Source organism: Streptomyces sp. NPDC101118 (assembly GCF_044759445.1).
Taxonomy (GTDB): Bacteria; Actinomycetota; Actinomycetes; order Streptomycetales; family Streptomycetaceae; genus Streptomyces.
This window is the reverse complement of the sequence record NZ_JBIVZG010000022.1, coordinates 1-57671: the sequence shown is the minus strand read 5'-3', so window position 1 is coordinate 57671 and position 57671 is coordinate 1. Positions and strand designations below refer to the sequence as shown.

Genomic DNA, 57671 nt, shown 5'->3' with positions numbered 1-57671 from the left:
CGCGAGGAACCCAGCCGCACCTCCTTCGCCACCCCCTGGAAGGAGACGGAGAGGAAGACGTCCCACAGGCCCCCGGTGATGGGGCGGTGCCCGTCGGCGGCCGACAGGTCGATGCGCGCCTCCCAGGAGGCGAGCCCGCGCTCGATCTTCGGCGAGGCGGCCTTCAGCTTGGGCGAGTCGAACGCGAAGGTGCGGAAGCGCAGTTCGGCACCGGTGCGGCGCTCGCGGAGCACCACCCGGGTGTTCGGGTCCCGCGTCGGCAGCTGCTCGATGTAGGCGGTGCCCAGCAGCTGGAGGGTGGCGTCCGTCCAGGTCACCTTGGTGAGCTGGTGCCGGGCGCGCAGGGTGTGGGTGACCTCGTACCGGTCGTCGGGCACGCCCACGTCCGGGTCGCGGAAGTAGGGGTACGTCCGGAAGACCCGCCCGTCCTCGATGGTCTGCTCGGGCTTCTCCTTGTCGAGCTCGTACGCGACGAGCCGCTCGGCCTCGGCGAACCGGCCCCGCCGGATCAGCTCCAGGCGGACCGACAGCGGCCGCGGCAGCTTGGCGAACACGCCCGGGGTGCCGTACGCCTCCAGCAGCTCGCGGCACTCGGACATGACCTGCCAGCGCAGCTCGGTGTCCTTGCTGGCGCGGTATGGGGCGCCGGTGGCCTTGCCGAGCTCCAGCTCGAAGTGGCGGGCCATCACGTGGTCGCGGCCGGGGCCCGGCGGAACCCGCTCGGCCACCATCTGCACGAGCTGCCGGGTGATGGCCATGCGGTCGGCGAGGGAGCCGCCGAACCGGGAGGCGTTGACCCCGGCGACCCGGCGGGCCTGCTGCACGCAGACGGTGTCCGCCACGACCGAGACTCGGTCGGCGTACAGGTACGCGAGGGCGGTGAAGGCCACCTCCTCGCCCAGCCGCCAGTCGGCGGGGAAGCGCAGGAAGCAGCGCTCGACCAGGCTGCGGCGGAACAGCTTGTCGGGGCTGAGGGACCAGTAGACCCGGGAGGCGAAGACGTCCGCGTCGGCCGCGTTGCGGGCGAACATCGACGTGCCGACCTTCTGGCCGTCCAGGCCGGCGACCTTGCCGAGCACGATGTCGGCCTCGTTCTGGTCGGCGGTGGTGACCATCCGGCGCAGCGCGCCGGGGGTGAGCCGGTCGGTTCCGCTGAGGAAGAGCAGGTGGCGTCCGGTGGCCTGTTCGATGCCGGTGTTGCGGGCCTCGGCGGGCGTCTCGGACGGCGGGAGGGCGGCGAACCGCAGGAAGCCGGGGTACTGGGCGGCCCACTGCTGGAGCAGTTCGCGGGAGCCGTCCTGGGAGCCCCGGTCGAAGGCCAGCACCTCGACGCGGAAGCCCTCCTCGGCCTGGGCCAGCACCGAGGTGAGGCAGTCGGCGAGGCCGGGCAGGGCGTTCGCCGCGTCGATGACGACGCTGACGTCGGGCTGGTCCTGGGGGGTCACGGTGCGGTTCACCACTCTTCGTCGCGTGCGGGGGCCTGGGTGGCCGGGGGCCGGGGCCGGCGGCGGTCGGGGCCGGTCAGCCGGTGAGGGACTCGGGCGGCCACGGCAGTTCGCCGATGATCTTCGGCTGGCGCCAGGGCAGGTGGGCGGTGGTGCCCGCGCCGTTCGCGCCGGGCGGGGTCAGCACGCCGGGGGTGGCCGACAGGTCGCCGACGTACACCACGACCTGCCCCTCGGCCGTCTCGCCGTGCGGGGACCGGAGGGTGTAGGTGAAGCCGTCGTACCCCTGGGCGCCGGGCGCGGCCTGGTAGGCGAGGACTCCCTCGGGGGTGACCGCGACCGTGCCGTGGCGCGCCTGGCCGTGGCCGGCGAGTGCGGTGCCCGGGGGCATGCCCTGGCGCGGGTCGAGCAGGGCGGGCAGGTGGGCGGCGTGCGGGGCGACGTTCAGGGCGCGGCCCGGGACGTGGAACCGGCGGATGCGCACGCCGAGGTCGGCCAGCGGCTCGGTGCGGACGAGCTTGCGGGGCTCCTCGCCGGGCACGGCGGCGGAGATGGCCGGGCGCAGCACGGGTTCGGCGGTCTCCGGCCGGATCCGCAGGGTGAGGTAGCCGGTCTCGGCGGCGCCGCCCTGGGCGCGTACCCGGTAGGCGTGGCGCTCGGGGAGGTACTCGACGCCCTGGACGGCCAGGACCTCGGCGGCCTCGCCGAAGCCGAAGGGGCGGGTGTCGAGGTAGCCGTAGGCGTGCCGGGCGCCGGGGGCGGCCTGGACGGTCAGCGCGAGGCGCAGGGTCTGGCCGGGGGCGGCCGAGGCGGCCGGGTGGACCTCGGAGTGGACGGCGGCGACGGCGGAGTTGCCGGGCCGGCCGGCCTCGGCCACCTTCACGACCGTGAGCAGGTAGGTCACTTCATCACTCCCGGCTTGGCGACCCCGGGGCCGCTGGGCGCGCGGACGGCGCCGGCGACCCGGGCCTTGGCGTCCTCGGTGGGGGCGGCGACGCGCTCCTTGGCGCGCCGGTCGGATTCGGCGACGGAGACCCAGCCCATCTCCTCGGCGGTGAACTCCGTGCGGTCGAGTCCGGTCACCTGGTGGGCGGGGATCAGCCCCTGGTCGCGCATGGCGCGGGCGATGAACCGGGCGAACTCGGTGCAGCCCTCGGCGCGGCAGTGGGTGTCGTCCCAGCCCTTGATGTTGGCGAGCGGGTTCTCGTACTGGCGCAGGTGGGTGAAGAGGTCCTTGCTCACGTCGGGGCCGAGGGCCTCCCACCACTCCAGGCTCTGCGCGTAGAGGTCGATGAGCGGGGCCGAGGTGTCGGCGGCCACCTCGCGCATCGCCATCGGGTAGGTGGTGATGTAGCGGATGAGGTTGTCGTGCTTGTCGAACTTCCGCCGCTCGTGGGTCATCACCAGCACGGGGTGGGCCTGGTGCTCGCGGGTGAGCTGGACCATGGCCTTCAGGTAGAGCTGGTAGTCGGCGTGCGGGCCGGCGTACAGGCCCTTGCCCGGCTTGTAGTCGACCTGGCCGAACGTGATGATCACGTAGTCGCCGGGGCTGACGTTGTTCAGGATCCACTGGAACCGGCCGCGGTCGAAGAAGCTCATCGAACTGGCGCCGGCCCGGGCGCAGTTGACGACCTCGACGTCGGGCGTGAAGAACAGCTGGAGCATCTGGCCCCAGCCCGCCATCGGCAGGTAGTCCACCCCGCGGGTGATCACCGTGGAGTCGCCCGCGAGGAAGATCCGCCGCCGGGGGCCGCCGTGCCCCTGCATCGCCGTCATCGCGCTCAGATCCCCTCGGTGTCCCCTGCGCCGGCGTCGCTCTCGTCGCCCTTCGCGAAGGCGTCGGCGAGGTCGCCCTCGGGCACGGCCACCGTCTTGAAGGGGTCCTGCCGGCGTACGTCGATGACGTGGCCGGTGAGCTGCGAGATGAGCACGTCGACCGAGGTGCGGGCGACGGACTCGGAGGTGAGCAGCGAGTCCGCGGGCTCGTCGCCGAAGGCCTTGGTGCGCATCGGGGTGCGGGTGCGCTCGGGGTTGACGCAGTTGACGCGGATGCCGTCGGCGGCCCACTCGTCGGCCAGGGCCTGGGTGAGGTTGACGGTGGCGGCCTTGGCGGAGGAGTAGAGGCTGTAGCCGGCGCGGCCGCGGGTGTAGCTGCTGGAGGTGTAGAGCAGCAGCTGGCCGCGGGTCCTGGCGAGGTACTGGTGGGCGGCGCGGGCGATGTGGACCGGGGCGAGGTAGTTGACGAGCGTGGCGCTCTCGATGGTCGCGTGGTCGGTCTCGGCGAGCTTGCCGGTGCGCAGCACGCCGGCGGTGTTGACGACGTAGTCGATGCGGCCGGCGCTCTCGTACGCCTCGGCGAGGGCCTTCTCGACGTGGGTGGGGTCCTCGACGAAGGTGCCGGTGCCGGAGCGGCTGAAGCGGAAGACGGTGGCGCCGTAGGACTCGGCGAAGTCGGCTATGTCGGCACCGATGCCGTAGCTGGCGCCGAAGACGACGAGGGAGGTGCCCTGGAGGGCGGCGCGGTAGGTGTCGTCGTCGCCGTGGGCGGGCGCGGCCTGGTGGGCCAGCTGGAAGAACTTGTCGGCGATGAAGATGTCGACCGGGTGGGTGACCTTCATGTTGTGCTCCTCGCCCTCGACGACGTGCACGGGCACGTCGGGGAGGTAGCGAAGGACCACGGAGCAGTCGTCGGTGGCCTCGAAGTTCGGGTCGCCGGCGGCCACCGCGTAGGCGCGGCGGATGGTGGAGAGCAGGAAGGCCTGGGGGGTCTGGCCGCGGCGCAGCCGGGAGCGGTCCGGGATGTCCGTGATGAACTCGCCGTCCTCGCCGTGGGTGCGGGTGACGATGATGGTGTCGGCCGAGGGGATGGCGACGTCGACGGCCTCGTACTTGTCGAGGGCGGCGACGCAGTCGTCGATGACCCGCTGCGAGAGCAGGGGGCGGACGGCGTCGTGGAAGAGGACCTTGGGGTCGGCCTCGCCCTCGGCGAGCCCGGCGGAGATGGCGTCGATGGCCCGGCAGGTGGTCTCGTTGCGGGTGGAGCCGCCGGCGATGACGCGGCTGACCTTCCGCAGGCCGGCCGCGGTGACGATGGCCTCGACGTCGGCGACGTAGTCGGGGTGCATCACGACCATCACCTCGTCGACCGAGGCGGTCTCCTCGAAGACGGCGAGGGTGTGTTCGAGGATGGTGCGCCCGGCGATCTTGACGAGCTGCTTGGGGATGGCGAGACCGACCCGCTGGCCGGTGCCGCCCGCGAGGACGACTGCGATCGTTCGGGCAGTGAGGGACAAGACGACTCCTCGGCTCTGCTGTCTGGTGAAGGGGTGGGCGCCGGCGCGGGCCCGAGCGGTACGGACAGGTCCCGGAGGGGACCTAGAAGTACTGCTCCATGGAGTTCGGGTGGTGTTGCCTGATCACGCGGATCGGCATGGTGGCGTCGTGCATGACCGTCTGGCCCCGGGTGAACGGGTTGGCCAGGATCGGCTCGGCGACGTCGCCGGGCGGGAACTTCTCGGACGCCCTGCTGAACAGCGCGTTGACCGCGTCGTTGAAGCGGACCATCGAGTCGCCGTCGCCGAGGAGGTAGCGCTTGAGGATGGCGCGGTGGTCGGCGAGCCGGTCCCGGCCGCCCGAGCGGGCGGCGTCGACCCCGGTCTGGAGGTCGGCGCAGGACGGGCCGAGGATGTAGGCGGCCGAGGCGGCGGGGTTGAGCTGCTTGAACAGCTCGGGGTCCATGTCCGAGGGGTTGCAGACGACGTACGGCTTCTCGCTCTGCACGAAGTCGGAGACGACACTGGAGATGTCGCTGATCATCATGTCGGACTCGTTGTAGCAGCTGTAGAGCGAGGGCAGCTGGCCGGTGACGACCTGGTGGCGGTCGTGGCCGCGCGACTGCCAGAAGGTGTCGTGCCACTCGCCCTGGAGCTGCTCCCAGGACTCCTTCGGGGGCTTGGCGAGGGCGGAGCGGTCCTTGTCCCAGATGCCGTAGACGCCGACGACGGTCCAGGCCTTGAGCTTGCCCATGCGGCCTTCGAGCTCGGAGAGCCGCTTGTCGCCCTGGGCCATCGCCTTGGCGGCGGCCCCGGCCTGCTTCTCGCGGCGGGCGTTGTCGGCCTCCAGCATCGCGATGATGCGGCGGTGGGCGCGGGTGGCCTGGATGGAGCGCTTGCCGGTGAGCGGGTGGGGCTTGTAGATGACGCGGACCGGCTGGTCCATGTTGAGCAGCATCCGGATCATCTTCTCGCCCATCAGGACGAGGGAGGTGTGGTACGGGTCGGCGGTCCAGCCCTCCCAGGTGGGCGCGTACATGATGGTGGTCATGTGCTCCCGCGGGCGGGGGCCGACGGTCTCGACGGCGCTGAGCTGGGGGCGGCCCACGCGGACCAGGTCGGCGGACGGGATGGTGCCGCGCAGGCGCTGGTAGCGGTCCTCGCCGGCCTCGCCGGCGGTCCAGATCTCGTCGTAGACCTTGCTGACGCGGTTGGAGCTGGCGAGCTTGTCGCTGTCGCCGTGGCCGATGAAGACGTGCTTGGCCTCGGCGATGCGGAGCATGTGGACGTTCTTGCCGGCGTTGGCCGGGTAGAGGATGACCCGGGCCTCGGGCAGCTCCAGCAGCGAGAGGTCGTCGGCCTTGGGTATGCAGACCACCGGCAGCGGGGTGTACGCGAGGAAGCGCAGGGTGGTGACCTCGCGCAGCACGATCAGCGGGCGGCGGCCGAGGCGGGCCAGCGTGTCCAGCCACATGTTGACCTGGTAGGCGGAGTCGCGCGCACCGGCGGCGTAGCTGAAGTACAGGACCACCTCGGGCTTGTACTTCGCGACCTGCTGGTTGAGGATCTTGAAGGTGCGCTCGTGGCTGGGGACGCGGCGGCACTGGCTCACCGTCGGCAGCAGCATCAGCATGCCGACGACGGCGAGGGTGACGGCGAGGGCGACGCCGAGCACGCCGAAGCCGATGATCTTCGTGTAGTGCGAGGCGAGGGCGCCGGCGATGACCGCGGTGTCCAGGTACAGGAGCTTGCGCTCGTGGCTCTTGAACGCGATCTGCGGGGGCGGCTCCGGCATGTTCAGCTTGCTCAGGTCCAGGTTGCGCACGCGGACCGGCAGCGCACGGCGGCGCTTGATGAACATGCAGAGGAACGTGTAGACGAGGCGCAGCGAGTGCACGGCGACGAAGCCGAGGAAGACGACGACGAACGCGTCGCCGTCGATGCCCGCGACGCCGCGCAGCATCACCAGGACGGAGAGCTCGCGCACCAGGACGCGAATGGACAGGCCCCACTTGAGCTTGCCGAGGAACTTGATGAGGTCCGGCTCGTGCTTGTGGAGGTGGATGTCCGAGAGGTAGCTGAGCGCGAGGGCGCCCGTGAAGACCCAGAAGTACCCGAGCACGGCCGAGACCAGCATGGCCAGGTAACTGCCCAGCAGCGTGAGAAGGACAAGCACGTTCTTGTCCTTGCTGATCTCCGCATGGCGGATCAGCGCGGCGATCACAGTCGTCCTCTTCTCTCGTCGGCGCTGCGGACACCAGGCAAAAAGAGGCAGAAGGGGAGGCGGCTGAGGCCACATCAACAGGACGGAAAAACACCCGTGGTGACAGTCAGGCTGAGTTCCCCGCGTCGACTTCCAGCCTTCACCTCAGCTTTACCTGGAGTGAGGAATAGTACCCGCCGGATTGTCACGGGCATGTAACCGCCGGAATAACTCGGGCAACCCGGACAGCCGTCACACCGTCCGCACCGGACCCGGGACCACTACCCGATGGTCTCCCACGCTGCGAAGTCAAGGGCCTGACCCGGTATCTGCCGGGTCACCTCAAGACGCCCGGAAGGGGACAGTGTGGCGATCATCACCCGGCCGGTGCGGTCCCGGACGACCGCGGGCGGTACGAGAGTTCGCCGGCCGGTCGGCGACCACCACACCCCCGATTCCGGCGCCCCGTCGACGTACGTGCCGATGGCGCACGTCCCCCGCTCGTCCTCGGCCGCCAGCACCGTGCAGCTCCAGCCGCCCACCGGAACCCCCTGGACACCGGCGATACGCCCGGTAACCCCCGGCGCGTTGAGGCCCGCCGGACCCTGCGCGCCCCACCGCCACTCGCACGGCTCGCCCGTCTCGGCGTACCGGTAGCGCAGCGCGCCCGCGTCCGGAGCGGCGGCCAGGGAGCCGGGCACCGGGTGCACGGGCACCCGCCGGTCCTCGGCCCAGGCGCCGTCCGGCCCGCCGCGGTGCCAGCGGACCGTCCCCGCGTGGTCCCGCAGCCGCGCGTACAGTTCGACGCCGCCGTCCGGCACGCGCAGCGCCGCCAGGTCCTCGGAGGCCCGGGTGCCGCGCAGCAGGGTCCAGCCCGACCAGGCGCCGTTCTCCCGCTCGTAGCAGTGGTTGAGGGTGTGCAGGTCGTTGCGGAGGAAGAGGTGCAGGGTGCCCGCACCGTCGCAGACGGCCGCCGGCATGCCGATGAACTTGCCGCGCTCCGGCTCCGAACGGTGCGGGTTGTTCTTCACGTGCCAGGGCCCGAGCGGCCGGCCCGTCTGGTACTGGAGCGCGCCGACCACCTCGGTGCTCCAGTCGGCACCCGCGGCCGTACGGCGCAGCCCGAGCAGCCGCGCGTACCCGTCCGGCCCCTGTACGACCGTCAGCCCGGGCAGCAGGCCCGGCACCGGCAGCAGCTCCGGGCCGCCCCACCGCCCGTCGGCGCCCTCGGTCCAGCGCACCACCGCGCCGGGCACCGGCAGGTACGCGGTGACCCGGCCGTCGGTGCCGCGCACCGCCCACCGGAGCGGCGCCGGGTAGCGCGGACGCGAGGCGACGGCGGGCCAGGCGTCGTGGTCGACGACCCGGCAGTCCGTGAACACCGGGGTACCGGTGGCGCGCTGGTACTCCTCCACCGCGTCCAGCACCGCGAGCGCCAGCTCGCTCTCCCACGCCCCGGCGGCACCGCCGTCGCGCACCGCGTGCGGGTCGCCGGTGACGACCCGGTCCGGCCGTACGGCGTACAACTCCCGCAGCAGGGTGTCGGCGAGGCCCTCGGGGCGCAGCGGGCGCGGGGCGGCGTCGGCCGGGCAGCCGCGCCGGGTGGCCTCGGCGGCGGCGCGCGCGTACGCGGACCGGTCCTCGGCACCGCCGGCCTCCGGGCACAGCGCGGTGACCGCACCCGGCCCCCGCTCCTCCCCCAGCAGCACGGCGGCGGCCCGCACATGGGGCGCGACCAGCAGGACGCGGGTGCCCGCGTGCGCCGGCGCGGCACGGTCCGCCTGGGGTTCTGCGGTGCGCACACCCTCGGTTCGGCTGTCGACTGCGCGCACTTGCCCCTCCCGGTTCCCTTTCCCGACACAGCGGGTTCGTCTCGCGGTACCCGCGAGCACGATAAGGGCACTCCCGTTCGATGTGCACGTTTGCCTATAGTTCTCGGGTATCGCTCCACGGCCGCAGCGTGCAGACCCCCGGCTCCGCTGCCGGAGAGCGAACGACCGCCCGGTCCCCCGCAGAGGTGGCGGTCGCCTCACCCACACGACCGATCACCGGGATCGAAGGACTTCACACGGCATGACTCAGGCAACCGAAGCACCGCCGCGTTCCCGCCGGGCCCCCCGCAAGAGCAGCCGGGGCGGCAAGGCATTCAAGATCATCCTGCTGGCCCTGCTCGTCCTCGCCCTGATCGGCGGCGGCGCGGTCTGGTGGATGTACAGCCACCTCAACGGCAACATCGACAGCGTGGACCTGGACAAGGCCATCGGGGACAACCGCCCGGAGAAGGTGGTGGCCGGCGCGCAGAACGTCCTGGTCCTCGGCTCGGACTCGCGCAGCGGCGCCAACGGCGACCTCGACCACGGCGACGTCGGCGGCACCGCCCGCTCCGACACCGCGATGCTGATGCACATACCCGAGGGCCGGTCCAAGGTGACCGCGGTGAGCATCCCCCGCGACACCCTGGTCACCCGGCCCGAGTGCAGGAAGAAGGACGGCGGGACGCTCCCGTCGAAGAAGCGTGTGATGTTCAACTCCATCTACACCGTGGCCGGTCCGGCCTGCGTGGTGAACACGGTGGAGAAGATGTCGGGCGTCCGCATCGACCACTTCGTGGAGATCGACTTCGCCGGCTTCAAGGGTCTGGTCGACGCCCTCGGCGGCGTCACCGTCACCACGGACAAGCCGATCCACGACACCAAGGGCGGCTTCACCCTGGAGCCCGGCACACACAAGCTCAACGGCACCGACTCGCTGAAGTTCGTCCGCACCCGCTACGGCTACGGCGACGGCAGCGACCTCGGACGCATCGGCCTCCAGCAGCAGTTCATGCTCGCGATGCTGACGGAGATCAAGAAGCAGGACGCCCTCGGCAGCCCGGCGCGGCTGTACAAGCTCGCCGACGCCGGCACGAAGTCCCTGACGACCGACTCGGACCTGGCCTCCCTCACCGCCCTGGCCGACTTCGCCAAGTCCATGAAGGGCGTCGACGCGAGCACGATGGAGACCATCATGCTGCCGGTGGCCTACGACAAGGTCGACCCCAACCGCGTGGTCGTCGCGGAACCGCAGGCCACCGACCTGTGGACGGCCGTGCGCGAGGACAAGAAGATCCCGGCCTCCGCCAAGAAGTCCCCCGCGACGGGGGGCTGACGGACCGTCGGACGCCCGGTCCGGCCCCGGTGCGCACACAGCGTGGCCCCCGCCTGTCGGACAGGCGGGGGCCACGTCGCGTGCGGCTCAGACGCGGCCGCGCTCGTTCATCCGGCTGTGCGAGCGCCCGTACAGGAAGTACACGGCGAAGCCGATCACCATCCAGATGGCGAACCGCAGCCAGGTCTCGGCCGGCAGGTTGAGCATCAGCCAGACCGAGGCCGCGATGGACAGGATCGGGATCACCGGCACCCACGGGGTGCGGAAGGCCCGGTGCAGGTCCGGCCGGGTGCGGCGGAGGATGATGACGCCCAGCGCCACCACCACGAAGGCGAACAGGGTGCCGATGTTCACCAGCGTCGCCAGCTCGTTGATGCTGGTGAAGCCCGCGACGACGGCGATGACGCCGCCGAGCAGGATGGTCGGCCGGTACGGCGTCTTGAAGTGCGGGTGGGTGACCGAGAAGAACCGCGGCAGCAGCCCGTCACGGCTCATCGCGAAGAACACGCGGGTCTGGCCCAGCAGCAGGATCATGCAGACCGTGGTCAGACCGACGGCGGCGCCGAAGCTGATGATGCCGCCGTACACGGGATGCCCGGCCGCCTTGAAGGCGTCGGCCAGCGGGGCGCTGGTGGACAGCTCGGTGTAGTGCTGCATGCCGGTGACCACCAGCGAGACCGCCACGTACAGCACGGTGCAGATGAGCAGCGAGCCCAGGATGCCCTTGGGCATGTCCCGCTGCGGGTGCTTGGTCTCCTCGGCGGCGGTGGCCACCACGTCGAAGCCGATGAAGGCGAAGAACACCACGGACGCGGCCGTGAAGATGCCCATGACGCCGAAGTTGGTGGGCTCGTAGCCGAACATCAGCTGCACCAGCGGGGCGTCGAGCCCGGATCCGCCCTCCTGCGCGACGGCGGGCGGGATGAACGGCGAGTAGTTGTCGCCGACGATGAAGAACAGGCCCGCGATGATCACGATCATCACCACGGTGACCTTGATGGCCACCACGATCGCGGTGATCCGCGCCGACAGCTTCACGCCCACCACCAGGATCGCGGTCAGCACCAGGACCAGCAGGAAGGCCAGCAGGTCGAAGGTGCCCCCTGGCACGTCCGGCCCTTCAAGGGCCCGTGGCAGGTGCCAGCCCACGTTGTCCATCAGCGACCGGACGTAGCCGGACCAGCCGACCGCGACCACCGCCGTGCCCAGCGCGAACTCCAGCACCAGGTCCCACCCGATGATCCAGGCGGGCAGCTCGCCGATCGAGGCGTAGCTGAAGGTGTACGCCGAACCCGCGACCGGCACGGTCGAGGCGAACTCGGCGTAGCAGAGGGCGGCCAGGGCACAGGCGACACCGGCGGCCACGAAGGCCAGGGCGGTGGCGGGACCCGCGGTCTCCTTGGCCACCTTGCCGGTCAGCACGAAGATGCCCGTGCCGATGATGACGCCGACGCCGAAGACCATCAGGTCCCAGGCCGACAGGGATTTCTTGAGCGCGTGCTCGGGCTCCTCGGTGTCCAGGATCGACTGCTCGACCGTTTTGGTCCGGAACATGCCGTCGGCCCGGCCGGGCCGCCCTGGTCCCGTGTCATGCTGCGTGCTCACCGGCGTACCTCCACGCACTCGTCGTGATGGCCATGATGGGAATCCGGGCGGCCCAGGAGGGCTTGGTGGGGCTCCGTACGGGTGCTTTTCACGCGAATGGGCCGGTCGGACCACCCATTAAGGGTGACCCGACCGGCCCTGATGCTCAAGGCGGGATCCCGTCAGGACCCGCCGCGCGGAGTGCCGGAGCGGCACGCCGGCACCGGCGCCGCGGCACGCCGCCGCGTCAGTCGGCGGCGGCCTCCACGGCCTCGCTGTCGAAGCGGCCGTCGAGCTTGGCCACCAGGCCGGTGACCTGGCGGGCGATGTCGGGCGCGGTCAGCCCGATCTCGGCCATGACCTCGGCGCGGGAGGCGTGGTCGAGGAAGCGCGGCGGGATGCCGAAGTCGCGCAGCGGCATGTCCACGTCGGCGTCGCGCAGGGCCTGGGCGATGGCGGAGCCCACGCCGCCGACCCGGCTGTTGTCCTCGACGGTGACGACCACCCGGTGGCGCTCGGCGAGCGGGGCCATGGCCTCGTCGACCGGCTTGACCCAGCGCGGGTCGACCACGGTGGTGGAGATGCCCTGCCGGTCGAGCAGGCCGGCGATCTCCAGGCACATCGGGGCCAGCGCGCCCACGGACACCAGCAGGACGTCGGGCCGGTCGGTGCCGGCCTCGCGGAGCACGTCCATCCCGCCGACGCGGCCCACGGCCGGTACGGCGGGGCCGACGGCGCCCTTGGAGAACCGGACCACCGTGGGGGCGTCCTTGACCTCGACGGCCTCGCGCAGCTGGGCGCGGACCTGGTCGGCGTCGCGCGGGGCGGCGAGCCGCAGGCCCGGCACCACCTGGAGGATCGACATGTCCCACATGCCGTTGTGGGAGGCGCCGTCGGTGCCGGTGACGCCGGCCCGGTCCAGGACGAAGGTGACGCCGCACTTGTGCAGGGCCACGTCCATCAGGACCTGGTCGAAGGCCCGGTTGAGGAAGGTCGCGTACACGGCGAAGACGGGGTGCACTCCGCCGGTGGCGAGGCCGGCCGCGGAGACCGCGCCGTGCTGCTCGGCGATGCCGACGTCGTACACGCGGTCCGGGAAGGCCTTGGCGAACTTGTCGAGCCCCACCGGCTGCAGCATGGCCGCCGTGATGGCGACGATGTCCTCGCGCTCCTTGCCGAGCGCGACCATCTCCTCGCCGAAGACGGAGGTCCAGTCGGCGCCGGAGGAGGCGATCGGCAGGCCGGTGTCCGGGTGGATCCTGCCGACGGCGTGGAAGCGGTCCGCCTCGTCCTGGAGGGCCGGCTGGTAGCCGCGCCCCTTCTCGGTCAGGCAGTGGACGATGACCGGGCCGCCGAAGCGCTTGGCGCGGGTGAGGGCGGACTCCAGGGCGGTGATGTCGTGGCCGTCGATGGGGCCGACGTACTTCAGGCCGAGGTCCTCGAACATGCCCTGGGGGGCGATGAAGTCCTTCAGGCCCTTCTTGGCGCCGTGCAGGGTCTCGTACAGCGGCTTCCCGACGACCGGGGTGCGCTCCAGGAGGTCCTTGCCGCGGGCGAGGAACCGCTCGTACCCGTCGGTGGTGCGCAGGGTCGCCAGGTGGTTGGCCAGGCCGCCGATGGTCGGCGCGTACGAGCGCTCGTTGTCGTTGACGACGATGACCAGCGGGCGGTCCTTGGCGTCGGCGATGTTGTTGAGCGCCTCCCAGGCCATGCCGCCGGTGAGGGCGCCGTCGCCGATCACGGCGGCGACGTGGTGGTCGGCGCGCCCGAGCACCTCGTTGGCCTTGGCCAGGCCGTCGGCCCAGCCCAGCACGGTGGAGGCGTGCGAGTTCTCGATGACGTCGTGCTCGGACTCGGCCTGGGCGGGGTAGCCGGACAGACCGCCCTTCATCTTCAGCCGGGAGAAGTCCTGGCGGCCGGTGAGCAGCTTGTGCACGTAGCTCTGGTGGCCGGTGTCCCAGAGGACCTTGTCCTTCGGCGAGTGGAAGACGCGGTGGAGCGCGATCGTCAGTTCGACCACGCCGAGGTTGGGGCCCAGGTGCCCGCCGGTCTTGGAGACCGCGTCGACCAGGAAGGACCTGATCTCCGCGGCCAGCTGGTCCAGCTGCTCCGGGCTGAGCCGGTCCAGATCGCGCGGTCCCGTGATGCGGGTCAGCAGCACCCGTGCCTCCTTGCAGTTGCTTGCTGGTCTGTCGAGTCTAATGTTCCACGCCGAAGTGCCCGGTACCGCGTCCGCGGTACCGGGCACTCGACGGTGTGACCCGGGCCGCCGGAGCGGCCCTTTCCGGCCGCGCTAGGCGCGTCCGGCCGTCTTCTGGGTCTTGCGGGTGACGGAGTCGATCACCACGGTGGCCAGCAGCACCGCGCCGGTGATCATGTACTGGATCGGGGTGGCGATCCCCTCCAGGGCGAGACCGTACTGGATGGACGTGATGACCATGACGCCGAGGAGGGCGTTCCAGGTACGGCCGCGGCCGCCGAAGAGGCTGGTGCCGCCGATCACGGCCGCCGCGATGACGTTCATCAGCAGGTCGCCGGCGCCGGCGCTCTGGTTCGCCGCCGCGATCTTGGAGGCCCAGAACAGACCGCCGATGGCCGCGAAGGTGCCCGCGATGGAGAACACCGCGATCCGGACCGCGGTGACGTTGATGCCCGCGCGACGGGAGGCCTCGACGCTGCCGCCGAGGGCGAAGACCTTGCGGCCGAAGGTGGTGCGGCGCAGCAGGAAGTCGGTGCCGACCAGGACCACCAGGAACAGCAGCATCGCGAGCGGCAGACCCTTGTACTGGTTGAAGACCGCCGCGGCGCCGAAGGCCACGACCGCCAGCAGGCCGGTGCGCAGCGCGATCTCGCCGACGGGCCGGGACGGCACCCCGGCGGCCGCACGGCGGCGGGCGTCGAAGAAGGAGCCGAGGAAGTACGCCACGACCGCGACCAGCGCCAGGCCGTAGGCGGCGGCGACGTCGGTGAAGTAGTACGTGGTGAGCTTGCCGACCAGGCCCTCGGAGTCGAGGTTGATCGTGCCGTTGCTGCCCAGGATCTGGAGCATGAAGCCGGACCAGAACAGCAGGCCGGACAGGGTGACGGCGAAGGCCGGGGCGCCGATCTTGGCGAAGAAGAAGCCGTGGATGGCGCCGATGAGCGCGCCGCCGGCGATGGCGACGAGGACCGCGAGCCACTCGTTGACACCCTGGGTGACGGTGAGCACGGCGACGATGGCGCCGGAGACACCGCTGACGGAGCCGACGGACAGGTCGATCTCGCCGAGCAGCAGGACGAAGATGATGCCGACGGCGATCATGCCGGTGGCGACCATCGTGACCGCGATGTTGCTCAGGTTCTCGGCCGAGAGGAAGTTGGAGTTCAGGCTCTGGAAGATGGCGCAGATGATCAGCAGGCCGACGACCACGGGCAGCGAGCCCAGGTCACCGGCGCGCATCTTGCGCTTGAACTCTCCGACGTAGCCCGCGAGGCCCTGCTCGCGGACCAGCAGGCGCGGGTCCACCGCGGGGACCGCGGCGAGGGGGATCTCGTCCGCCTGGGTCGCGGGGCCGGGGACCTCGGCGTCGACGGGCGTGTGTTCGGTGCTCACTTGCGAGCCTCCCCGGTGCGCGCCGCACGGCGGGTCACGGCGTTGTCCGTGGCTCCCGTGATGGCGGAGATGATCTCTTCCTGCGAGGTGTCCGCGACCTTGAAGACACCGTTGTTGCGGCCGAGGCGCAGCACGGCGACCCGGTCGGCCACCGCCTTGACGTCGGCCATGTTGTGGCTGATGAGGATGACGGCGTGGCCGCGCTCGCGGAGCCGCTCCACCAGGTCGAGCACCTGGGCGGTCTGCTCGACGCCGAGGGCGGCGGTGGGCTCGTCGAGGATGACGAGCTTGGGGTCGCCCAGCATGGAGCGGGCGATCGCCACGGTCTGGCGCTGACCGCCGGAGAGCGAGGCGATGGGGATCCGCACACTGGGGATGCGGATGGACAGGGTGGTCAGGAGCTCGCGGGCGCGCCGCTCCATCTCCACCTCGTCGAGGACTCCACGACGGCGCAGCTCGCGGCCGAGGAAGAGGTTGCCGACCACGTCGATGTTGTCGCAGAGCGCGAGGTCCTGGTAGACCGTCGCGATGCCGAGGTTCTGGGCGTCGTGGGGCTTGGTGACCTGCACGGAGCGGCCCTCCCACTCGATGACGCCGTCATCGATGGGGTGGACTCCGGCGATCGTCTTGACCAGCGTGGACTTTCCGGCGCCGTTGTCGCCCACGAGGGCGACGACCTCTCCGGCGTGGATCTCGAGGTCTACGTCGGTGAGCGCCTGGACGGCGCCGAACCGCTTCGAGACGCCTCGCAACGCCAGCACGGGCGCAGCGGACACATGAACCATCTCCTTCGCCGCCTGACCGGCGGGGATGTCGTACAGAGAAGAGCGAGAAAGGAAGAAGGGAATCGTTTCTGCCCGGCGCCCCGCCGCGGTTGGCGGGGTGAGGAGGGGCGGGGCGCCAGGCAGGATCCGGGGGCCCGGACGGACAGGTCGCGAAGGTCCGTCCGTCCGGGCGGGGCCGCGGGGGGCCTGGGGCTACTTCAGCCCGGCCGCGGCGCAGGCGGCGGCGTACTTGTCGGTGCAGATCTCGTCGACGGTGTAAACACCGTCCTTGACCACAGTGTCCTTGATGTTGGCCTTGGTGAGCGAGACCACCGGGATCAGGAGCGACGGGACGCCCTGGGTGGTGGGGCTGTCGACCTTGGACTTGGCGATCGCGTCGAGCTTCTCGCCCTTGGCCAGCGCGACGGCCATCTCCGCGGCGGCCTCGGCCTCGGGGGCGTACGGCTTGTAGACGCTCATGTACTGCTCACCCGCGACGATGCGCTGCACACCGGCGAGTTCGGCGTCCTGGCCGGTGACCGGCGGCAGGGGGCTGACACCGGCGGACTTCAGGGCGGTGATGATGCCGCCCGCCATGCCGTCGTTCGCGGAGTAGACGCCGACGATCTTGTCCTTGCCGAGCGCGGAGATCGCCGCCTCCATGTTGGCGTTGGCGTTCTCCGGCTTCCACTCCTTGGTGTCGTACTCCTTGCCGATGTTCACCTTGCCGTCGAGCTCGGAGTGCGCGCCCTTCTTGAAGAGGGCGGCGTTCGGGTCCGTGACGGAGCCGTTCATCATGACGATCTGGCCGGCCTTGGCCTTGTCGCCCAGGGCCTCCAGCAGGGCCTTGCCCTGGACCTTGCCGACCTCTTCGTTGTCGAAGGAGGTGTAGGCGTCGATCGGGCCCTCGGCCAGGCGGTCGTACGCGACGACCGGGATGCCCGCGTCCTTGGCCTTCTTCACCGAGCCGGCGATCGCCTTGGAGTCGACCGCGTCGACGATCAGGACGTCCACCTTGTTGGTGATCATGGTGTCGACCTGCGAGTTCTGCGTGGTCGCGTCCTGCTTGGCGTTGGCGTAGACGACCTCGCCCTTGCCGTTCGTCAGCTCCTTGACCTTCTTCTCGATCAGCGGCTGGTCGAACTTCTCGTAACGCGCGGTCTGGTTCTCCGGCAGGAGCAGACCGACCTTGATCGCGTCGCCCTTGGCGGCGCCCGGCGAGGACTCGCTGGTGCCCCCGCCCGACTCCTTGGCGCTGCCACAGGCAGCGAGGGAAGCGGCCATCGCGGCGCCCGCGACGACTACGGCAACACGACGGATACGCGTGTTCATCTTGTGAACCTCCCTGACGTGGCCGCAACCTGCGGCCGAGGTGTGACGTGAGTCAACTCGGCCGCAAGGTTGTCGTCAAGGAGTGAAGACTTAACGAGATGACAACGGTGCCATCCGTTATCTAGATGAAGACAGGGCGGAGGTCTTCTCCGAGCCGACAGATCCAGGCGAAGTGGCCGAACTGCTCTCCAATAGTGTGGAATCACCCATCTCCGAGAGTACGAGGGCCAGCGCCCCCAGCACCTCGGCGCGCCCGCCCAGGGCACCCGTAAGGACGGAAAGCCGGCGCGCGGCGCTGGGGATCGCGTACCGCGAGACCGACTCCCTGATGGGCGCCAGGACCAGCTCACCGGCCTCCGCGAGGCTGCCGCCCAGCACCACCCGGCTGGGGTTGAGCAGGTTGCACAGGTTCGCCACGCCGCTGCCGATGTGCCGGCCCACGTCCGCGATGACCCGCCTGCATCCCGGATCGCCCTCCTGGGCCAACTGGACGACGCGCTCCATCGTGAGGTCCGGCCCGTGGCCGGGCTGGAGCAGCGGCAGCACGTACCGCGCGGCGGCGAAGGTCTCCAGGCAGCCGCGGTTGCCGCACCGGCAGACCGGCCCCGACTCGTCCAGCGTGATGTGCCCGATCTCCCCGGCCGTGCCGCCCGGGCCGCGGTAGATCTGGCCGTTGATGACGAGCCCGGCGCCGACACCGCTGGCCACCTTGATGTAGGCCAGGTCCTTCACGCCCCGGCCGCTCCCCCAGACCAGCTCCCCCAGCGCGCCGAGGTTCGCGTCGTTGTCGACGTACACGGGCACGCCCAGCCGCTCGGAGAGCTCCTGGCGGGGGTTGATGCCGGTCCAGCCCGGCAGGATCGAGGTGGAGCCCAGGGTGCCGGACTCCACGTCGATCGGGCCCGGGACGCCGAGCCCCACGCCGATCACCTTGTCCCGGCCCACCCCGACGGTCTCGATCAGCCTCCCGACCAGCACTTCCGCCCGGTCGAACCCCTCCTTGGACGAGGCGTCGACGTCCAGCGGCTCGGACTCCTCGGCGACCACCTGGTGGGCCAGGTTGCCCACCGCCACGCGCAGGTGCGTGTGGCCGAAGTCGACGCCGATGACGATGCCGGCGTCGCCGCTGAGCGAGACGGCGCGGGCCCGGCGGCCGCCCGCCGAGGTCGGCGTGACCTCGACCGTGCCGCCGTCCTTCAGTTCCCGGACGATGTTGGAGACCGTGGCCGCCGACAGTCCGGTGGTACGGGCGATCTCCGCCTGGGTGAGCGAACCGGCCAGCCGTACCGCGCGTACGACCCGCTCGAGATTCGCCCGGTGCAGTGACGACTGCGAACCCGGAGTCTCCACGACTGATCCACTCCTGCCCTTCAGCGACGGCACTGCCATCGCCCCCCGGCCGAGGCCCCGGAAGGATCACAAAAACCGCACAATCCGGACCCTCGGCTCTTTCAACTTGTGAACACCTAAGTCGAGCCCTTGGGATTCCTTACGTCAAGAGCCCAAGACGGCCCTCACCCGCAAGGGACCCTTCGCTGAACTCGTCCCTATGACCGAGGAAAGGGCCAAAAGGCCCAGAGCGCACCTTCTGGGACACGTGTTAGCCTCGCTGAGGCGTTGATCCTCTGCGGCCGTCCGGCCGGATCGACCCCATTTTCCGACAGCGCGAGGCGAGGAGGTGTTCGGGATGAGTCCCGACCGAAGTTCCTGCCGCGCTCTCGTCGGCTGACCCGCCGGCGTCCCCCTTCCCGGTCGCACCGGTCCCGCGGGTTCCTCCCGTCCCACGGGGGCTGACCCCTCCCACGGGGGCCGACCCCTTCCACCGGTTCCGCCGTTCCCTTCCGCATGCCCTGACGCCCCGCGCGGCGGCCCGAGGGGCTGCGACACACCCATGCCGACGCGCGGGCCCCCGGCCCCGCCGGGACACCCCTGCGCGTCCATGACCACTCCGCGTCACCGTGCGGCTCCGCGCTGCCCGGAAACGCGGAGGGAGGCCTTCACATGACCATGATCACCCCGCGCACCCCGCAGAAGCTCGCACCGCCGGGCCGCACCCGCCGCGAGCGGAAGGCGGCCGAGCTGGAAGCCGGCACCCGCCGGGCCGGCGAGCGGCTCGCCGGGCTGAGCGCCCGCCCCGCCGCCCAGGTGCTCCAGGAGCTCGGCACCACCCGCGACGGCCTCAGCCGGCAGGAGGCACAGCACCGCCTGGAGCGGCACGGCCCGAACGTCGTCGCCCGCGAGCGCGCCCCGCACTGGTGCGTCCAGCTGGCCAAGGCCTACTGGAACCCCTTCATCCTCGTCCTGGTGTTCCTCGCCGGGATCATGTACTGGCAGGACCCCGCCGACCCCGGCGTCGTCATCCTCTCCGTCATGGTCGGCATCAGCGGACTGCTCCGGTTCTGGCAGGAGTACCGCTCGGGCCGGGCGGCCGACGCGCTGAAGCAGCTGGTCACCACCACCTGCGCCGTGCAGCGCCGGGCCGGCACCGCAGCGGCCGCCACGCCGGTGGAGATCCCGCTGGACCAGGTCGTCCCCGGCGACGTGGTGCGGCTCGCGGCCGGCGACCTCGTCCCCGCCGACCTGAGGCTGATCGCCGCCAAGGACCTGATGGTCTCCCAGGCCGCACTCTCCGGCGAGTCCCTCCCGGTGGCCAAGGCCGACAGCCGTACGGAGGACCTCGGCCAGCGCGACACCACCGACCCCGTCGAGGCCGGCAACCTCGCCCTGATGGGCACCTCGGTCACCTCCGGCACCGCCACCGGCGTGGTCGTGGCCACCGGCGCCGGCACCTATTTCGGCTCCATGGCCGGCTCGCTGGTCGGCGAGCGCCCCCGGACCAACTTCGACACGGGCGTGCGCAAGGTCAGCTTCCTGCTGATCCGCTTCATGCTGGTCATGGTCCCGGTGGTCTTCGCGGTCAACGGCGTCACCAAGGGCGACTGGGACGAGGCCTTCCTCTTCGCCGTCGCCGTGGCGGTCGGACTGACCCCCGAGATGCTGCCGATGGTGGTCTCCGCCAACCTCGCCCGCGGCGCGGTCGCCATGTCGCGGAAGAAGGTCGTCGTCAAGCGGCTCAACGCGATCCAGAACCTGGGCGCGATGGACGTGCTCTGCACCGACAAGACCGGCACCCTCACCGAGGACCGCATCGTCCTCGACCGCCACCTCGACGTGCACGGCCGCGAGGACGCCGAGGTCCTGGAGTACGGCTACCTCAACGCGCACTTCCAGACCGGCCTGCGCAACCTGATGGACCGGGCGGTCATCGACCGCGTCAACGAGGCCGAGGAGGTTGTCGTCGACGCACGGTTCTCGATGGTCGACGAGATCCCCTTCGACTTCGCCCGCCGCCGGATGTCCGTGGTCCTCAACCGCAACAGCCTGGTCGGCGACCCCGGCCGCACCGAACACGTCATGATCACCAAGGGTGCCGTCGAGGAGGTCCTCGCCCTGTGCACCCACATGACGGACCGCGGCGAGCGCGTCGAGCTCACCGAGGCCCTGCGCGCCGGCGCCGCCGCCACAGCCCGGGACCACAACCGGCAGGGCCTGCGCGTCCTCGCCGTCGCCACGCGCACGCTCGACGCGCCCCGCGACAGCTACACCGTCGCGGACGAGGACGGCCTCACGCTGGTCGGCTTCCTCGCCTTCCTCGACCCGCCGAAGGCGGACGCGGCCGCGGCCCTGCGGGGCATGGCGGACAAGGGCATCGCCGTCAAGGTGATCACCGGCGACAACGAGCTGGTGGCCGCCCGGGTCTGCGCCGACGTCGGCCTCGACGTCGGGCACGTGGTGCCCGGCACCGAGATCGACGCCGCCGACGACGCGCAGCTGCGCGAACTGGCCGCCCGTACGACCGTGTTCGCCAAGGTGAACCCGGTGCAGAAGGCACGGGTCGTACGGGCCCTGCAGGCCGACGGCCACACGGTCGGCTTCCTGGGCGACGGGATCAACGACGCTGCCGCGCTGCGCGACGCCGACGTCGGCATCTCCGTCGACACCGCCGTCGACATCGCCAAGGAGTCCGCGGACATCATCCTGCTGGAGAAGGACCTGACGGTCCTGGAGCAGGGCGTGGTGCAGGGCCGCACCACCTTCGGCAACACGATCAAGTACATCAAGATGACCGCGTCGTCGAACTTCGGCAACGTCTTCTCGGTGCTGGTGGCGAGCGCGTTCATCCCGTTCCAGCCGATGCTGGCGATCATGCTGCTGGTGCAGAACCTGGTGTACGACATCGCCCAGCTGGCCACGCCCTGGGACCGGATGGACGAGGAGTACCTGCGCAGGCCGCGGAACTGGGACGCCCGGGGCATCGGCCGCTTCATGGTCGTGATCGGGCCGATCAGCTCGGTCTTCGACATCGCGATGTTCGTGATCATGTGGAACGTGTTCGGCGCGAACAGCGAGGCGCACCAGGCGCTCTTCCAGTCCGGCTGGTTCATCGAGGGCCTGCTCTCGCAGACCCTGGTCGTCCACATGATCCGGACCCGGAAGGTCCCGTTCGTGCAGTCCCGGGCCTCGTGGCCGGTGATGGTGATGACCGTCCTGGCAGTGCTGACGGGCCTGTTCCTGCCCTTCTCGCCGCTGGCGTCGTCGCTGGGCTTCGTGCCCGTGCCGATGTCCTACTTCCCGTGGCTGGTGGGCGTGCTGCTGGCGTACTGCACCCTCACGCAGCTGGTGAAGACCTGGTACGTCCGCCGCTTCGGCACCTGGCTGTAGGCCGGGGCCGGACGCGGAGGAGGGCGGGGCCGTCTCGGGGCGGCCCCGCCCTCCTCGTCCGTGCCGGCCGGGCTACTTGAGCGTGGCCGAGGTGAGGCCGGCCTGGATCTGCCGCTGGAAGGAGAGGTAGACCACCAGCATCGGGATCATCGCGATGGTCACGCCCGCGAACAGCACCGGCAGGTCGGTCTCGTAGCCCTGCTGCTGCTGGAGCTGGATCAGGCCCTGGGTGAGCAGGTAGCGCTCGGGGTCGGAGCTGCTCTGCGGCTGCATCAGCACCGAGGGCAGGATGTACTGGTTCCACTGGCCGAGCGTGTTGAAGATGCCGACGCTGATCAGGCCGGGCTTGGCCATCGGCAGCATCACCTGGAAGAAGATCCGGGTGTGCGAGGCCCCGTCGATGACCGCTGCCTCGTGCACCGCGGTCGGCAGGGTGCGGAAGAAGCTGTGCATGAAGAACACGGTGAACGGCATCGAGTACGCCACGTACACGAGGATCAGCCCGTGGTACGTGTTGAGCATCTCGAACCGCTTGACCATGAAGAAGAGCGGCACGAGGGCGAGGAAGACGGGGAACATCGCCCCGCTGACGAAGAAGTAGTAGACGAACCGGTTCCCCTTGAAGGGGTAGCGGGCCAGTACGTACGCCGCCATCGACCCGAAGAGCATGGTGAGCGGCACGGAGAAGACCAGGACGATGAAGGTGTTGGCGAAGTAGTCGCCGATGCCCTTGTCCCAGGCGCGCCCGAAGGCGTCGAGGTGCCAGTTGGAGGGCCAGCTCAGGGCCGACCCGCCGATCTGGGCATCGGTCTTGAAGGAGCCCAGGGCGAGCCAGATCAGCGGCAGGACGATCAGTATGGCCCAGACGGCCAGGAAGCCGTGCGAGAAGACGTTGAGGACGGTGCCGTCGGCGCCGCGGCGCTCGCGCTCCCCGGTGCGTCCCGATCCCCCGGCCGCGTCGGCTGCCGCCTCACCGGGGGCCTTGATCACTGTGGATTCGGTGGTCATCGTGGCACTCCCGCTCAGAACTCGATGCGCTCGCGGCGGGTGGCGCGCAGCGTGATGACGGAAAGGATCATGGTGAGGACGAGCATGACGACGCCCATGGCGCAGGCGTAGCCGCTCTTGCCGAAGAAGAGGAAGTTGCGCATCAGGACGGTGGCCATGACCTCGCTGTGGTGGTCGGGCCCGCCGCCGAACTGCCCCTGGGTCATGGTGGACACCAGGACGAACATGTCCATGGCCGCGATGCCGAGGTAGACCGCGGAGGTCTGCACGGAGTCCCACAGCAGGGGCAGGGTGACCTTGAAGAAGGTCTGGGCGCGGCCGGCGCCGTCGAGCAGCGCCGCCTCGTAGATGTCCTTGGGGACGGACTGCATGGCCGCGGAGAACAGGACCAGGTAGAAGCCGACCCCGTGCCAGACGACGACCAGCAGCAGGCACCACAGGACGAGGTCGGGCTCGTTCAGCCATTCGATGGGGGTCTGCGGGTCGACCAGGCCGATGCGGGTCAGCACGCCGTTGAGCAGGCCGCCCTCGTCGCTGCGGTAGACCGCCCCGAAGAGCACCGCGAGGATGGCGAGGGAGAGCACCTGCGGGAAGAAGTAGACGATCTTGTAGAACCCGGAGCCGGCCACGCCCTGCACGCCGCCGGCGCCGCTGCGGCCGCCGGCGTTGAGCATGAAGGCGAAGAACAGGGCCAGCAGGATGGTGACCACCGGGACGAACACCAGGAGCAGCAGGTTGTGCCAGAGTGCGCCGCGGAAGACCTCGTCCTTCAGCAGGTCGGCGTAGTTGTCGAAGCCGACGATGTCGAACGTCGGTGACTGTCCCGTCCAGTTGGTGAAGGAATAGCCGAACGTCTGCACGTACGGCCAGATCACGAAGATCAGGTACAGCGCGAGCGGCACGACGAGGAATCCGGCGATGAAGCCGCCCCGCCCCCTGCTCTTGGCTACGTTGCTCATGGTGTCCGTCCCGTCCGTCCCGCCCGGTCAGTCGCGGTGGTTGTTCTTGGCGTTGGGGTCCTTGGCCGCCTTGTCGACCGCGGCCTGGGCCCGCTTGATCCACTCCTTGGGCTGGATGCGCTTGGCCATCAGCTCGTTGGACGCGTTCTGGATGTCCAGGTCCATCTGGCTGTACCAGTCCGGGTAGCGGTAGTTGAAGGTGTTGTCGCCGGCGGCCTTGAGGGCCTCCACGGCCGACTTGGTGCCCGGGCGCAGCTGCACGTTCGGGTCCACGCCGTCCTTGACGATGGTGAGCGAGTTGGCCTGCTGGGCGAAGAGCGTGGACCACTCGCGGGACAGCATCGAGCGGATGAACTCCAGGCCGCCGGGCTTGTTCGCGGCCTTCTCCGGGACGATGAACGGCTCGCCGGCGCCGGCGCGGATGGCCTCGAAGGGCAGCTTGCTGCCCGGCAGGACCGGCATCGGGAGGAAGCGCATGTCGAAGTCGGCCGGGGTCTGCTTGAGCTGCTCGTTCTCCAGCCAGGAGCCGCTGGTGATGAAGGCGGCCTTGTACTGGTTCCACCGGGTCTGGCTCTCGGTGTGGGTGAGGCCGTTGGTGCCCGGCATCAGCAGGCCCTTCTCGACGACCTCGTAGACGGCCTCGACGGCCTCCAGCGCGACCGGGTTGTTCTCGAAGGCGTTGGCCTCGAGGTTGTCGATGGCCTTCATGGCCTCCAGACCGCCCTTCTTGGCGATCAGGTCCATGATGGCGACGTTGATGTAGTACGGGTACTTGCCCTGGTGGGCGAGTCCGCCGAGGCCCGCGGCCTTGGCCTTCGTACAGACGTCGAGGAACTCGTCCCAGGTCTTGGGCGGGTTCCAGCCCTTCTCCTTGAAGAGCTTGCCCGAGTACCACAGGCCCCAGACGGTGTAGACGTAGTTCACCGCGACGAACTTGCCGCCCTGGGTGCCCTGTTCGACGGTGCCGGGGATGAGCATGTCCCGGACCTTCTTGTTGGGGTCGTCCAGGGAGGGGGCGTCCAGGACCGGCGTGAGGTCGGCCAGCTGCCCGCCCTTGAAGAGCACGTCCAGCTTGATCTGCTGGGCGCCGGAGTCGTCGATGACGTCCGGGGGGTTGCCGCCGTTGAAGCGGGGCTGGAGCTTGCCGGTGATCTCCTGGGTGCCGAGGTGGGAGCTCTTGGTGCCCCACTTCTTGTCGAACGCGGCCTCCCAGGCCTTGGCGTAGTCGTCGCCGTAGCCGCCCTTGAAGACGACGACGTCGAGCTTGCTGCCCTTGGCCACGCCGAAGGGGTTCTCCTTGGTGGCCTTGGTGCCGCTGTTGCCGCCGCTGGGCTCCTCGCCGCCGCCGGAGGCGCACGCGGACAGGAAGCTCATCGTCGGCACGGTGATCAGGCCGAGTGCCGCGGACCGCTTGATCAGATCGCGGCGGCCCAGCCCCTCACCGGTGCTGCGCTCGCCGTGGGCGGAGGTGGATCCCATGCTCAAGTCCTCGCCTTCGTCAGATGTGTGAAGGACGCCGAAAAAACCAGGCAGTTGCGAATTCGGACATCACCGCAGGTCGCCCGCCGTCCCCCGGTCCGGGGCCGCTCGTGCCGCGGTGGGCCGGACGGGCACAGGTATAGTCCACTTCCGCTCGGCGGAGCAAGATCGAGCACAAGGATGACTCCGGGCTTTTCCGAGTTGAGACCTCACCGTCACACGGCATGCTTTCCCCGAAAAGCGGAAGGGCCGTACCCCCTTAACGGGGATACGGCCCTTTGGTGCCGTCAGGCACCCTTATGCCTCAATCGACGACGCCGCTCGGCGTGTCGGCTGGTTTCAGCCGCTGCGTTCAGCCGCGGATGAGGTTGCGCAGCACGTACTGCATGATGCCGCCGTTGCGGTAGTAGTCCGCCTCGCCGGGGGTGTCGATGCGCACGACCGCGTCGAACTCGACGCCGGTGTCGGTGGTGACCTTCACCGTGCTGGGGGTGGTGCCCTCGTTCAGCTCCGTGATGCCCGCGATGGAGAAGGTCTCCTCGCCGGTCAGGCCGAGCGAGTCGGCCGACTGGCCGGCCGGGAACTGCAGGGGCAGGACGCCCATGCCGATGAGGTTCGAGCGGTGGATGCGCTCGTACGACTCGGTGATGACGGCCTTGACGCCGAGGAGCGCGGTGCCCTTGGCGGCCCAGTCGCGGGACGAGCCGGAGCCGTACTCCTTGCCGCCCAGGATGACCAGCGGGATGCCGGCGGCCTGGTAGTTCTGCGACGCGTCGTAGATGAAGGAGACCGGGGCGCCCTCGACGGTGAAGTCGCGGGTGAAGCCGCCCTCGGTGCCCGGCGCGATCTGGTTGCGCAGGCGGATGTTGGCGAACGTACCGCGGATCATGACCTCGTGGTTGCCGCGGCGGGAACCGTACGAGTTGAAGTCGCGGCGCTCGACGCCGTGCTCGGTGAGGTACTTGCCGGCCGGGGTGTCGGCCTTGATCGCACCGGCCGGGGAGATGTGGTCGGTGGTGACCGAGTCGCCCAGCTTGGCCAGCACGCGGGCGCCGGTGATGTCGGTGACCGGGGTGGTCTCCATGGTCATGCCCTCGAAGTACGGGGGCTTGCGCACGTAGGTGGACTGCGGGTCCCACTCGAAGGTGTTGCCGGTCGGGATCGACAGCGCCTGCCACTGGGCGTCGCCCGCGAAGACGTCCTGGTAGGACTTGGAGAACATGTCCTCGCCGATGGCGTTGGCGACGACGTCGTTGACCTCGGCCTCCGACGGCCAGATGTCCTTGAGGAAGACCGGGTTGCCCTCGGTGTCGATGCCGAGCGCGTCCTTGGTGATGTCCACCTTCATGGAACCCGCGAGGGCGTACGCGACGACCAGCGGCGGGGAGGCCAGGTAGTTCATCTTGACGTCGGGGTTGATCCGGCCCTCGAAGTTGCGGTTGCCCGAGAGGACCGAGGTGACCGCGAGGTCGTGGTCGTTGACGGCCTTGGAGACCTCCTCCGGCAGCGGGCCGGAGTTGCCGATGCAGGTGGTGCAGCCGTAGCCGACGAGGTTGAAGCCGACCTTGTCGAGGTACGGGGTCAGACCGGCCTTGTCGAAGTAGTCGGTGACGACCTTCGAGCCCGGGGCGAGGGTGGTCTTGACCCACGGCTTGCGGGTCAGGCCCCTCTCCACGGCCTTCTTCGCCACGAGGGCGGCGGCGACCATGACGTACGGGTTCGAGGTGTTGGTGCAGGAGGTGATCGCGGCGACCGTGACGGCGCCGTGGTCGATCGTGTAGGTGGTGCCGTCGGGGGCGGTCACCTCGACCGGGTTCGACGGGACGCCGTTGCTGACGGCCGGGGCGTCGGAGGCCGGGAAGGACTCCTGGCCCGCCTCGTCGACCATGTCGACGTAGTTGCGGACGTCCTGGGCGAACTGCGCGGCGGCGTTCGCGAGGACGATGCGGTCCTGCGGGCGCTTCGGGCCGGCGATCGACGGGACGACGGTGGAGAGGTCGAGCTCCAGCTTCTCGGAGAAGTCGGGCTCGGCGGCCGGGTCGAGCCAGAGGCCCTGCTCCTTGGCGTACGCCTCGACGAGCGCGACCTGCTGCTCGGAGCGGCCGGTCAGGCGCAGGTAGTTCAGGGTCTCGCCGTCGATCGGGAAGACCGCGGCGGTGGAGCCGAACTCCGGCGACATGTTGCCGATGGTGGCGCGGTTCGCGAGCGAGGTGGCGGCGACGCCCTCGCCGTAGAACTCGACGAACTTGCCGACGACGCCGTGCTTGCGCAGCATCTCGGTGATGGTGAGCACCAGGTCGGTGGCGGTGGTGCCGGTGGGCAGCTCGCCGGTCAGCTTGAAGCCGACGACGCGCGGGATGAGCATGGAGACCGGCTGGCCGAGCATGGCGGCCTCGGCCTCGATGCCGCCGACGCCCCAGCCGAGCACACCGAGGCCGTTGACCATGGTGGTGTGGGAGTCGGTGCCGACGAGGGTGTCGGGGTACGCCTGGCCGTTGCGGACCATGACCGTGCGGGCCAGGTGCTCGATGTTCACCTGGTGGACGATGCCGGTGCCCGGCGGGACGACCTTGAAGTCGTCGAACGCGGTCTGGCCCCAGCGCAGGAACTGGTAGCGCTCCTTGTTGCGGCCGTACTCCAGCTCGACGTTCTGCGCGAAGGCGTCGTTGGTGCCGAACTTGTCGGCGATGACGGAGTGGTCGATGACCATCTCGGCCGGGGAGAGCGGGTTGATCTTCGCCGGGTCGCCGCCGAGCGCGGCGACGGCCTCACGCATGGTGGCGAGGTCGACGACGCAGGGCACACCGGTGAAGTCCTGCATGATCACGCGGGCCGGCGTGAACTGGATCTCCTGGCTGGGCTGGGCCTGGGAGTCCCAGCTGCCGAGCGCCCGGATGTGGTCGGCGGTGATGTTGGCGCCGTCCTCGGTGCGGAGCAGGTTCTCCAGCAGCACCTTCAGGCTGTAGGGAAGGCGGGCCGAGCCCTCAACCTTGTCCAGCCGGAAGATCTCGTACGACTCGTCGCCCACCTGCAGCGTGCTGCGGGCGTCGAAGCTGTTCGCCGACACGACAGTCTCCTTCATGCATGAATTCGCGCGTTCTACCGCATCCTGCCGCGTGGCACTCTGGCCAGTCCGCTAAGGTAGGGCTAAGTTAGGTAACCCTTACCTGCGGCGCGGCTGCGGGACGCCTTCGGCAGATATCTCGATGTCGAGATAACTCTAGTGCATGAGGGCGTCCTGGTCATGCACGGGCGGGGGTGACATTGCCGTGTGACGTGTGACTTCGGCGGCACGCGCACTCCGGCCGCACCCGGGGGCACGACCTCGCAACGAGGGGCACGGTGGGCGAGCGTCCCGCCTGAGGGGTGCTCAGGCGGGGCGGCGACGTGACGCGGAAGCGGTCCCTCCACGCGCCCCTCCACTCCTCCCCCACACCGGCCCCACGCACCCCTCACCCGCCAGTGGCACGCACCACACCCCCACAACAGCGCCATGCCGTAGGGCCAATTGACCTGATTGCCCCATAACAGCCATACCGGACACACGAATGGGGCACCCCCGGAAGGCAAGATCTCATATCTGAGATACGGTGCACCCATGGCAGACGACTACCTCGTACGCATCGGCAAGCTCATCCGTGATGCCCGGCAGCACCGGGGCTGGACGCAGAGTCAGCTCGCCGACGCACTGGGCACCAGCCAGAGCGCCGTGAACCGCATCGAACGCGGCAACCAGAACATCAGCCTTGAGATGATCGCCCGAATCGGTGAAGCACTCGACAGCGAGATCGTCTCCCTGGGCTACGCCGGCCCGATGCACCTGCGCGTGGTCGGCCGCCGCCGCCTGTCCGGCGCCATCGACGTCAAGACCAGCAAGAACGCCTGCGTCGCGCTGCTCTGCGGCTCCCTCCTCAACAAGGGCCGCACGGTGCTCCGCAGGGTCGCCCGCATCGAGGAGGTCTACCGCCTCCTGGAGGTGCTGAACTCCATCGGCGTACGGTCCCGCTGGATCAACGGCGGCGTGGACCTGGAACTCGTACCGCCGGCCGAGCTCGACATGGACGCCATCGACGCCGAGGCGGCCGTCCGCACCCGCAGCATCATCATGTTCCTGGGCCCGCTGCTCCACCGCATGGACCGCTTCCGGCTGCCCTACGCCGGCGGCTGCGACCTCGGCACCCGGACCATCGAGCCGCACATGATCGCGCTCCGCCGGTTCGGCCTGGACATCACCGCCACCGAGGGCATCTACCACGCCGAGGTCGAGGCCGGGGTCTCCCCCGAACGGCCCATCGTGCTGACCGAGCGCGGGGACACCGTCACCGAGAACGCGCTGCTGGCCGCGGCCCGCCACGACGGCGTGACCGTCATCCGCAACGCCTCCTCCAACTACATGGTCCAGGACCTGTGCTTCTTCCTGGAGGCCCTGGGCGTCCGGGTCGAGGGCATCGGCACCACCACGCTGACCGTGCACGGCGTGCCGAACATCGACGTCGACGTCGACTACTCCCCCTCCGAGGACCCGGTCGAGGCGATGAGCCTGCTGGCCGCCGCGGTGGTCACGGAATCCGAACTGACCATCCGGCGCGTCCCGATCGAGTTCATGGAGATCGAGCTGGCGGTCCTGGAGGAGATGGGCCTGGACCACGACCGCTCGTCGGAGTACGTCGCGGACAACGGCCGCACCCGGCTGGTGGACCTCACGGTCCGCCCGTCGAAGCTCGAGGCCCCCATCGACAAGATCCACCCGATGCCGTTCCCCGGCCTGAACATCGACAACGTCCCGTTCTTCGCGGCGATCGCGGCGGTGGCCCAGGGCCAGACCCTGATCCACGACTGGGTGTACGACAACCGGGCGATCTACCTCACGGACCTCAACCGCCTCGGCGGCCGGCTCCAGCTCCTCGACCCGCACCGGGTCCTGGTCGAGGGCCCGACCCGCTGGCGCGCGGCGGAGATGATGTGCCCGCCGGCCCTCCGCCCGGCGGTGGTGGTCCTCCTGGCGATGATGGCCGCCGAAGGCACCTCGGTCCTCCGCAACGTCTACGTCATCAACCGCGGCTACGAGGAACTCGCCGAACGCCTCAACTCGGTCGGCGCCCAAATCGAAATCTTCCGGGACATCTAGAACATCCCGGGCATTCCGCGGCACGGGCCCCGCAGCTCTTCACGGAGAGCTGCGGGGCCCCGGTGCTTCCGGCGGGCGCCCGCCGGTTGCCCGTGCAGACACCTTGATCGGCCGGACGCGCGAGGGTTTGAATGATCCGATGACCACACAGGCGCGACTTTCGGCCACCGTCGCGGGAGTACCGCTCGACGACGTGATGGCCGTACTGCGGCGCGACCGGCCGGTCTTCCACTCCGAGGCGGACCTCCAGCACGGCTTCGCCCGCGCCCTGTGGAAGGCGGCTCCCGAGGTGCACTCCCGGCTGGAGGTGCCGCGGCGCCGCCCGGGCCGTGCCGAGTACCTCGACCTGCTGTGCCTCGGGCCGGCGGGCGGGCAGACCCTGATCGAGTTCACGTACTTCACCCGCGACTGGGCCGGCACGCTGCCCGGCCCGCCGGCCGAGGAGTACCGGCTGCGGAACCACGGGGCGGACGACCTCGCCCGGCTGCGCTTCGTCGAGGACGTCGTGCGGCTGGAGGCCTTCTGCGACCGCCCCGACCGGAACGGCCTCGCGATCCTGGTCACCAACGCCCCCGCCCTGTGGACCGCCCCCAAGCCCCGGCCCACGCCGCCGCGCGACCTCGAGTTCCGCCTGCACGAGGGCCGCACCCTCACCGGCACCCTCCGGTGGGCCGGTGGCGCATACCCGGCCAACACCCGCCGCCTCCGCGGCCGCTACACGATGACCTGGCAGCCGTACTCGGAGCTCCCCGGCCCGGGCGGCGCCTTCCGCTACCTGGCGGTGCCGGTCGGCGCCCCGGCGGAGCCCGGCGCCCCCGTCACCGGCTGACCGGCCGCCCGTCGGCGGTCCGGTGCTGCTGGTGCGGGATGGACGGGATGGCGGACAGCAGAACCGCCGCGAGTACGGCCATGTGCCTCGATGGGCGCCCAGATGGAAGTCTTCCCCGACACCTACCGGCTCCGGCGGCGGGCGGCAGACCGAAGGGTCCCCGCCCGCCCGTTGCGCTGTGCCTGGTGCGGGATCTCGGGAATGGCGATGCCGAGGACCTCGGCCACGCCGCTGGGGTCCCCGGCCAGGGCGTCGACCAGGCGTTCGACGAGGTGTTGGCGCATGCCCTGCTCTTCCCGAAGTCCTTCGGCGCACAGCAGCAACATGACGCGGCGCCAGCGGTGGCTCCCGGGGACAGCGGCGCGCAGGACCCGTGATGCTCCGGCCGGCCCTCGCTTGACGGCCTCCACCACCGCCTCGCTGAGTCGCTGGGCCTCCTGACGGTCCGCCGGCTCCGAGAACAGCGCGGCGGCGAGGGCGGCCATGTGCCGTGCCTCCGGCGACCATCCCGCAGTGTCGCTGTTCAGGGTGCGCCAGGCGTCCCGCACGGCGTCCCGTACGGTGTGCGGCAGCACGAGCGCGCGCCCCGGCGCCAGAACGGGGACCAGGCCCCAGAGTTCCGGCTCCCGCAGCCACTCGTCAAGCAGCCGCGCGCCCGTCACGCCGGCGATCCCGAAGACGTCGTGACGGCCGCCGATCCGCGCGATGGGGTGTTTCCAGTCCCGGATGGGATCGCATGCGCTCAGCCACCCCACGTGGAGCGGCTCCTGGGGGTCCGCATCGCGCAAAACGGCCTCGATGACGGCCGGCCCCAGCTGATTGGCCAGGTCCGACGTCCCTCGCGAGTGCACGTCCAGCAGTGCCAGCATCAGCGAGGCGAATGCGGGCTTCACGCCTCCGGGCAGGACGAGGTTGCCGTAATCCGTGAACAGCGCCTCGGTCGCCCGGGCAAGGTCCTTCTGGGGGTCGAAGCGGAACGACAAGTCGGCGGATACCAGTGGGAACAGCGGACGGCGATCCCGCGCCCAGTCCGCGAGACTTCCCGTGAGCATGGAGACGTCGCCGTGGCGGTCCCAGGTCTCCTCCAACTCGGTCCAGTCCGCAAAGTCACCGTAGTCACCCCTGCGCACGGCCTCGGCGGCAGCAGCCGTGTCGCCCTCCTCCGCGAGCACCTGGCCCACCACCCACGGCAAGCCTGTCAGGGTGCGACGGAGCGAGCCCTCGTCCATGCAGTCGGCCGCCAGGAAATCCGCAAGCGACCCCCGGCTGGGACGAGCGACGAACCGGGCCGCCGCATGGAGCCACGTGACCTTCGGCGGCACCGTGTCGGTCACGGCTCGCCACAAGCCGACCTGGCGGCCATTCGTGGGACGCAGCCGCGTCACGGTGCACGCCACGCCCAGATCGTCCACTTCCCACATGGACGCCGGGGCACGGAAGCGGCGGCCACCGAGCTCGCCCAGCAGGTTCACGTAGTGCCGGGCCCACGGGGCGTAGCCGGTCTTCGCCAAGCCGTTCCCCTCACGGCGACGGCGGATGGGCGAGAACACGAGAGTCGAGGCCACGTCCACGGGCACCTCCACCCACCGTTCCATGGTGAGGGACTGCAGCCGCGTGTTCCGCATCTCGTGGGCAAGGCGCAGCGCTTCGTTCTTCACCGCATCCGACACCACCGCGTACAGGGCCGCCAGCAGCGCCTCCAGAGCTGCTCGCTCCTCTGCCGGAACGTCGGCGCGGTCGAGGAACGCCGCGACGGTGAAGATCAGGGTGGCGTCGTCGAAGTCCCCGCGTGACGACAACCGCTCGGCGGCCGCACACGAGAGCGCTTCGGCCATGTGGACGGGAAGGCACCGGCCGAGATTTCGGGCGTCCGAGTCCAGTGGCATCTTGAGCAGGGCCAGCGCCTGGGTTGCCAGCGGGGACGCGTAGGCAGGAGCCCTGACCATGCCGTCGGCCAGGACGTCGACGGCCAGCCGCGATCCGGCCAGCACGTTCTGCCCGAGCTCGTGGTTCTCTTCCGAGAAGCTGTTCAGCCCCATGACCAGCGAGAGGACGGTGTCCCGCATGGTCTCGCGCTTGGCGAAGATGTGGCCGAAGGCGAAGAGGATGGCGTTCCGCCAGTGCGCGCTGGAGGCGATGCACCGAAGCCGCTCGGAGATCTGCTCCTCCGTGCCCTGCATGATTCCCTGTGCGGCCCAGAACTCCTGGAGCGACCTGATCTCGAAGCCGATCTCGTCGGCCCGGCCGGACACCAGGAAGACCAGGCGTTCCGTGGCGGCCTTGATGATCTTCTCTTCGAGCTGTTCGAGGTTCGTCCCGGTGTGCCCCTCACGGGCCAGCCGGTCTCGGACGATGACCCCGAGTTCGTCCACGCTCAGGGTGGAGTTCGTCTGCCCCGAGGTCTCGCTGCGGGTCTGGAGCAGCAGCCCGACCTGAGCGTGGATGACGTCCACGTCGGGCCTGTGGTCGCGCAGCAGCGCGCTCGCCTGGCTGTCCTTCTCCAATTCACGCTCGTAGATCACCCGGTAGTAGTCGTCGAAGAGGGTGTAGCGGTCCTTGGGGGCCTGTCCCACCCGGTCGAGCAACACGGCGAGAATGGTCACCTGGAGGGGACTGGACATCAGGTGCGCCGTGGTGGGTTCGGCGTACGCCCGCTCGATGCGCTCGACCAGCCGGTCGGCTCGGTCGCTCTCGTTCCCGTGCCGTGCCACCGCCAGCTTCGTCCCGTAGTTCATGGCAATGGCCTTGGACAGCGGAGACAGGTGCAGGTGCCGGTAGTGCGCCGAGGAGAACCGCTTCGTGTAGCCCTGCGGCCTCGTCGTCGCCATGACCATCAGGTCCGCGTCCACGGAATCCGCCTCAACGAGAAAGTCGTCGATGAGGGTGAGGACCTGAGCCCGGTTGCTGGTGGCGGGTACCTCGTCCAGGCCGTCGAACGCGACGAACCAGGGGTAGCGCTTGAGCCAGCTCCTGACCTGGGTGGTGCTGACCGGCGTCCCGCACCTCTTTCCGATCATGGAGGCGATGTAGCCGAGGATGGACGTCACATCGCCCTTGGCGTGGTCGTCCGCAAGCCGGGTCAGCTGGATGGAAACCGGCCAACGGCGGTTACGCGGAACCGGGACGTCCTCAGCCGTCATCAGAGTGCGGATCTTGGTACAGGCTGCTCGGAGCTCGCCCCGCTCGGCGATCGGGGAATCGGCCAGCATGGCCACGCGGTAGGCCTGACACATGAGCTGGGTCACCGTGGACTTCCCCTGGCCGGGTCCTCCCACGAGGACGAACCGCTTACAGGACTCCCCCTCGACCCCCTCGGCCAATGGCATCCCCAAGCCGTCCGACTGGCCGTCGCCGACGCCCAGGAGGGAGGCGACCACCCGGCTGGAGTCCTGCCCGGCCGGTCCCGAATCCCAGAGCTGGTACGGGAGGTCCACGAAGATGTCGGCCAGGGCCACGTTGCGGTCGTCGGCGGAGCCGGCCTGGTCCAGGTTGACGTAGCGCTGGCGGAGGAGTTCCTGGGCGGTGAAGCGGGTGAGGGCCTCCTGGAAGGCCTGGTCCTCCCTGCCCCCGGCACCCAGGACGGCGGCCAGGACGTCGCCGGGGGTGATCCACGAGGCGTACGTGGTGCGGACGGAGTCGTGGTTGGCCAGCTGCGTGCCAATCACGTCGAAGTGCCAGACGAGCCAGCCTTTGAGCCCGAGCTCCGGCGCCGTCTTCGCGAAATAGGCCTCGACCGTGTCCAGTCCGCCGCCGTCCTGCGGAGAGAGACGCACGTTGGTGGCGACAACGAAGTAGGAGGGGATTCGCTTGCCCTCCGCCTTGCGGGCGCGCCAGCCGGCCATCTCGCCCTTCAGCTCGGCGATCAGCCAGGTCGCGTTCTCCTTGGGGGTGGCGGTGTGCTCCTTGTACTTGGCCTGAATCACGCCATAGCCGTTCCAGCAGTGACCGTTGGCGGTGACCGGAACCGGGCCGTCGAACGTGGCCTCGCGGCCGCCGTCGGCGCCCGATCCGAAAACCCCGACGCCGGGGCCGAACTCGGCCATGGTCAGTGATTGGACGAGGTGCTCGAATTCCTGGCTGCCGAGCCGGCTCAGATCGAAGCGCATGGAGAGATCTTGCTATACGCCGTGACTGCGTGTGACCCGGTCTCCCCAACCGACCTCAGACCATGGGGGTGTGGTTGCCCTTGAGGCGTTCTATGTCGTCCGGGCGGACCTGGATGACGAAGAGGGCTATCAGGGCGCCGACGGCGGCGAAGATGGCGGCCGCCACGAAGGAGCGGGTGACGCCGTAGGTGAGGACCTGGTCGCCCCAGGGGTCGGGGAGCTGGCCGGTGCGCTGGAAGGCGATGCGTTCCGCCGGGGTGGCCTGGGCGAGGAAGGTCGGGACGATCTCCTTGGCCTCGTTGCGGCTGGCCGTGCCGAAGACGGTGACCAGGATGGACAGGCCGAGCGAACCGCCGACCTGCTGGGTGGCGTTGAGCAGGCCGGACGCGGCGCCCGACTCCTGGTCGGGGACTCCGGAGAGGGCCATCAGGGTGAGGGAGACGAACTGGAGGCCCATGCCGAAGCTGAAGATCAGCATCGGTCCGAGGATGCTGCCCAGGTACGTGGAGTCGATGTCGGTCTGGGTCAGCCAGGCCAGGCCGGCGGCCGAGAACAGCGCGCCGATCACCATGAAGGGCTTCGGGCCGTACTTCGGCAGCAGCTGGGAGGTGATGCCCGCGCCGACCGCGATGACGGCGCTGACCGGCAGGAAGGCCAGGCCGGCTTCGAGCGGGCTGAAGCCCAGCACGTTCTGCACGAAGAGGGTGAGGAAGAAGAACATGCCGAAGATCGCGCAGGCGAGCATCAGCATGATGCCGTACGTGCCGGCTCGGTTGCGGTCGGCGAACATGTGCAGCGGGGTGATCGGCTGTTCGGAGCGGCGCTCGACGAGGACGTAGACGGTCAGCAGCACGATGGCGGCGGCGAAGGAGCCCAGGGTGAGCGGATCCCGCCAGCCTTCCTGGGCGGCCCGGATGAAGCCGTAGACCAGGGCGACCATGCCGATGGTGGCGGTCACGGCGCCGGTGAAGTCGAAGTGGCCGGGGTGGCGTTCGGACTCCTTGAGGACCCGGGGCGCGGCGAACGCGATGAGCAGCGCGATGGGCGCGTTCACGAAGAAGATCCAGCGCCAGTCGAGCCATTCGACGAGGATGCCGCCGAGCAGCAGGCCGATGGCGCCGCCGGCGGCGGAGACGCCGGCGAAGACGCCGAACGCCCGGTTGCGGGCGGGGCCTTCGGTGAACGTGGTGGTGATCAGCGCGAGGGAGGTCGGGGAGGCGATGGCGCCGCCGACGCCCTGGAGGGCGCGTGCGGCGAGCAGTTGTCCAGAGTCCTGGGCGAACCCGCCGAGCAGGGAGGCGAGGCCGAACAGGAGCACACCGAAGATGAACACGCGGCGGCGGCCGAGGATGTCGCCGGCGCGGCCGCCGAGGAGGAGGAGTCCGCCGAAGGTCAGCGTGTACGCGTTGACGACCCAGGACAGGGTGGTCGTGGAGAACCCCAGCGCCGTCTGGATGTGCGGCAGCGCGATGTTCACGATGGTGATGTCGAGGACGATCATCAACTGGCAGGAGGCGATGACGAGCAGGGCGATCCCGCTCCCGCTTCCTTGGACCTTGCCATTGGTCCCGGTGGTCGGCATGGCACTCGGTTCCACCCTTTCGACGGTATGCCCCGTGCCAGGGGGTCACCACTCGGGCATACTGCCCGCCCGCGGTGCGGGGGACTGGTGATGGTGCAATTTCACATGTCACACTGCTGTGTCATGGACCCCTACCTCGACCTCTCCGCCCGCACCGGCCGCTTCACCTACGGCGCCCCCCGCGCCGCCGCTTTCGGCGACTCCGGCCGCCTGCTCTGGTTCCTGCGCTCCGCCGGCCCCGCCGACCCGGTCGACTCCCTCTGGGTGCTCGACACCGCCGACGGCACCGAGCGGCTCGTCGCCGACCCGGCCCAGCTGGCCCCCGGGCCCCTGGAGCTCCCGGAGGCCGAGCGCCGGCTGCGCGAGCGGGTCCGGCTCTGGGCGCCCGGCATCGGCTCGTACGCCCTCGCCGCCGACGGCCTCAGCGCGGTGTTCGCCCTCTCCGGCCGCGTCTTCCAGGCCTTCGCCGACGGCGCCGCCCCCAAGGAACTGCCCACCGCAGGACCCGCCTTCGACCCCCGTCCCAACCACGACGGCTCCCGCGTCGCCTACGTCACCGGCGACGCCCTGCACACCACCCCCGGCGGCCGGGTCTCCCCCGCCGACGGCGCCCGCTGGGGCCTCGCCGAGTTCGCCGCGGCAGAGGAACTCGGCCGCTCCCGCGGCCACTGGTGGTCCCCCGACGGCGTCACCCTGCTCGCCGCCCGGGTCGCCGAAGGCGCCCTGGAACGCCGGTACTTCACCGACCCCGCCCACCCGGAGAAGGCACCCGAGTCCTTCGCCTACCCGGTGGCCGGCGGCCCCAACGCCGAGGTCGGCCTCCAGGTGTTCGGACCCGACGGCCGCCGGGTCCGGCTGGAGTGGGACGCCACCGCCTTCCCCTACCTCTCCGACGCCTCCTGGGCCTCCTCCGACGAGATCCTGCTGACCGTCCAGGACCGCCTCCAGCAGAACGTCCTGCTCCTCACCGCCGACCCCGCCACCGGCCGCACCCGCGAGCTGTCCCGCACCACCCACCCCCAGTGGGTGGACACCCTGCCCGGCACCCCGGCCCGGCTGGCCGACGGACGGCTCCTCACCGCCGCCGACACCCCGGGCGGCACCGCCCGCGGCCTCGCCCTGGACGGCGTACCCCTCACCGGCGACGCCATCCAGGTGCGGCGCGTGGCCGGCGAGTACGGGGGCGCGCTCGCCGTAGAGGCCGGCACCCGGGACCCCGCCGAGCAGCAGGTGCTGCTCCTCGGCCCGGGCGCCGGCGAGGTGCGGGCCCTGGCCGACGGTCCGGGCGTGCACTCCGTACTCGTCGACGGCGGCTCGCTGCTGCTCACCTCGGCCGGCCCCGACGGGGTCACCAGGACCGTACGGACCGCCGGCGGGCGGGAGTTCACCCCGCGCGACCTGTCCGAGCCGCTGCCGTACCGGGTGGTGCCGCGGCTGGCCCGGGTCACCGAGCACGGCCTGCCGACGGCCGTGGTCTACCCGCGGGGCCATGTCACCGGCGAGCGCCTGCCCGTCCTGCTCGACGTGTACGGCGGCCCCGGCTACCAGGCCGTGAGCGCCGAGCCGCGCCGCTGGCAGCTGCGGCAGTGGTGGGCCGACCAGGGCTTCGCCGTGGTGACCACCGACAACCGGGGCACCCCCTTCGTCTCCCCCGCCTTCACCCACGCGATGTACCGCGGCTTCTCCGAGGTGACCCTGGAGGACCAGGTGGCGGCGCTGCGCGCGCTCGGCGACCGGGACCCCGACCTGGACCTGGACCGGGTCGGCGTGCGCGGCTGGTCGTACGGCGGCTACCTGGCCGCCATGGCGGTGCTGCGCCGTCCGGACGTGTTCCACGCGGCGGTCGCCGGGGCCGCGCCCACGGACTTCCGGTACTACGACACCGCGTACACCGAGCGGTACCTCGGCCTGCCGGACGAGCACCCGGAGGTGTACGAGCGGGACTGCCTGCTCGGCGACGCCGCGGGCCTGTCCCGGCCGCTGCTGCTGGTGACGGGGCTCGCGGACGACAACGTGCACCCCTCGCACACGCTGCGGCTCTCCGAGGCGCTGACCGGGGCGGGCCGGCCGCACCGGCTGCTGGCGCTGCCGGGCGTCACCCACATGACCCCGGACGGCGTCAACGAGAAGCTGGTCGCCCTGGAGCGGGACTTCCTGCTCCGCGAACTGTCCGTCTGACCGTCCGGCCATCCGGGGAGGGCGGGTCCGAGGACGCGGTCTCAGAGGACGCCGGATCCGCGGACGCCGGATCCGCGGACGGCAGGAGGGGGCCCGGGCGCGCGTCGCGCCCGGGCCCCCTCCCGTGTGCCGCCTGCCGGCGGGGGGTCAGTCCCCGGGGAAGTGGCAGGCCACCTCGCGTGCCTCGCCGGGTACGGCGATCCGCAGCAGCGGGCGTTCGGTGCGGCAGACCTCCTGGGCCTTGGCGCAGCGCGGGTGGAAGGAGCAGCCCGGCGGCGGGGAGGCCGGGCTGGGCGGGTCCCCGAGCAGGGTGATCCGCTCGCGCCGCCGTTCGGCCGCCGGGTCGGGCAGCGGTACGGCGGACAGCAGCGCCCGGGTGTAGGGGTGCTGGGGGGAGTCGTACAGGGCGTGCTTGTCGCCGATCTCCACGATCCGGCCGAGGTACATCACGGCGACCCGGTCGCTGACGCGCTTGACCACGGACAGGTCGTGCGCGATGAAGACGTACGAGAGCCCGAGTTCGTCCCGCAGCCGTTCCATCAGGTTGACGATCTGGGCCTGGACCGAGACGTCGAGTGCTGAGACGGGTTCGTCGGCTACGACCAGCCGGGGGCTGGTGGCCAGGGAGCGGGCGATGCCGATGCGCTGGGCCTGGCCGCCGGAGAACTCGTGCGGGTAGCGGTTGATGTGCTCGGGGATGAGGCCGGTGAGCTCCATCAGCTCGGCGGCCCGGGCCCGGGCGTCCGCGGCGCTCCAGCCCTGGACCAGCAGCGGGTCGGAGATGATCCGGGCGACGGTCTGGCGGGGGTTGAGGGAGGAGTGCGGGTCCTGGAAGACCATCTGGAGGTGCCGGCGGTGGGGGCGCATGGCCCCCGGGGAGAGCCGGGCGATCTCCTGGCCTTCGAAGCGGATGCTGCCGGAGGTGGGTTCCAGGAGGCGTACGAGCATGCGGCCGGTGGTGGACTTGCCGCAGCCGGACTCGCCGACCAGGCCGAGGGTCTCCCCGGACCGGAGGGTGAAGGAGACCCCGTCCACGGCCTTGACCGGGGCGCCGCGGCGGCCGGTGGCGGAGCGGCGGCCGGGGAAGGCCATGGTCAGGTCGGTGACGGCGAGCAGCGGGGGCGTGCCGGGTTCCTCGCCCGTGCGGGCCTCGGGGATGTCGGCGGGTGCCGTGGTCATCGGGCTGCCTCCTGGACGGCGCCGGCGAAGTGGCAGGCCGTCATGCGTGCGGTGGCACCGTGCGGTGCGAACGGGGGCCGCTCGGTGCGGCAGCGCTCCCGCTCCTCCTCGGTGCCGGCGGCCGCCCGGGCGCAGCGCGGGGCGAAGGCGCAGCCGGGGGCGGGTGCCAGGAGGGAGGGCGGGGAGCCGGGGATGGCGCGCAGCGGCTCTTCGTCGGTGTCGTCGAGCCGGGGCAGCGAGTCGAGCAGGCCGCGGGTGTAGGGGTGGGCGGGGCCGGCGAACAGGTCGTCGACCTCGGCCTGTTCGGCGGCGCGGCCGCCGTACATGACGAGGACCTCGTGGGCAACGCGGGCGACCACCCCGAGGTCGTGGGTGATCATGATGACGCCGAGGCCGCGGTCCTGCTGGATGCGGGCGATCAGTTCGAGGATCTGGGCCTGGACGGTGACGTCGAGGGCCGTGGTGGGCTCGTCGGCGATGAGGAGGTCGGGTTCGCAGGCCAGGGCCATGGCGATCATGGCGCGCTGGCGCATGCCGCCGGAGAACTGGTGCGGGTACTCCCCCGCCCGGCGGGCGGGTTCGGGGATGCCGACCTCGCCGAGCATGTCCACGGCGTGCCGGCGGGCGGCCGCCCGGCCGGTGCGGAAGTGCACGCGGTGGTGCTCGGCGATCTGTTCGCCGACGGTGTAGTAGGGGTGGAGGCTGGAGAGCGGGTCCTGGAAGATCATCGCCATCCGGCGGCCGCGGAGTTTCGAGAGCTCCTTCTCCGGCGTGCCGAGGAGCTCGCGCCCCTCCAGGGCGATGGAGCCGGTGACCTCGGCGCCTCGGTGGAGTCCCATGACGGCGAGCGAGGTGACGGACTTGCCGGAGCCGGATTCTCCGACGATGCCGAGGGTGCGGCCGGCCTCGACGGTGAAGCCGAGGGAGTCCACGGCGCGCACGGTGCCGCGCGGGGTGGTGAAGGCGACCTTCAGGTCGCGGACGGCGAGCAGGGGCGGCGCGGTCATGAGTACCTCACCCTCGGGTCGACGACGGCGTAGAGGAGGTCGACGGCGAGGTTGGCGACGACGATGAAGAAGGCGGCGAGCAGGGTCACGCCGAGGACCACGGGCTGGTCGGAGTTGACCAGCGCGCCGTAGAAGAGCCGTCCGATGCCGGGGAGTCCGAAGATGGACTCGGTGATGACGGCGCCGGCGAGGAGGCCGCCGAGGTCCATGCCGAAGATGGTCAGGATGGGGGTCATGCCGGAGCGCAGGCCGTGTTTGACGACCACGGTGCGTTCGGGCATGCCCTTGGCTCGGGCGGTGCGGATGTACGGCTCGGCCATGGCCTCGATCATCGATCCGCGGCTCTGGCGGGCGTACATGGCCGCGTAGAGCAGGGCCAGGGCGGTCCAGGGGAGCAGCAGGTTGGAGGCCCAGGCGAGGGGGTTGTCGGTGAAGGACTGGTAGCTCGGGTAGGGCAGCAGGCCGGCGATCCGGATCACTCCGTAGATGAGCATCACGGAGGTGAAGTAGACGGGCAGCGAGGCCGCGGCGACGGCGCCGACCATCAGGGCCCGGTCGGTGACGGTGTCCTTGCGCAGGGCGGCGGTGACGCCGGCGCCGAGGCCGAGGAGCAGCCAGAGTGCGGCGGCGCCGACGGCGAGGGAGGCGGAGACGGGGAGCCGGTCCATGAGGAGGTCCCAGACGGGCAGGGAGTTCTCGTACGAGTAGCCGAGGCAGGGGAAGTCGCAGGCGACGGCGTACTGCCCGGTGCCCAGGGTGCGGCCGGTGAAGATGCCGGTGAGGAAGGTGCCGAACTGCTCCCACAGGGACCTGTCGAGGCCGAGGTACTCGCGGACCACGGCGAGCCGTTCGGGGCTGCAGGTCTTGCCGCAGGCGTCGGCGGCGGGGTCGGAGGGCAGGACGTAGAAGATGAGGAAGGTGACGGCCGCGATGGCGAGCAGGACGCCGGCGAGGGCGAGGAGCCGGCGCGCGAGGTAGAGGATCACGTGCGGCCGCCCCTCGGGTCGAGGATGTCGCGCAGGGCGTCGCCGAGCAGGGTGAAGGCGAGCACCGACAGGAAGAGGAAGGTGCTCGGGATGACGAAGTACATGGGGTCGGTCTCGTAGAAGGCGACGCTCTCGGCGATCATCTGCCCCCAGGAGGGGGTGGGCGGGCGGACGCCGACGCCCAGGTAGCTGAGGGCGGCCTCGGTGCTGATCATGCCGGGGATGAGCAGGGTGGTGTACGCGATGACCGGCCCGGAGACCCCGGGCAGGATGTCGCGGGTGAGGATGCGCCAGGGGCCGGAGCCGCCGACCCGCGCCGCGTCCACGTACTCGCGGTGCTTGAGGGAGAGGGTCTGGCCGCGGACCACGCGGGCGACGCCGGGCCAGCCGAAGAGGCCGATGACGGCGGTCATCAGGACGATGCGGTTGACGTCCTTCGCCACGGACAGCATCGCGATCATGAAGATCAGCGAGGGGAAGGACATGGTCAGGTCCATGAGGCGGGAGAGCACGGCGTCGGTGCGTCCGCCGAAGTAGCCGGCGGCGATGCCGGCCGCGGTGCCAGCGAGCACGACGATCGCGGTGGCGGCGAAGGCGATGAGGAGGGAGACCTGGGCCCCGTGGACGACGCGGGCGAAGAGGTCGCGTCCGGTGACGGGTTCGACGCCGAGCCAGTGCTCGGGGCCGATGCCGCCGAAGGAGCCCAGCGGGAGGCCGCCGAGGTAGGGGTCGATGGCGGATTTGTCGAACTCCTCGGGGGACCATCCGCCCAGGGCGCCCAGCCAGGGGGCGGTGAGGGCCATGAGGACGAAGAGGACGACGACGGAGAGGCTGATGCGGACGGCGGGGCGGCGGCGGAGTTCCCTCCGGGCGAGCTGCCAGGGGCTGCTGCCCGGAGGGACCGCCGCGGCCGGCGCGGTACCGGCTGCGGTGGTGGTCACGGCGACGGGTGTCTCGCGGGTGCGGGTGCTCAGCCCTGGCCCTTGGCGGGGTCCTTGAGGCCGATGGTGGCGTAGTCGATCGCGCCGCTCCAGACGGGGTGGCCGAAGGCGCCGGCGATGTTGGTGCCGATCAGCAGGGGCTTGCGCTCCAGGACGACGGGGACGGCCGGGGCCTTCTGCATGATCTCGGCGTCGAGGTCGATCCAGCCCTGGCGGGCGCGCGCGGCGTCGTCGTAGGCGCTGATCTCGTCGATGCGCTTGATGGTCGCGTCGTCCTTGAACTGCGAGTAGTTGCCGCTGTTGCCCTTGACCTTGATGGTGCGGCCGTCGAAGACGAAGGGCAGGAAGGTGGAGCCGGAGGGGTAGTCGGGGCACCAGCCGGCGAGGGTCATGTCGGGGGCGGTGGTGGTGTCGCCGATGACGTCGTAGAAGGCGCCCGGGTCGACGGTGTCGATGACCACCTCGATGCCGGCGCGGGACAGGCCCTGCTGGAGGGCCTCGGCGCGGGTCTTGTCACCGGTGGAGACCGCGAGGGAGACCTTCAGCTTCTCCTTCCCGGCGGCCTTGAGGAGCTCCTTGGCCTTGGCCGGGTCGCCGGCGGGGGCGATCTTGAGGGTGTCGGCCTGGGCGCCGTCGGTGAGGGAGGAGGGCAGGTAGGCGGTGGCGATCTCGTTGAAGGCGGGGCCGCCGCCCGCGGTGACCATCGACTCCTTGTCCACGGCGTACTGGAAGGCCTGGCGGACCTTGACGTCGTCGAAGGGGGCGCGCGAGGTGTTGAGCTGGAGCATGGTCGTACAGCCCTGGGACTCGGCCAGCAGGCGGGCCTTCACCTCGGGCTTGGGGAGCACCTTGGGGGCGCTCTCGGGGCGCATGTTGGAGTACGAGACGGCGGAGGCGTCGGCGCCGGCGGAGGCGATGATGCGGTCGTCGATCTGGCCGCCCTTGAGGCCCATGACGACGACGAACCTGTCCGGGTAGGCCTTGCGGACGGTGTCGGTCGCGGCGTCCCAGTGCTCGTTGCGGACGAGGACGAGCTTCTTGTCGCGGTCGTAGCTGTCGATCTTGTACGGGCCGGAGGAGAAGGGGCGGGAGTCGTACTGGGTGCCCTTCTCCTGGGTCTGCGGGACGGGGGCGAAGGTGGGCAGGGTGGCGGTGGCGGAGAACTCGGCGACGGGGCGGTTGAGTTCGAAGACGATGGTCTTGTCGTCGGGGGTCTTCACCGAGTCGAGGTGCTTGCCCTGGAGGGGGCCGGTGTAGCCCTTGGTGCCGGCGAGGTAGCGGGCGGCGTAGTCGGGGCCGCCGGTGAGGTCCGGGGAGAAGGACCGCTCGACGTTGTACTTGATGTCCTGGGCCTTGATCGGGCTGCCGTCCTCGTACTTCAGGCCGTCCTTCAGGGTGAAGGTCCAGGTGCGGCCGCCGTTGGAGGGCTTGCCGAGGTCGGTGGCGAGGTCGGGGACCAGCTCGCTGCCGGCCTTGCCGGGCTCGGACTTGAAGGTGACGAGGGTGCGGTAGAGCAGGCGGGTGCCGAAGTCCATCGCCGGCATGACCCAGTTGCGGGCCGGGTCCAGGTGGGAGAAGTCCTGGTTGGACAGGATCGTCAGGGTGCCGCCCTTGACCGGGGTGCCGCCGAGGATCTTGCCGTCGTTGGCGGCGGCGGGGTTGCTCGCGCCGCCCTTGCCGGTCTGGCCCTTCTTGGGGTCGGAGCAGCCCGAGGCGCCGAGTGCGAGTGCGGCCACCAGGGCGGTGGCGAGGGCGAGTTGGGTGCGCTTGGTCATGGTCACTCCAGAGAAGGGCCGCGCTGTAAGGTGTGACCGGTAACATAGTAATGTGAAATTGCACTGACAAGAGGTGTGCGCCGCCGTTATCCAGCCGTGTCCAAATCCCCGGCCGTACCACGCACTTGGGGCCCCGACCTGCACGGTCGGGGCCCCTGGTGCGTGCGGGTGCGGCGGCTTACGCGGTGCGGCTGCCGCCCAGCTTCCGCTTGGCGCGCGGCTCCACCGGCTCGTCCCGGCCCTGCGCCCACAGCGAGCGGACGTGGCCCAGGTGGCGGCGCATGCACTCCTCCGCCGCCGGCGCGTCCCCGGCCAGCATCAGGTCGAGCAGCTCGTGGTGCTCCTCGGCGGAGGCCACCAGCAGCCCGGCCTCGTCCAGGCCGGTCAGGCCGTACAGCCGCGAGCGCTTGCGCAGGTCGCCCACGGTCTCCACCAGGCGCTCGTTGCCCGCGAGGGCGAGCAGGCCGAGGTGGAAGCGGCGGTCCGCCTCCAGGTAGCCGATGAGGTCGTGGTTCCGCGCGCTGGCGACGATCTCCTCCGCCACCGGCCGCAGGGCCTCCAGGGCCTCCTTGGACGCGATCTGGGTGACCCGGCCGATGGTGGGCACCTCGATCATGGCGCGGAGTTCCGTGTACTGGTCGAGGTCGCGCTCGCTGACCTCCGTGATCCGGAAGCCCTTGTTGCGCACGGGCTCCACCAGGCCCTCGCGCGCCAGGTCGAGCATCGCCTCGCGCACCGGGGTGGCCGAGACCCCGTACTCCGCCGCGAGGCCGGGGGCCGAGTAGACCTGGCCGGGGCGGAGTTCACCCGCTATCAGGGCGGCACGAAGGGCGTGGGCGACCTGGTCGCGGAGCCTCTCCTGGGCTGTGATGAGACTGGTCTGCTTCAGGTCACCCATCGCTTTTCCTCCGAGAATTCGCAGAGGAACAGCGTACAATGTCACGTTTCGCTGTTCGCCCTGGTGGCGAGGTACAGAGCCACCGCCACTGCGAGATCTTCCCAGGCCATGCCGACACTCTTGAAGACCTGTGGACAACCCTCCTGGCGGCCCGCCTCCCCGCTGACCAGCTCCGCAAGGGTGCCGGCGACGTGGTCCGGGCCGATCGCGCCCTCGGCGAGCGGCACCAGCAGGTCCCCGGCCTCGCGCAGCGCGGCGGACCGGGCCTCGACGTACACGGCGGACCGGCGGACCAGCCCGGTGTCCAGTTCGCGGGCGTCCGGTTCGTGGGAGCCGACCGCCACGACCGTGGCGCCGGGCCCGACCAGCCGGCCGTCGAAGAGCGGTTCCCTGGCCGTGGTGCAGCAGACCACCAGGTCCGCCCGGGCCACCTCGCCAGGCTCCCCCGCCCGCGCGTCCGGCACGCCCAGTTTCCGTGCGTACGCGGCCAGTTCCTCCGCCGCCTCCGGCCGGCGCCCGACCACCGTCAGGGCGGTGAGGGGGCGGTCGGCGAGCACGGCGTCGAGGTGCCCGTACGCCTGTGGTCCGGTGCCGAAGAACACCGCCCGCAGCGGTCCGGGCCGGGCCAGCCGGCGCAGCGCGAGGGCGGAGACGGCGGGGGTGCGCAGCGCGGTGAGCGCGGCCCCGTCGAGCAGGGCGACGGGGGTGAGGGTGGCGCCGTCGAGCAGCAGGTAGCTGCCGGTGATGCGGGGCAGGCCCCGGGCGGCGTTGCCGGGCGCCACTCCGGCGATCTTGACGCCGGCCCAGGAGCGGGTGGCGGCGGGCATGAGGAGCAGTTCGCCGCCGGGGACGGCGAGGGCGGTGCGGTGCGGCGCCGTCTCGGGGTCGAGTCCGTCGCGGAGCGCCGCCGCCAGGGCGTCGGCCGCCCCGGCGGGGCCGAGCAGCCGGGCCGCGTCGGCCGCGGTGATCAGCGCGGGTGCGGTCACAGCAGGAACCCGGTGTCGAGGCCGTCGTGCGGGTCGAGGACGAAGGTGTGCTCGCCGGTGCGGTAGGCGGTGCCGGTGACCTCGGTGACGGTGCCGGCGTCCGGGGCGGCGCCCGGGGGCGGGGCGACGGTCCGGCCGGTGAAGACGGTGCCGGCGACGGATTCGTGCAGGAGGTCCTCGCCGGGTGCGAGGGTGCCGTCGTCGGCGAGGAGGGCCAGCCGGGCGCTGGTGCCGGAGCCGCAGGGCGAGCGGTCGATCTGGCCGTCGGCGAAGACGGTGACGTTGCGCTGGTGCGGGCCGAAGGGGGCGTCGGGCAGTTCCTCGTAGAGGATCACGCCGTAGACGCCGGAGAGCAGGGGGCTGTCCGGGTGCCAGGTGGCGGGGTGGGTGGCGAGGGCGGCGCGGATCTCCCGTCCGGCGGCGACGAGTTCGGGGAGGTGCGCGGTGGTGACGTCGAGGCCGAGGCGCCGGGCGGGCAGTGCCGCGTAGCAGGCGCCGGCGTGGGCGATGTCGACCTCGACGGGGCCGCGGGCGGTGACGACGGGGACCTTGCGGGCGGCGACCCGGGCGGGCACGTTGCGGAAGGTGACGCCGGTGGTGCGGCCGCCGGTGCGGTGCACGGTGGCGGTGACGCGGCCGGAGGGCACGTCGATGCGGACCTGGGCGTCGCCGTCGTCGGGGGCGGGGACGCGGCCGCTGTCGACGGCCCAGGCGCCGAGGGCGATGGTGCCGTGGCCGCAGGCGGTGGAGAAGCCGTCCTTGTGCCAGAACAGGACGCCGAGGTGGGCGCCGTCGTCGTCGGGCGGGACGAGGAAGCCGCCGTACATGCCGGCGTGGCCGCGGGGTTCCTGAACCAGGAGGCGGCGTACGTCGTCCAGCGGGCCGGGGCGGGGGGCGGTGCCGGAGCCGCCGGGGCCGACGGCGGTGGCGCACCGCTCGGCGACGGTGTCGCCGGGCACCGGGGGGAGGCCGTCGGTGACGATGCGGAAGGGTTCGCCGGCGGTGTGGTAGTCCGTGGTGCGCACGGTGTGGAGGCGGGTCACAGGAGGAATCCGGCGGGGAAGGGGTCGGTGGGGTCGAGGAAGTACTGGGCGGTGCCGGTGATCCAGGCGCGTCCGGTGACGGTGGGGATCACGGCGGGCAGGCCGCCGACGGTGGTCTCCTCGACGAGCCGGCCGGTGAACTGGGTACCGATGAAGGACTCGTTGACGAAGTCCCGGCCGAGGGGCAGCTGTCCGCGGGCGTGCAGCTGGGCCATGCGGGCGGAGGTGCCGGTGCCGCAGGGCGAGCGGTCGAACCAGCCGGGGTGGATGGCCATGGCGTGGCGGGAGCGGGTGGCGTCGGAGCCGGGGGCGGCGAGGTAGACGTGCTTGACGCCGTTGATCTCGGGGTTCTCGGGGTGGACGGGCCGGTCGGTGGCGTTGATCGCGTCCATGATGGCGAGTCCGGCGGCGATCAGGTCGTCCTTGCGGGCCCGGTCGAAGGGGAGGCCGAGGCTGTCGAGTTCGACGAAGGCGTAGAAGTTGCCGCCGTATGCGATGTCATAGGTGACGGTGCCGTGGCCGGGGACGTCGACCTTGCGGTCGAGGCCGACGCTGAAGGCGGCGACGTTGGTGAGGGTGACGGCCTTGGCGCGGCCGTCCTCGACCTGGACGTCGACGGAGACGAGGCCGGCGGGGGTGTCGAGGCGGACGGTGGTGACGGGTTCGGTGACGGGCACCATGCCGGTCTCGACGAGGACGGTGGCGACGCCGATGGTGCCGTGGCCGCACATCGGGAGGAGGCCGGAGACCTCGATGTAGAGGACGCCGTAGTCGGCGTCGGGGCGGGTGGGCGGCTGGAGGATGGCGCCGCTCATGGCCGCGTGGCCGCGGGGCTCGTACATGAGGAGCGTGCGCACGTGGTCGAGGTGTTCGATGAAGTGCAGGCGTCGTTCGGCCATGGTGGTGCCGGGGATGATGCCGAAGCCGCCGGTGATGACGCGGGTGGGCATGCCCTCGGTGTGGCTGTCGACCGCGTGGTAGACGTGTGTGGTCCGCATGTCAGTGGTGGCCCTCCGCGATGGCCTTCTCGGTGGCGGCGCGGACGGCGGCCTCGGTGTCGCCGGTGAGCGGGAAGCGCGGCGGGCGGGTGGGGCCGCCGGTCCGGCCGGCGATGTCCATGGACAGCTTGATGGCCTGGACGAACTCTGTCTTGGAGTCCCAGCGCAGCAGCGGGTGGAGGGACTTGTAGAGGGGCAGGGCGGTGTCGAGGTCGCCGGCGACGGCGGCGTGGTAGAGGTCGGCGCTGGTGCGCGGGAGGGCGTTGGGGTAGCCGGCGATCCAGCCGACGGCGCCGGCGAGGGCGAGTTCGAGGAGGACGTCGTCGGCGCCGATGAGGAGGTCGAGGCCGGGGGCGAGTTCGGCGATCTCGTAGGCGCGGCGGACGTCGCCGCTGAACTCCTTGACGGCGACGATGCTGCCGTCGGCGTGGAGGCGGGCGAGGAGCTGGGGGGTGAGGTCGACCTTGGTGTCGTAGGGGTTGTTGTAGGCGACGACGGGGAGGCCGGCCTTGGCGACGTCGGCGTAGTGGGCGCGTACGGTCTGCTCGTCGGCGCGGAAGGCGTTGGGCGGGAGGAGCAGGACGGAGCCGGCGCCGGCTTCGGCGGCCTGGTCGGTCCAGCGGCGGGCCTCGGCGCTGCCGTAGGCGGCGACGCCGGGCATGACGCGGTCGCCGTCGCCGGCGGCTTCGACGGCGGTGCGGACGACGCGGGCGCGCTCGTCGTCGGTGAGGGTCTGGTACTCGCCGAGCGAGCCGTTGGGGACGACGCCGTCGCAGCCGTTGGCGATGAGCCAGGCGACGTGCTCGGCGTAGGCGTCGTAGTCGACGGAGAGGTCGTCGCGCAGGGGCAGGGTGGTGGCGACCATGATTCCGTGCCAGGGGCGGGTGCGGGGGGTGGTGGACGCGTGGGTCATGGCAGGACTCCCTAGTGTGATGTGTGACATTTTACTGTGGGGTGTGAGAGGCCACAAGGGCCCCGGGGTGCGGGTCAGTTGGATCCGGCGGGCGCGCCGGGGACGGTCCCGGCATCCACGGCGTCTTCCGCCGGGAGGGCCGCGAGGTGGCGCAGCGGGACCGGGCAGGAGAGCGGCCGCCGGTCGGGCGTCTGCTCCTCGCCTGCGAGGGCCGCGACGGCCGGGCCGCACATGCGGCCCTGGCACCAGCCCATGCCGGCGCGAGTGAGGAGTTTGACGGTGCGGGCGTCCCGGGCGCCGAGTTCGCCGACGGCTTCGCGGATCCGGCCGGCCGGCACCTCCTCGCAGCGGCAGACGTGGGTGTCGTCGCCGAGCCAGCCGGTCCAGCCGGATCCGGGCCGGTGGGCGGCGGCCATGGCGCCGGCGAAGGCGCGCAGCCGGGCGCGGCGGCGGACCAGGGCCGCCGGGGCGGGGCCGGCGGATGCGGCAGGGGCGCCGGGCGCGGCGGTGCGTGTGGTGCCGGGGCCGAGGAGTTCGCGGGCGATGGCGTGGGCGGCCAGTTCGCCTTCGGTGAGGGCGAGTTCGGCGCCGCCGATGCCGCCGGTCTCGCCTGCGGACCAGAGGCCGGGCACCGAGGTGCGCTGCCGGTCGTCCAGGGTGAGCGCGGGGGTGCCGTCGGCGGTGTGGTGGGTGGCGCAGCCGAGGGCGGTGGCGAGTTCGAGCTGCGGGACCAGGCCGTGGCCGACGGCGAGGGCGTCGCAGGGGATGCGGCGTCCGGTGCCGGGTACGGGGCGCCAGTCGCGGTCCAGGCGGGTGACGGTGACGGCTTCGACGCGGTCGGTGCCGTGGGCCTCGGTGACGGCGTGCCGGGTGAGCAGCCGGACGTGGTGGCGCAGCAGGGCGCCGCCGTACTGGGCGCCTTCGGCGAGTTTGGCGGGGTTGCGCAGCAGGGCGGGGAGTTCGCCGGCGTACCCGGTGTAGGCGGCGGCCTCGACGACGGCGGGCACCCGGGCGCCGGCCGCGGCGAGGGAGCCGGCGACGGCGAGGAGGAGGGGGCCGCTGCCGGCGACGACGACGCGGCGGCCGGGCAGGACGAGGCCGGCCTTGAGCATGGCCTGGGCGCCGCCGGCGCCGACGACGCCGGGCAGGGTCCAGCCGGGGAACGGGAGTTGGCGTTCGTAGGCGCCGGTGGCGAGCAGGACGGCGCGGGCGTGGACGGTGGCGGGGCGTTCGGTGTCGTCCGCTCCCCCGGTCGCGGCCGGGGTGGTGTCGTACGGGGTGGCGACGGCGTGCAGGGTCCAGTGCGGTGCCGCTCCGGTGACGCTCCACACGTGGTGGCCGGGCAGGTACGTGATCCGGCCGGCCGTCTCGTGTGCGCGCAGGGCGGTCTCGCGGGCGGCGAAGGCGGGCCAGCCGTGGTGGAGGGCGTCGGGGCGGGCGGCGCCGAGGCCGGGTGCGGGGTGGCGGTAGAACTGTCCGCCGGGGCGGGCGGCGGCGTCCAGGAGGGTGACGCGGAGGCCGAGGCCGGCGGCGGTGACGGCGGCGGCGAGTCCGGCGGGGCCGGCGCCGACGACGGCGAGGTCGGCGGGCCGGGTGTCGACGGCGGGGTCGGTGTCAGACGCCGAGGTCGGCATGGCCGGTCCCTTCCTGGGTGGTGATGGCGTCGCCGGGGCGGGCCGGTACGAGGCAGGCGCGCTGGTTGGGGCGGCCGTTGACGGTGACGAGGCAGTCGTGGCAGGCGCCGATGCCGCAGAAGGCGCCGCGGGGGGCAGCGCCGTCGCGGGTGGTGCGCCAGGCGAGGATGCCGTTGGCCCAGAGGGCGGCGGCGATGGTCTGGCCCTCTTCGGCGGGCAGGGGGCGGCCGTCGAAGTCGACCGTGTACGTGGAGCGGGGGGTGCCGCCGACGAGGTCGCGAGGGGTGCGGGGGCGGGGGGTCATCGGCCGGCTCCGTATCCGGGGGTGTCGCCGAAGCGTTCGGGGCGGAACGGGGTGGGGTCGAGCGTGGGTGCCGTGCCGGTGAGGGCCTCGGCGATGAGGAGGCCGGTGGCGGGGGCGAGGCCGATGCCGGCGCCTTCGTGGCCGCAGGCGTGGAGGAGGCCGGGGGCGCGCGGGTCGGGGCCGATGGCCGGGAGGTGGTCGGGGAGGTAGGGGCGGAAGCCGTGGTAGGTGCGCATGGCGTGGACGTCGGCGAGGACCGGGAAGAGGGCGGCGGCCTGGGAGGCGAGGCGGCGGAGGGCTTCGGTGGAGAGGGCGCGGTCGAAGCCGACGCGTTCGCGGGTGGCGCCGATGAGGACGGGGCCGGCGGGGGTGCCCTCGACGACGGCGGAGGACTGGAGGGCGGCGGAGCCGCTGGCGACGTCGGCGATGTAGTCCGCGGCGTAGACCTTGTGGCGGACGACGCGGGGCAGGGGTTCGGTGACGAGGACGAAGCCGCGGCGGGGCAGGACGGGCAGGTGGACGCCGGCGAGTGAGGCGATGCGGCCGCCCCACGTGCCGGCGGCGTTCACGACGTGGCCGGCGGTGAGGTCGCCGGCGGGGGTGCGGACGCCGCGTACGGTGCCGTCGGGGCCGGTGAGGAGTGCGGTGACCTCGGTGCCGAGGTGGGTGCGGGCGCCGTGGCGGCGGGCCGCGCGCAGGAGCTGGGCGGCGGCCTGGGCGGGCTGGACCTGGGCGTCCTGGGGGTAGTGGAGGCCGCCGGCGAGGCCGGGGGCGAGGTGGGGTTCCAGGTCGGGGAGGCGGTCCGGGGTGATCTCCTGCGCTTCGACGCCGGCGGCGCGCTGGCCTTCGGCGAAGACCCGGAGGGCCTTGAGGGTGGCCTCGTCGGGCGCCACGACGAGGCCGCCTTTGGGCTCGTACTCGGTCTCCGGTGGGAGGACCTCGGTGAGTTCGCGCCAGAGTCGGGTGGACAGCAGCGCGAGGTCGAGCTCGGGTCCCGCCTCTTTGTCGGAGACGAGGAGGTTCCCTTCTCCGGCGCCGGTGGTGCCTCCCGCGACGGGGCCGCGGTCGACCACGGCGACGGAGAGGCCGGAGCGGGCGGCGTAGTACGCGCAGGCTGCTCCGACGACGCCGGCACCGATGACGACGACGTCCAGGGGGTGTCTGTTGGGCACGGCAGTAATATGTCACATAACTCAGTAGGGGCCAAGGGTCTGCCGGGGTCCGGCGCGGTCCGGCCCCGCCCCCCGTGGAACGGGGCCGGACCGCGCCTGCGGCGTCAGCTGCGCAGCGGGCCGTCGCAGGAGTAACTCGAGGTGCCGGCCACGTTGTTGGACCAGATCTCCACCGGGCCGAAGTGGCAGTTCATGTCGGCGAGGTTGTTGGAGGCGGCGCCGGCGCGGTCGAGGATGAAGTAGTCGACCGTCTCGGACATGTCCTTGAAGACCTGGTCGGGGTTGCGGAAGTTCTTGAGGTTGGCCGTGATGCGGCCGGTACAGACGAAGCGGCGCTTGCCCGGGTCGCCGTTCTCCACGCAGTCGGGGTTGTTGTAGGTGGCGGTGGAGAAGGCGGAGCGGACGGCAGCCAGGGAGGCGTCCCGCAGCTGCTCGTTGGGGGTGAAGGTGGTGTTGGGGACGAACAGCTGGTCGACCTTCGCGATCTGGGCGTCCAGGAAGCGGTTGTAGTCGCGCTGGAGGTAGCTGTCGCCGCCGAGGCGGTTGCGCCAGGCGTCGAAGGCCGCCGGGTCGTTGGCGCGCAGGTGGCGGTACATCTCCTGGAGCAGGGCGGGCCGCTCGGTCCAGAGGAACTCGAAGAAGGTGCCGGCGTAGCTGTAGAAGCGGAAGCCGTCGCCCTCGTAGGTGGCGTTGAGGAGCTGCTCGACGGTCATGCGGGGGCCGCCGCCGGCGGTGTCGTTGATGATCGAGCGGACCAGGGACTTGCGGACGGCGATGCCGTCGTCGCGGGTGGCGCCGTCGAAGAACTCTGCGGTGCCCTCGTCCATGGCCGTGGTGCGGTCGCCCTGGTACCAGTCGCCCTCGCCGAAGAAGCCGGGGACGGCGAAGCGGCCGTTGAGGTAGTGGACGTACTCGTGGCGGAAGAGCTCTTCGAGGGTGAGGGTGGAGTCCTGGGGGACGCGGCGCTGGTAGGTGTAGAAGGTGGCGCCGCGCTCGATGTAGATGCCGCCGTTCTCGGTGCCCATGCCGGTGAGGATGGGGTGGTAGTTCACGTAGTCGGCGCGTGAGGCGTACAGGACGATGTTGAGGGTGGTGTTGGGGTCGCCGGCCAGGGGCTGGTCGGTGCCGATGACGCGGTGGAACTGGGCCTTGACGCGCTTGCTGGCGTAGTAGAGCTGGTCGACGGTGGCGCGGTCGAGGCCGGTGCGGACCTTGATGGCGCCGTTGTCGTAGGTGTAGGTGTTCGGGAAGAGCTGGGCCTCGATGTCCTCCTTGCACACGCCGTACGGCTTGCAGGCGCCGTAGAAGTTGAGCCAGGAGACGGCCTTGGCCCACTGCTCGCTGCCGGCGCCGAAGGTGGTCCTGGCGGTGGCGAGGACCTGGCCGAGGTCGGCGACGACGGAGTCCTTGACGGCGTCGATCTGACCGAAGCGGCCGAACTCGCCGATGGCGTCGCGGGCGACCCAGGCGTTGTTGGTGCCCTTGAGGTGGGCGTAGCCGGCGAAGGCCTTGAAGAGGGCGCGGTAGGCGGGGTCGGCGGCGGCCGCGGCCTGGAACGCGGCGTCCTGGTTGCCCGGGTAGACGCCGAGGTAGTTCACGGAGAGCGCGGCGAGGGCGGCGCCCGCCCAGGCGGCGTCCAGGTGGGTGGCCGGGTGGGCCGGGTCCATGGTGGCCAGGACCTTCTTGATGAGGCCGAGCTGGTGGTGGCGCAGGCCGGGGGCGCTGCCGGCGTAGAGGGCCTCGCGGAGGGTGTTGGCGTTGGACTTCGTGACGTCGAAGGTGCGGGCGGCGTTGCCGAAGTCGGCTATCGCGCGGCGCATGGCGTCGACGGTGGGGGCGTCGGTGACGTCGATCTCCGGGCGGCCGTAGTCCTGGTAGGCGACGGCGTGGAGGTAGGTGAACTGCTGCTCCAGGTTGCTGCCGTTCTTCCCGTCGTGGGCGGCGGCGAGGGTGGATATGCGGCGGGAGACGGCCTGGACGTGGGCGTCGGACATGACGGGGGTCAGCCGGGCGTCCCAGGTCCAGAACAGGCTGTTGACGCAGTCCATGGTGACGGCGGGGTCGGCGAGGAAGTCGGCGAAGCGTTCCGGCGAGAGGCCGGTGATGCCGTCGAGGGTGCAGGGGACGCCGGCGGCCGTGGCGGCGGCTGCGCCCTGGGCGGTACGGGCGGCGGCCGCGGCCTGCTGCTTCTTCGCGGGGGCCTTGACGGGGCCGGCGACGCGGCCCTTGGCGAGGCCGCCGGGCGCGGGGGCGGCGGACCGGGTGAGCGTGGGGGCCTTGGCGAGGTGCTGGACCTCGTCGAAGGGGTTCCGCGTCTCCGCGGCCGGGCCGGGGCGGGCCCCGGTGAAGGCCGTGGGGGCGGCGGGGGCGGCGTTCGCCGGGGCGGTCTCGGCGGCCTGGACCACGGTCTGCCCGGCGGTGGCGAGCAGGGTGGCCGCGATGGCTGCGGCGAGGAACGGCTTGCGCACGGTGCTCAGCTTGGACACCAAGGACTCCTGGGTGGGGAGGAAAAGGTGGGGGGTGTGCTTGAAATGCCTTGAAAAGCACGGCAGTTGAGAGCCCGTCGGGCCAGTGCCATGTGAGCTGTAACATAGTAATGTGAAATTGCACTGACAAGAGGTGTGCATCTTCCGTTTTCTGGAACTACACATTCCGCCCCGCCGTCACCCATGGGAGTCCCCGTGACCGACCGCCCCTCCCGACTGAACACCGGCAGCCACGACCTGCCCGTTTCACCCGAGTTGAGCCGTTTCATGGCCGGCGGCTGGGCCGCCTCTCCCCTGCCCTCCGATGCCCGCGTCCCCGCCCACGCCGTCACCCCGGCCCGCCGCGCCCGCCTTTCGGCCCGCTTCCCGGGCGAGCGCCTGATCGTCCCGGCCGGCCAGCTGAAGGTCCGCTCCAACGACTGCGACCACCGCTTCCGCCCGCACAGCGCGTACGCCTGGCTGACCGGCCTCACCGGCGAGGACCAGGTCGGCCACGTCCTGGTGATGGAGCCCTCGGGCCCGCACGGCCACGAGCCCGTCCTCTACCTGCGCCCCCGCTCACCCCGGGCCCGCGGCAACGAGGAGTTCTACCGCGACCGCCGCTACGGCGAGTTCTGGGTGGGCCGCCGCCCCGACCTCGCCGAGGCCGAGCGTCTGACCGGCCTGCGCTGCGCCCACCTCGACACCCTCGGCTCCCCCGCCGGCCGGAACGCCGCCACCGACTCCGAACTGGCCGGCGTCCTCTCCGAACTGCGCCTGGTCAAGGACGCCTGGGAGGTGGCCCAGCTCCAGCTGGCCGTCGACCACACCGCCGCCGGCTTCGAGGACGTGGTCCGCGCCCTCCCCGCGGCCCTCGCCCACCCCCGCGGCGAACGCTGGATCGAGGGCGTCTTCGGCCTGCGCGCCCGCGCCGAGGGCAACGGCACCGGCTACGACACCATCGCCGCCTCCGGCGCCCACGCCTGCGTCCTGCACTGGATCCGCAACGACGGCCGGCTGAACCCGGACGACCTCCTGCTCCTGGACGCCGGCGTGGAGACCGACACCCTCTACACCGCCGACATCACGCGCACCCTCCCGCTCTCCGGCCGGTTCACCCCGCTCCAGCGCCAGGTGTACGAACTGGTGCTCGCCGCCCAGGACGCCGGCATCGCCGCGCTCCGGCCCGGCGCGAGCTTCCGCGACTTCCACCGCGCCGGCATGCGGGTCATCGCCGAGGGCCTGGCCGAGTGGGGCGTGCTGAAGGACGCCGAGGGCGACCTGCACCGCCGCTACACCCTCTGCAGCAGCGGGCACATGCTGGGCCTGGACGTCCACGACTGCGCGCAGGCCCGCGCCGATACGTACCTGGACGGCGTCCTGGAGGAGGGCCAGGTCCTCACGGTCGAGCCGGGCCTCTACCTCCAGCCGGACGACGAGACGCTCCCCGCCGAACTGCGCGGCATCGGCGTACGCATCGAGGACGACCTGGTCATCACGGCGGACGGCGCCCGCCTGATGTCCGGCGCCCTCCCGCGCACCGTGTCCGGCATCGAAGAATGGATGGGCACCCTCCTGGACACCACGCACTAGCCGTCGCACGCGCACCCCACGAGGCCCCGGCAGGGCACCCCCAGCACCCTGCCGGACCGTGAGATCCGCTGAGCGGAACTGTCGACCGGTCATCCGCGGGTCCAGACGCCGGCAGGGCTCGGACCCGGCACCGATGGCAGTGTGGGCTCCCTGATCAGCCCCGGACGGCCTGGCGGCCGCCGAGACGGCCGAAGCGCGTAGCGATCTGTGGCGGCTTATGAACGGGCACAGACGGCCCGGAGGCCGCCGAGACGAGCAGCGGGCCTACGGACGCTGACGCGTCCGCCCCGTGGGGCGGGCCCGCACCCTCGGTGCGGGGAATCGCACCCGGCACCGTCAGGCCTGAGGTGTCCCCCCTGGGCGTCCTTCCTGGGGGTGTCCGCCGAGGGCTTTGCCTTCCGGGCCGGGGTGGCCTGTCAAGGGTGACCCGGAGGGTCATCGCGCAGC

38 protein-coding genes (1 of these 38 running past the window's edge) are annotated in these 57671 nt (G+C 71.3%); 6 read left to right on the top strand and 32 right to left on the bottom strand.

The genetic code is table 11. The features are described from left to right. The 6 genes from ACIQUQ_RS28805 to ACIQUQ_RS28780 all read right to left on the bottom strand — a co-directional run. Window positions 1-1457: the 5' portion of a glycosyltransferase family 2 protein gene (locus ACIQUQ_RS28805; RefSeq protein ID WP_403981565.1), read on the bottom strand. It extends 151 nt beyond the left edge of the window; 1457 of the gene's 1608 nt are visible here — the first part of the coding sequence; it begins with the start codon at window positions 1455-1457; the stop codon falls past the left edge of the window. Window positions 1458-1521: 64 nt separating this feature from the next. Then, a complete protein-coding gene (locus ACIQUQ_RS28800; protein WP_403981563.1) occupies window positions 1522-2349 on the bottom strand; it encodes an Ig-like domain-containing protein in 828 nt (275 codons plus the stop codon). Beyond that, window positions 2346-3221: a rhamnogalacturonan acetylesterase gene (locus ACIQUQ_RS28795; protein ID WP_403981560.1), complete on the bottom strand. Its 876-nt coding sequence runs from the start codon at window positions 3219-3221 to the stop codon at window positions 2346-2348. Before ACIQUQ_RS28795 ends, ACIQUQ_RS28800 begins: the two co-directional genes overlap by 4 nt. A gap of 5 nt (window positions 3222-3226) precedes the next feature. Next, entirely contained in the window at window positions 3227-4738 is a 1512-nt protein-coding gene (locus ACIQUQ_RS28790; RefSeq protein ID WP_403981557.1) for an SDR family NAD(P)-dependent oxidoreductase, read from the bottom strand. A gap of 82 nt (window positions 4739-4820) precedes the next feature. After that, the gene (locus ACIQUQ_RS28785) at window positions 4821-6941 is read right to left on the bottom strand and encodes a hypothetical protein (protein WP_403981554.1); all 2121 of its coding nucleotides are present in this window, start codon (window positions 6939-6941) and stop codon (window positions 4821-4823) included. 260 nt (window positions 6942-7201) lie between these two features. Beyond that, the gene (locus ACIQUQ_RS28780; RefSeq protein ID WP_403981552.1) at window positions 7202-8752 is read right to left on the bottom strand and encodes a hypothetical protein; all 1551 of its coding nucleotides are present in this window, start codon (window positions 8750-8752) and stop codon (window positions 7202-7204) included. 241 nt (window positions 8753-8993) lie between these two features. Here ACIQUQ_RS28780 and ACIQUQ_RS28775 point away from each other — a divergent pair, with 241 nt between their 5' ends. Next, a complete protein-coding gene (locus tag ACIQUQ_RS28775; RefSeq protein ID WP_403981549.1) occupies window positions 8994-10067 on the top strand; it encodes an LCP family protein in 1074 nt (357 codons plus the stop codon). A gap of 87 nt (window positions 10068-10154) precedes the next feature. On the opposite strand, the gene ACIQUQ_RS28770 is transcribed toward ACIQUQ_RS28775, so the two are convergent. The 6 genes from ACIQUQ_RS28770 to ACIQUQ_RS28745 form a co-directional block, all read right to left on the bottom strand. Continuing rightward, window positions 10155-11672 (bottom strand): amino acid permease, encoded by a 1518-nt coding sequence (locus ACIQUQ_RS28770; RefSeq protein WP_403981547.1) that lies wholly within the window; start codon window positions 11670-11672, stop codon window positions 10155-10157. A gap of 226 nt (window positions 11673-11898) precedes the next feature. After that, window positions 11899-13812, bottom strand: a complete 1914-nt coding sequence (dxs, locus tag ACIQUQ_RS28765) for a 1-deoxy-D-xylulose-5-phosphate synthase (RefSeq protein ID WP_403981544.1) — start codon at window positions 13810-13812, stop codon at window positions 11899-11901. Between the two features lie 132 nt (window positions 13813-13944). After that, window positions 13945-15243 (bottom strand): sugar ABC transporter permease, encoded by a 1299-nt coding sequence (locus ACIQUQ_RS28760; RefSeq protein WP_403981541.1) that lies wholly within the window; start codon window positions 15241-15243, stop codon window positions 13945-13947. After that, complete coding sequence (locus ACIQUQ_RS28755; RefSeq protein WP_399952316.1) at window positions 15240-16028, bottom strand: ATP-binding cassette domain-containing protein; 789 nt, start codon at window positions 16026-16028, stop codon at window positions 15240-15242. Before ACIQUQ_RS28755 ends, ACIQUQ_RS28760 begins: the two co-directional genes overlap by 4 nt. A gap of 192 nt (window positions 16029-16220) precedes the next feature. Next, window positions 16221-17339 carry a sugar ABC transporter substrate-binding protein gene (locus ACIQUQ_RS28750; RefSeq protein ID WP_403981538.1) on the bottom strand — a complete coding sequence of 373 codons (1119 nt, stop codon included), beginning with the start codon at window positions 17337-17339 and terminating at the stop codon, window positions 16221-16223. A gap of 117 nt (window positions 17340-17456) precedes the next feature. Then, window positions 17457-18689, bottom strand: coding sequence for an ROK family transcriptional regulator (locus tag ACIQUQ_RS28745; RefSeq protein ID WP_403981536.1), 1233 nt, complete (start codon window positions 18687-18689; stop codon window positions 17457-17459). A 651-nt stretch (window positions 18690-19340) separates the two neighbouring features. Here ACIQUQ_RS28745 and mgtA point away from each other — a divergent pair. Then, window positions 19341-22061, top strand: coding sequence for a magnesium-translocating P-type ATPase (gene mgtA, locus ACIQUQ_RS28740; protein WP_403981533.1), 2721 nt, complete (start codon window positions 19341-19343; stop codon window positions 22059-22061). 72 nt (window positions 22062-22133) lie between these two features. Here the strand turns inward: mgtA and ACIQUQ_RS28735 are convergent, their stop codons facing one another. The 4 genes from ACIQUQ_RS28735 to acnA form a co-directional block, all read right to left on the bottom strand. Continuing rightward, window positions 22134-23069, bottom strand: a complete 936-nt coding sequence (locus tag ACIQUQ_RS28735) for a carbohydrate ABC transporter permease (protein WP_403981529.1) — start codon at window positions 23067-23069, stop codon at window positions 22134-22136. A gap of 14 nt (window positions 23070-23083) precedes the next feature. Beyond that, window positions 23084-24028 (bottom strand): carbohydrate ABC transporter permease, encoded by a 945-nt coding sequence (locus tag ACIQUQ_RS28730; protein WP_403981526.1) that lies wholly within the window; start codon window positions 24026-24028, stop codon window positions 23084-23086. A 27-nt stretch (window positions 24029-24055) separates the two neighbouring features. Further along, complete coding sequence (gene ngcE / locus ACIQUQ_RS28725) at window positions 24056-25507, bottom strand: N-acetylglucosamine/diacetylchitobiose ABC transporter substrate-binding protein (protein WP_403981523.1); 1452 nt, start codon at window positions 25505-25507, stop codon at window positions 24056-24058. Window positions 25508-25859: 352 nt separating this feature from the next. Further along, window positions 25860-28574, bottom strand: coding sequence for an aconitate hydratase AcnA (gene acnA / locus ACIQUQ_RS28720; RefSeq protein WP_403981520.1), 2715 nt, complete (start codon window positions 28572-28574; stop codon window positions 25860-25862). Between the two features lie 531 nt (window positions 28575-29105). Here acnA and ACIQUQ_RS28715 point away from each other — a divergent pair. Together ACIQUQ_RS28715 and ACIQUQ_RS28710 are read left to right on the top strand one after the other, a co-directional pair. Continuing rightward, the gene (locus ACIQUQ_RS28715) at window positions 29106-30635 is read left to right on the top strand and encodes a helix-turn-helix domain-containing protein (protein ID WP_403981518.1); all 1530 of its coding nucleotides are present in this window, start codon (window positions 29106-29108) and stop codon (window positions 30633-30635) included. A gap of 139 nt (window positions 30636-30774) precedes the next feature. Continuing rightward, window positions 30775-31464, top strand: coding sequence for a hypothetical protein (locus ACIQUQ_RS28710; protein ID WP_403981516.1), 690 nt, complete (start codon window positions 30775-30777; stop codon window positions 31462-31464). 122 nt (window positions 31465-31586) lie between these two features. Here ACIQUQ_RS28710 and ACIQUQ_RS28705 read toward each other — a convergent pair whose 3' ends face one another. Next, entirely contained in the window at window positions 31587-35570 is a 3984-nt protein-coding gene (locus ACIQUQ_RS28705) for an NACHT domain-containing protein (protein WP_403981513.1), read from the bottom strand. 55 nt (window positions 35571-35625) lie between these two features. Beyond that, window positions 35626-37152, bottom strand: coding sequence for an MFS transporter (locus ACIQUQ_RS28700; protein ID WP_403981511.1), 1527 nt, complete (start codon window positions 37150-37152; stop codon window positions 35626-35628). Window positions 37153-37275: 123 nt separating this feature from the next. Between ACIQUQ_RS28700 and ACIQUQ_RS28695 the strand changes: the two genes are divergently transcribed. Then, window positions 37276-39330, top strand: coding sequence for a prolyl oligopeptidase family serine peptidase (locus ACIQUQ_RS28695; protein WP_403981509.1), 2055 nt, complete (start codon window positions 37276-37278; stop codon window positions 39328-39330). Between the two features lie 147 nt (window positions 39331-39477). On the opposite strand, the gene ACIQUQ_RS28690 is transcribed toward ACIQUQ_RS28695, so the two are convergent. The 14 genes from ACIQUQ_RS28690 to ACIQUQ_RS28625 form a co-directional block, all read right to left on the bottom strand. Then, window positions 39478-40509, bottom strand: a complete 1032-nt coding sequence (locus ACIQUQ_RS28690; RefSeq protein WP_403981506.1) for an ABC transporter ATP-binding protein — start codon at window positions 40507-40509, stop codon at window positions 39478-39480. After that, the gene (locus ACIQUQ_RS28685; RefSeq protein WP_403981503.1) at window positions 40506-41516 is read right to left on the bottom strand and encodes an ABC transporter ATP-binding protein; all 1011 of its coding nucleotides are present in this window, start codon (window positions 41514-41516) and stop codon (window positions 40506-40508) included. The genes ACIQUQ_RS28690 and ACIQUQ_RS28685 overlap by 4 nt, the downstream gene beginning before the upstream one ends. Next, complete coding sequence (locus ACIQUQ_RS28680) at window positions 41513-42502, bottom strand: ABC transporter permease (RefSeq protein ID WP_399952272.1); 990 nt, start codon at window positions 42500-42502, stop codon at window positions 41513-41515. The genes ACIQUQ_RS28685 and ACIQUQ_RS28680 overlap by 4 nt, the downstream gene beginning before the upstream one ends. Then, window positions 42499-43443 carry an ABC transporter permease gene (locus ACIQUQ_RS28675; protein WP_403981500.1) on the bottom strand — a complete coding sequence of 315 codons (945 nt, stop codon included), beginning with the start codon at window positions 43441-43443 and terminating at the stop codon, window positions 42499-42501. The genes ACIQUQ_RS28680 and ACIQUQ_RS28675 overlap by 4 nt, the downstream gene beginning before the upstream one ends. 29 nt (window positions 43444-43472) lie before the next feature. Continuing rightward, window positions 43473-45218, bottom strand: coding sequence for an ABC transporter substrate-binding protein (locus ACIQUQ_RS28670; protein WP_403981497.1), 1746 nt, complete (start codon window positions 45216-45218; stop codon window positions 43473-43475). A 178-nt stretch (window positions 45219-45396) separates the two neighbouring features. Further along, the gene (locus ACIQUQ_RS28665) at window positions 45397-46116 is read right to left on the bottom strand and encodes a GntR family transcriptional regulator (RefSeq protein WP_399952264.1); all 720 of its coding nucleotides are present in this window, start codon (window positions 46114-46116) and stop codon (window positions 45397-45399) included. A 41-nt stretch (window positions 46117-46157) separates the two neighbouring features. After that, a complete protein-coding gene (locus ACIQUQ_RS28660) occupies window positions 46158-47102 on the bottom strand; it encodes an ornithine cyclodeaminase family protein (protein ID WP_403981493.1) in 945 nt (314 codons plus the stop codon). Continuing rightward, a complete protein-coding gene (locus tag ACIQUQ_RS28655; protein ID WP_403981728.1) occupies window positions 47099-48154 on the bottom strand; it encodes a proline racemase family protein in 1056 nt (351 codons plus the stop codon). The genes ACIQUQ_RS28660 and ACIQUQ_RS28655 overlap by 4 nt, the downstream gene beginning before the upstream one ends. Beyond that, entirely contained in the window at window positions 48142-49143 is a 1002-nt protein-coding gene (locus tag ACIQUQ_RS28650) for a proline racemase family protein (RefSeq protein WP_403981492.1), read from the bottom strand. Before ACIQUQ_RS28650 ends, ACIQUQ_RS28655 begins: the two co-directional genes overlap by 13 nt. 1 nt (window position 49144) lies before the next feature. Then, window positions 49145-50056: a dihydrodipicolinate synthase family protein gene (locus ACIQUQ_RS28645; RefSeq protein WP_403981490.1), complete on the bottom strand. Its 912-nt coding sequence runs from the start codon at window positions 50054-50056 to the stop codon at window positions 49145-49147. Between the two features lie 74 nt (window positions 50057-50130). Continuing rightward, window positions 50131-51690 (bottom strand): NAD(P)/FAD-dependent oxidoreductase, encoded by a 1560-nt coding sequence (locus tag ACIQUQ_RS28640; protein WP_403981487.1) that lies wholly within the window; start codon window positions 51688-51690, stop codon window positions 50131-50133. Further along, complete coding sequence (locus ACIQUQ_RS28635; RefSeq protein ID WP_403981485.1) at window positions 51671-51994, bottom strand: (2Fe-2S)-binding protein; 324 nt, start codon at window positions 51992-51994, stop codon at window positions 51671-51673. Before ACIQUQ_RS28635 ends, ACIQUQ_RS28640 begins: the two co-directional genes overlap by 20 nt. Then, complete coding sequence (locus ACIQUQ_RS28630) at window positions 51991-53166, bottom strand: NAD(P)/FAD-dependent oxidoreductase (protein WP_403981483.1); 1176 nt, start codon at window positions 53164-53166, stop codon at window positions 51991-51993. The genes ACIQUQ_RS28635 and ACIQUQ_RS28630 overlap by 4 nt, the downstream gene beginning before the upstream one ends. Window positions 53167-53270: 104 nt before the next feature. Beyond that, a complete protein-coding gene (locus ACIQUQ_RS28625) occupies window positions 53271-55652 on the bottom strand; it encodes a collagenase (protein WP_403981480.1) in 2382 nt (793 codons plus the stop codon). Between the two features lie 183 nt (window positions 55653-55835). Between ACIQUQ_RS28625 and ACIQUQ_RS28620 the strand changes: the two genes are divergently transcribed. Beyond that, window positions 55836-57224 carry an aminopeptidase P family protein gene (locus ACIQUQ_RS28620; RefSeq protein WP_403981478.1) on the top strand — a complete coding sequence of 463 codons (1389 nt, stop codon included), beginning with the start codon at window positions 55836-55838 and terminating at the stop codon, window positions 57222-57224. The last annotated feature ends 447 nt before the right edge of the window (window positions 57225-57671 follow it).

Coding starts and splice junctions, on each gene's coding strand:
- ACIQUQ_RS28795 (WP_403981560.1), bottom strand. CDS start 3,221: ATGACGGCGATGCAGGGGCACGGCGGCCCCCGGCGGCGGATCTTCCTC.
- ACIQUQ_RS28775 (WP_403981549.1), top strand. CDS start 8,994: ATGACTCAGGCAACCGAAGCACCGCCGCGTTCCCGCCGGGCCCCCCGC.
- ACIQUQ_RS28755 (WP_399952316.1), bottom strand. CDS start 16,028: ATGGTTCATGTGTCCGCTGCGCCCGTGCTGGCGTTGCGAGGCGTCTCG.
- ACIQUQ_RS28750 (WP_403981538.1), bottom strand. CDS start 17,339: ATGAACACGCGTATCCGTCGTGTTGCCGTAGTCGTCGCGGGCGCCGCG.
- mgtA (WP_403981533.1), top strand. CDS start 19,341: ATGACCATGATCACCCCGCGCACCCCGCAGAAGCTCGCACCGCCGGGC.
- ACIQUQ_RS28735 (WP_403981529.1), bottom strand. CDS start 23,069: ATGACCACCGAATCCACAGTGATCAAGGCCCCCGGTGAGGCGGCAGCC.
- ACIQUQ_RS28730 (WP_403981526.1), bottom strand. CDS start 24,028: ATGAGCAACGTAGCCAAGAGCAGGGGGCGGGGCGGCTTCATCGCCGGA.
- ngcE (WP_403981523.1), bottom strand. CDS start 25,507: ATGGGATCCACCTCCGCCCACGGCGAGCGCAGCACCGGTGAGGGGCTG.
- ACIQUQ_RS28715 (WP_403981518.1), top strand. CDS start 29,106: ATGGCAGACGACTACCTCGTACGCATCGGCAAGCTCATCCGTGATGCC.
- ACIQUQ_RS28710 (WP_403981516.1), top strand. CDS start 30,775: ATGACCACACAGGCGCGACTTTCGGCCACCGTCGCGGGAGTACCGCTC.
- ACIQUQ_RS28705 (WP_403981513.1), bottom strand. CDS start 35,570: ATGCGCTTCGATCTGAGCCGGCTCGGCAGCCAGGAATTCGAGCACCTC.
- ACIQUQ_RS28700 (WP_403981511.1), bottom strand. CDS start 37,152: ATGCCGACCACCGGGACCAATGGCAAGGTCCAAGGAAGCGGGAGCGGG.
- ACIQUQ_RS28695 (WP_403981509.1), top strand. CDS start 37,276: ATGGACCCCTACCTCGACCTCTCCGCCCGCACCGGCCGCTTCACCTAC.
- ACIQUQ_RS28690 (WP_403981506.1), bottom strand. CDS start 40,509: ATGACCACGGCACCCGCCGACATCCCCGAGGCCCGCACGGGCGAGGAA.
- ACIQUQ_RS28685 (WP_403981503.1), bottom strand. CDS start 41,516: ATGACCGCGCCGCCCCTGCTCGCCGTCCGCGACCTGAAGGTCGCCTTC.
- ACIQUQ_RS28670 (WP_403981497.1), bottom strand. CDS start 45,218: ATGACCAAGCGCACCCAACTCGCCCTCGCCACCGCCCTGGTGGCCGCA.
- ACIQUQ_RS28665 (WP_399952264.1), bottom strand. CDS start 46,116: ATGGGTGACCTGAAGCAGACCAGTCTCATCACAGCCCAGGAGAGGCTC.
- ACIQUQ_RS28650 (WP_403981492.1), bottom strand. CDS start 49,143: ATGCGGACCACACACGTCTACCACGCGGTCGACAGCCACACCGAGGGC.
- ACIQUQ_RS28645 (WP_403981490.1), bottom strand. CDS start 50,056: ATGACCCACGCGTCCACCACCCCCCGCACCCGCCCCTGGCACGGAATC.
- ACIQUQ_RS28640 (WP_403981487.1), bottom strand. CDS start 51,690: ATGCCGACCTCGGCGTCTGACACCGACCCCGCCGTCGACACCCGGCCC.
- ACIQUQ_RS28635 (WP_403981485.1), bottom strand. CDS start 51,994: ATGACCCCCCGCCCCCGCACCCCTCGCGACCTCGTCGGCGGCACCCCC.
- ACIQUQ_RS28620 (WP_403981478.1), top strand. CDS start 55,836: ATGGGAGTCCCCGTGACCGACCGCCCCTCCCGACTGAACACCGGCAGC.